Source organism: Acinetobacter sp. WCHAc010052 (assembly GCF_002165295.2).
GTDB classification, from domain to species: Bacteria; Pseudomonadota; Gammaproteobacteria; order Pseudomonadales; family Moraxellaceae; genus Acinetobacter; species Acinetobacter chinensis.
On the sequence record NZ_CP032143.1, the window covers coordinates 1 to 57,671 of the forward strand.

General features: G+C 44.1%; 37 protein-coding genes, 2 tRNA genes, 3 rRNA genes and 1 pseudogene (1 of these 43 running past the window's edge). 33 read left to right on the forward strand and 10 right to left on the reverse strand.

What is annotated here, in order from left to right; genetic code table 11:
- Positions 1 to 49 precede the first annotated feature (49 nt).
- The 5 genes and pseudogenes from dnaA to CDG61_RS00460 form a co-directional block, all read left to right on the forward strand.
- Positions 50 to 1,377, forward strand: a pseudogene (gene dnaA, locus CDG61_RS00440) (chromosomal replication initiator protein DnaA); the annotation flags it as partial.
- 116 nt (positions 1,378 to 1,493) lie between these two features.
- On the forward strand, positions 1,494 to 2,642 hold the full coding sequence (gene dnaN, locus CDG61_RS00445) for a DNA polymerase III subunit beta (RefSeq protein ID WP_087513926.1): 1,149 nt from the start codon (positions 1,494 to 1,496) through the stop codon (positions 2,640 to 2,642).
- Positions 2,643 to 2,663: 21 nt separating this feature from the next.
- Positions 2,664 to 3,746: a DNA replication/repair protein RecF gene (gene recF / locus CDG61_RS00450; RefSeq protein WP_087551636.1), complete on the forward strand. Its 1,083-nt coding sequence runs from the start codon at positions 2,664 to 2,666 to the stop codon at positions 3,744 to 3,746.
- A gap of 52 nt (positions 3,747 to 3,798) precedes the next feature.
- A complete protein-coding gene (gene gyrB, locus CDG61_RS00455; protein ID WP_087551635.1) occupies positions 3,799 to 6,267 on the forward strand; it encodes a DNA topoisomerase (ATP-hydrolyzing) subunit B in 2,469 nt (822 codons plus the stop codon).
- Between the two features lie 187 nt (positions 6,268 to 6,454).
- Positions 6,455 to 6,814, forward strand: coding sequence for a hypothetical protein (locus CDG61_RS00460; protein ID WP_087513929.1), 360 nt, complete (start codon positions 6,455 to 6,457; stop codon positions 6,812 to 6,814).
- Between the two features lie 859 nt (positions 6,815 to 7,673).
- Here CDG61_RS00460 and CDG61_RS00465 read toward each other — a convergent pair.
- Positions 7,674 to 9,608: an ATP-binding cassette domain-containing protein gene (locus CDG61_RS00465; protein ID WP_087513930.1), complete on the reverse strand. Its 1,935-nt coding sequence runs from the start codon at positions 9,606 to 9,608 to the stop codon at positions 7,674 to 7,676.
- A 236-nt stretch (positions 9,609 to 9,844) separates the two neighbouring features.
- Here CDG61_RS00465 and CDG61_RS00470 point away from each other — a divergent pair, with 236 nt between their 5' ends.
- The 5 genes from CDG61_RS00470 to erpA all read left to right on the forward strand — a co-directional run bounded on the left by CDG61_RS00470 (position 9,845) and on the right by erpA (position 14,768).
- Positions 9,845 to 10,852 carry a putative solute-binding protein gene (locus tag CDG61_RS00470; protein WP_087551634.1) on the forward strand — a complete coding sequence of 336 codons (1,008 nt, stop codon included), beginning with the start codon at positions 9,845 to 9,847 and terminating at the stop codon, positions 10,850 to 10,852.
- 255 nt (positions 10,853 to 11,107) lie between these two features.
- The gene (locus tag CDG61_RS00475; protein WP_087513932.1) at positions 11,108 to 12,118 is read left to right on the forward strand and encodes a putative solute-binding protein; all 1,011 of its coding nucleotides are present in this window, start codon (positions 11,108 to 11,110) and stop codon (positions 12,116 to 12,118) included.
- Positions 12,119 to 12,252: 134 nt separating this feature from the next.
- Positions 12,253 to 13,248, forward strand: a complete 996-nt coding sequence (locus tag CDG61_RS00480; RefSeq protein WP_087551633.1) for a putative solute-binding protein — start codon at positions 12,253 to 12,255, stop codon at positions 13,246 to 13,248.
- Between the two features lie 55 nt (positions 13,249 to 13,303).
- Positions 13,304 to 14,311: a putative solute-binding protein gene (locus CDG61_RS00485; RefSeq protein ID WP_087551632.1), complete on the forward strand. Its 1,008-nt coding sequence runs from the start codon at positions 13,304 to 13,306 to the stop codon at positions 14,309 to 14,311.
- A gap of 121 nt (positions 14,312 to 14,432) precedes the next feature.
- Positions 14,433 to 14,768 (forward strand): iron-sulfur cluster insertion protein ErpA, encoded by a 336-nt coding sequence (gene erpA / locus CDG61_RS00490; protein WP_087551631.1) that lies wholly within the window; start codon positions 14,433 to 14,435, stop codon positions 14,766 to 14,768.
- 55 nt (positions 14,769 to 14,823) lie between these two features.
- On the opposite strand, the gene CDG61_RS00495 is transcribed toward erpA, so the two are convergent.
- A complete protein-coding gene (locus CDG61_RS00495) occupies positions 14,824 to 15,666 on the reverse strand; it encodes an alpha/beta fold hydrolase (RefSeq protein WP_087551630.1) in 843 nt (280 codons plus the stop codon).
- A 132-nt stretch (positions 15,667 to 15,798) separates the two neighbouring features.
- Complete coding sequence (locus tag CDG61_RS00500) at positions 15,799 to 16,926, reverse strand: anhydro-N-acetylmuramic acid kinase (RefSeq protein ID WP_087551629.1); 1,128 nt, start codon at positions 16,924 to 16,926, stop codon at positions 15,799 to 15,801.
- An 80-nt stretch (positions 16,927 to 17,006) separates the two neighbouring features.
- Between CDG61_RS00500 and tyrS the strand changes: the two genes are divergently transcribed.
- The 5 genes from tyrS (at position 17,007) to tauD (ending at position 22,620) form a co-directional block, all read left to right on the forward strand.
- Entirely contained in the window at positions 17,007 to 18,221 is a 1,215-nt protein-coding gene (gene tyrS / locus CDG61_RS00505; protein WP_087551628.1) for a tyrosine--tRNA ligase, read from the forward strand.
- Positions 18,222 to 18,739: 518 nt separating this feature from the next.
- Complete coding sequence (gene tauA, locus CDG61_RS00510; protein ID WP_087551627.1) at positions 18,740 to 19,729, forward strand: taurine ABC transporter substrate-binding protein; 990 nt, start codon at positions 18,740 to 18,742, stop codon at positions 19,727 to 19,729.
- A gap of 17 nt (positions 19,730 to 19,746) precedes the next feature.
- Positions 19,747 to 20,553, forward strand: a complete 807-nt coding sequence (gene tauB, locus CDG61_RS00515) for a taurine ABC transporter ATP-binding subunit (RefSeq protein WP_087551626.1) — start codon at positions 19,747 to 19,749, stop codon at positions 20,551 to 20,553.
- A 2-nt stretch (positions 20,554 to 20,555) separates the two neighbouring features.
- On the forward strand, positions 20,556 to 21,398 hold the full coding sequence (gene tauC / locus CDG61_RS00520; protein WP_087551625.1) for a taurine ABC transporter permease TauC: 843 nt from the start codon (positions 20,556 to 20,558) through the stop codon (positions 21,396 to 21,398).
- Between the two features lie 358 nt (positions 21,399 to 21,756).
- Positions 21,757 to 22,620 (forward strand): taurine dioxygenase, encoded by an 864-nt coding sequence (tauD, locus tag CDG61_RS00525; protein WP_087551661.1) that lies wholly within the window; start codon positions 21,757 to 21,759, stop codon positions 22,618 to 22,620.
- 119 nt (positions 22,621 to 22,739) lie between these two features.
- On the opposite strand, the gene CDG61_RS00530 is transcribed toward tauD, so the two are convergent.
- Positions 22,740 to 23,372, reverse strand: a complete 633-nt coding sequence (locus CDG61_RS00530) for a YczE/YyaS/YitT family protein (protein ID WP_118998473.1) — start codon at positions 23,370 to 23,372, stop codon at positions 22,740 to 22,742.
- A gap of 213 nt (positions 23,373 to 23,585) precedes the next feature.
- On the opposite strand from CDG61_RS00530, the gene CDG61_RS00535 reads away from it, so the two are divergent.
- The 8 genes from CDG61_RS00535 to CDG61_RS00580 all read left to right on the forward strand — a co-directional run bounded on the left by CDG61_RS00535 (position 23,586) and on the right by CDG61_RS00580 (position 34,177).
- Complete coding sequence (locus tag CDG61_RS00535; RefSeq protein WP_087551623.1) at positions 23,586 to 25,562, forward strand: 5'-nucleotidase C-terminal domain-containing protein; 1,977 nt, start codon at positions 23,586 to 23,588, stop codon at positions 25,560 to 25,562.
- A 507-nt stretch (positions 25,563 to 26,069) separates the two neighbouring features.
- Positions 26,070 to 27,606: ribosomal RNA gene (locus CDG61_RS00545) — 16S ribosomal RNA — on the forward strand.
- Positions 27,607 to 27,665: 59 nt separating this feature from the next.
- A tRNA-Ile gene (locus CDG61_RS00550) sits at positions 27,666 to 27,742 on the forward strand.
- 44 nt (positions 27,743 to 27,786) lie between these two features.
- Positions 27,787 to 27,862: transfer RNA gene (locus CDG61_RS00555), tRNA-Ala, on the forward strand.
- Between the two features lie 351 nt (positions 27,863 to 28,213).
- Positions 28,214 to 31,107: ribosomal RNA gene (locus CDG61_RS00560) — 23S ribosomal RNA — on the forward strand.
- Between the two features lie 176 nt (positions 31,108 to 31,283).
- Positions 31,284 to 31,398: ribosomal RNA gene (gene rrf / locus CDG61_RS00565) — 5S ribosomal RNA — on the forward strand.
- Together the 16S, 23S and 5S rRNA genes with 2 tRNA genes alongside form the textbook arrangement of a ribosomal RNA operon.
- A 105-nt stretch (positions 31,399 to 31,503) precedes the next feature.
- Complete coding sequence (locus CDG61_RS00570; RefSeq protein ID WP_171405558.1) at positions 31,504 to 32,223, forward strand: phytanoyl-CoA dioxygenase family protein; 720 nt, start codon at positions 31,504 to 31,506, stop codon at positions 32,221 to 32,223.
- A 592-nt stretch (positions 32,224 to 32,815) separates the two neighbouring features.
- Positions 32,816 to 34,177 carry an MFS transporter gene (locus CDG61_RS00580; RefSeq protein ID WP_087549667.1) on the forward strand — a complete coding sequence of 454 codons (1,362 nt, stop codon included), beginning with the start codon at positions 32,816 to 32,818 and terminating at the stop codon, positions 34,175 to 34,177.
- 328 nt (positions 34,178 to 34,505) lie between these two features.
- Here the strand turns inward: CDG61_RS00580 and CDG61_RS00590 are convergent, their stop codons facing one another.
- On the reverse strand, positions 34,506 to 35,219 hold the full coding sequence (locus CDG61_RS00590; RefSeq protein ID WP_087549669.1) for a TIGR04219 family outer membrane beta-barrel protein: 714 nt from the start codon (positions 35,217 to 35,219) through the stop codon (positions 34,506 to 34,508).
- Positions 35,220 to 35,356: 137 nt separating this feature from the next.
- Here CDG61_RS00590 and CDG61_RS00595 point away from each other — a divergent pair, with 137 nt between their 5' ends.
- The 4 genes from CDG61_RS00595 (at position 35,357) to CDG61_RS00610 (ending at position 39,351) form a co-directional block, all read left to right on the forward strand.
- Positions 35,357 to 36,814 (forward strand): aldehyde dehydrogenase family protein, encoded by a 1,458-nt coding sequence (locus tag CDG61_RS00595; protein WP_087549670.1) that lies wholly within the window; start codon positions 35,357 to 35,359, stop codon positions 36,812 to 36,814.
- A gap of 25 nt (positions 36,815 to 36,839) precedes the next feature.
- The gene (locus CDG61_RS00600; RefSeq protein WP_087549671.1) at positions 36,840 to 37,424 is read left to right on the forward strand and encodes a DUF1287 domain-containing protein; all 585 of its coding nucleotides are present in this window, start codon (positions 36,840 to 36,842) and stop codon (positions 37,422 to 37,424) included.
- Positions 37,425 to 37,754: 330 nt separating this feature from the next.
- Positions 37,755 to 39,239, forward strand: coding sequence for a sodium-dependent transporter (locus tag CDG61_RS00605; RefSeq protein ID WP_087549672.1), 1,485 nt, complete (start codon positions 37,755 to 37,757; stop codon positions 39,237 to 39,239).
- A gap of 1 nt (position 39,240) precedes the next feature.
- Positions 39,241 to 39,351 carry a methionine/alanine import family NSS transporter small subunit gene (locus tag CDG61_RS00610; protein WP_086322749.1) on the forward strand — a complete coding sequence of 37 codons (111 nt, stop codon included), beginning with the start codon at positions 39,241 to 39,243 and terminating at the stop codon, positions 39,349 to 39,351.
- 76 nt (positions 39,352 to 39,427) lie between these two features.
- On the opposite strand, the gene rsmB is transcribed toward CDG61_RS00610, so the two are convergent.
- Both rsmB and fmt read right to left on the reverse strand, forming a co-directional pair.
- The gene (gene rsmB / locus CDG61_RS00615) at positions 39,428 to 40,735 is read right to left on the reverse strand and encodes a 16S rRNA (cytosine(967)-C(5))-methyltransferase RsmB (RefSeq protein ID WP_087549673.1); all 1,308 of its coding nucleotides are present in this window, start codon (positions 40,733 to 40,735) and stop codon (positions 39,428 to 39,430) included.
- Positions 40,732 to 41,691, reverse strand: coding sequence for a methionyl-tRNA formyltransferase (gene fmt / locus CDG61_RS00620; RefSeq protein WP_087550002.1), 960 nt, complete (start codon positions 41,689 to 41,691; stop codon positions 40,732 to 40,734). Before fmt ends, rsmB begins: the two co-directional genes overlap by 4 nt.
- A gap of 426 nt (positions 41,692 to 42,117) precedes the next feature.
- On the opposite strand from fmt, the gene CDG61_RS00625 reads away from it, so the two are divergent.
- The 5 genes from CDG61_RS00625 to CDG61_RS00645 all read left to right on the forward strand — a co-directional run bounded on the left by CDG61_RS00625 (position 42,118) and on the right by CDG61_RS00645 (position 54,087).
- Entirely contained in the window at positions 42,118 to 49,164 is a 7,047-nt protein-coding gene (locus CDG61_RS00625) for an ESPR-type extended signal peptide-containing protein (RefSeq protein WP_087549674.1), read from the forward strand.
- Positions 49,165 to 49,230: 66 nt separating this feature from the next.
- Complete coding sequence (gene tpgA / locus CDG61_RS00630; RefSeq protein WP_087549675.1) at positions 49,231 to 50,046, forward strand: trimeric autotransporter adhesin/peptidogylcan-associated protein TpgA; 816 nt, start codon at positions 49,231 to 49,233, stop codon at positions 50,044 to 50,046.
- 380 nt (positions 50,047 to 50,426) lie between these two features.
- Positions 50,427 to 52,256 (forward strand): dihydroxy-acid dehydratase, encoded by a 1,830-nt coding sequence (ilvD, locus tag CDG61_RS00635; protein ID WP_087513626.1) that lies wholly within the window; start codon positions 50,427 to 50,429, stop codon positions 52,254 to 52,256.
- A 243-nt stretch (positions 52,257 to 52,499) separates the two neighbouring features.
- On the forward strand, positions 52,500 to 53,819 hold the full coding sequence (locus CDG61_RS00640) for a hypothetical protein (RefSeq protein ID WP_087549676.1): 1,320 nt from the start codon (positions 52,500 to 52,502) through the stop codon (positions 53,817 to 53,819).
- Entirely contained in the window at positions 53,800 to 54,087 is a 288-nt protein-coding gene (locus CDG61_RS00645; protein WP_087549677.1) for a chorismate mutase, read from the forward strand. The genes CDG61_RS00640 and CDG61_RS00645 overlap by 20 nt, the downstream gene beginning before the upstream one ends.
- Positions 54,088 to 54,106: 19 nt before the next feature.
- Here CDG61_RS00645 and CDG61_RS00650 read toward each other — a convergent pair whose 3' ends face one another.
- Positions 54,107 to 55,531, reverse strand: coding sequence for a glutamine synthetase family protein (locus tag CDG61_RS00650; protein ID WP_087549678.1), 1,425 nt, complete (start codon positions 55,529 to 55,531; stop codon positions 54,107 to 54,109).
- Between the two features lie 193 nt (positions 55,532 to 55,724).
- Here CDG61_RS00650 and CDG61_RS00655 point away from each other — a divergent pair, with 193 nt between their 5' ends.
- Positions 55,725 to 56,468: a sulfite exporter TauE/SafE family protein gene (locus CDG61_RS00655; protein ID WP_087549679.1), complete on the forward strand. Its 744-nt coding sequence runs from the start codon at positions 55,725 to 55,727 to the stop codon at positions 56,466 to 56,468.
- 50 nt (positions 56,469 to 56,518) lie between these two features.
- Here the strand turns inward: CDG61_RS00655 and CDG61_RS00660 are convergent, their stop codons facing one another.
- On the reverse strand, positions 56,519 to 57,427 hold the full coding sequence (locus CDG61_RS00660) for a LysR family transcriptional regulator (protein WP_087549680.1): 909 nt from the start codon (positions 57,425 to 57,427) through the stop codon (positions 56,519 to 56,521).
- 154 nt (positions 57,428 to 57,581) lie between these two features.
- Positions 57,582 to 57,671: the 3' portion of a solute carrier family 23 protein gene (locus CDG61_RS00665; protein ID WP_087549681.1), read on the reverse strand. It continues 1,212 nt past the right edge of the window; only the last 90 of its 1,302 coding nucleotides appear in the window; its start codon lies off the right edge, out of view; the stop codon is at positions 57,582 to 57,584.

Below are 57,671 nucleotides of genomic sequence, written 5' to 3' on the forward strand. Positions count from 1 at the left end.
ATGCTTTGGACAGACTGCTTGACCCGTTTGCGTCAAGAGTTATCAGGTAATGTCTTTACGATGTGGATAAGACCTTTGGTCGCTGAGGATCAAGGGGATATACTCCGTCTGTATGCGCCTAATCCCTACTGGACGCGTTATATTCAGGAGCACCATCTTGAGCTGATCACGATCCTTGCGGAACAGTTGTCCGAAGGTCGGGTCCGTAAAGTTGAAATCCAGGTGGATTCACGTCCTGGAGCAATCCTGTCAGCTGCTGAACAACCGGCAACCACAACTGCTGCGCTGGAATCAGTGCCTGTTCCTGTAACGAAGCCTAAAAAAGAAAAAGATGAGGGAAATCTTAAAAACAGTCGAAAGCGTCAGCTGAATCCACTGTTTACTTTTTCTCTTTTTGTTGAAGGCCGTTCCAACCAGATGGCAGCAGAGACCTGCCGTAAAGTTCTGACACAGCTGGGGGCTTCACAGCATAATCCACTGTTTTTATATGGTCCTACAGGTCTGGGTAAAACCCACCTGATGCAGGCTGTCGGTAATGCCTTACTTCAGGCGAAACCGAATGCACGTGTGATGTACATGACTGCAGAAAGTTTTGTACAGGATTTTGTCAGCTCGCTGCAGCAGGGGAAAGTGGAAGAATTTAAAAAGAACTGCCGCTCTCTCGATCTGTTGCTTGTGGATGATATCCATCTCCTGGCAGGCAAAGAAGCCAGTCTTGTAGAGTTTTTCTATACATTCAATGCCTTACTGGATGAATCCAAGCAGATTATTTTAACATCAGACCGTTATCCCAAAGAGCTGACTGAGCTGGATGCACGTCTGGTGTCCCGTTTTTCATGGGGACTTTCTGTGGGCGTTGAGCCACCAGATATTGAAACCCGGATTGAGATTTTATTAAAAAAAGCTGAAAGCAGTGGTGTTGAACTGCCGCGTAACTGTGCTCTGTTTATTGCGCAGCAGGTGGTGGCAAACGTTCGTGAACTGGAAGGTGCACTGAACAAAGTTGTTGCCATTTCACGCTTTAAAGGTACGGTGATTGATCTTGATGTTGTCCGTGAATCTTTGAAGGATGTTCTGGCGATACGTGCAAGAACCATCAGTACTGAGAATATTCAGCGTGTGGTCAGTGAATATTTCCGGATTCCATTAAAAGAACTGATGGGACCCAAGCGTACCCGTATTTATGCGCGTCCACGCCAGCTGGCCATGGGGCTTGCACGTGAACTGACCGGAGACAGTTTCCCTGAAATCGGTATGGCATTTGGTGGTCGTGATCACAGTACGGTGATGCATGCCTGTGAAAAAGTCCTGAGTTTAAGGGATGAAGATCCGATCTTTAATGAAGATTATAAGAATCTGCAGCGTCTGTTACAAAGCTGATTTTTTGATCATATTCTGTTCTTGCAATACGGCATATTCTGCCGCATAGTACATAGCTAAAAAATAAATTTACCCAGATTATTTACCGTTATCCAGATTTAGAGGAATCCATCGTGCGTTTGAAAATCGCGAAAGAAAGCTTAGTCAATGTGTTGTCACATGTGGTCGGAGCCGTTGAACGTCGCCATACTTTAAATATTCTTTCAAACGTAAAAATTCAGGCAAATCAACAGGCTTTAACCATTACAGGTTCTGACCTGGAAGTTGAGCTGGTGGCCAGTACCACCCTTGCTGAGGGTGCTTGTCTGCAGCCAGGGGAAACGACGGTTCCTGCCCGTAAACTGATGGATATCTGTAAATCTTTACCTGCTGCTGCGATTGTGGATCTGCAGATCACTGAAGATCAGCGCTGTATTTTAAAATCGGGTGCAAGCCGTTTTGTGCTGGGGACTTTACCTGCTGAAGACTATCCATTACTGACCACTGAAAACACTCAGGGTACTCAGGTTCAGGTGACTGAACGTGAGCTGAAACGTCTGTTTGAAAAAACAGCGTTTGCAATGGCGGTTCAGGATGTCCGTTTTTATCTGACCGGTACTCTGCTTGAAATTGATGACAGTCAGTTGCGTGCAGTCACCACAGATGGTCACCGTCTGGCGCTGTGTGAAACACTGGCGTCTTCCAATGCGGGTCAGCTGGTTCAGGCTATTGTGCCACGTAAAGCCGTGGGTGAATTACAGCGTCTGCTCAGTATTGAAGATGAACAGCTGACCTTGCTGATTGGTCGTGAACTGCTGAATGTCACCATCAGTACTCCAAGCCGGGATAAAGAGCAGGGTGATATTACAGTCCGTTTCACCACCAAACTGATTGATGGAAAATTCCCGGACTATCGCCGTGTTATTCCTCGTGGTGGCGACAAAAAAGTGGTGATCGCGCATGATGTGTTCAAGCAGTCTTTACAGCGTGTTTCGATTTTAAGTAATGAAAAACTACGCGGTGTATTTCTGAATTTTGGTGCTGATTCTTTACAGTTACGCGCCAATAACCCAGAACAGGACGAAGCTGTTGAAGATCTGGCGATTCAGTATGCAGATACGCCAATGGAAATGTCTTTCAATGCGCAGTATATTCTTGACGTTTTAAGCGTGCTGGATGGCGATGATGTTGCCATGACCATGACTGAAGCCAATCAGTCTGTACTGGTACAGGATCCGACCCAGCAGAATCAGACCTATGTGGTCATGCCGATGCGTGTTTAAACAGCCTGGCTTTTAAAAACCATGCATATTACGCGTTTAAATATACAACGTGTCCGAAATCTGAAAGCGGTTGCACTCCATGAGTTGCAGCCGTTTAATGTTTTTTATGGGCAGAATGGTTCCGGTAAAACCTCCGTTCTGGAAGCCATTCATCTGCTGGCAACAGGGCGTTCTTTCCGCACCCATATTCCTAAAAACTATATTCAGCATGAAACTGCCGATGCCGTGGTCTTTGCCCAGTCTGCCTCTGAAAAAATAGGCATGCAGAAACTGCAGAGTGGAGAGCAGCTGATTAAGGTCAATGGTGATTCCATTGCCACACAGGGGCAGCTTGCCCGCATACTGCCGCTACAGCTGATTGACCCACAAAGCACAGATATTATTGATCATGGTGCAAAACCCAGAAGACAGCTGCTCGACTGGCTTATGTTTCACGTGGAACCAGAGTTTTATCATGCCTGGCAGTATTACTCACGTGCATTGAAACAGCGTAACAGTCTGCTGAAGTCACAGCGCAATATTTCCCTGTCAGAACTTGAACCCTGGAATAAAATGCTCAGTGATTATGGGGAAATCCTGCATTCACAGCGCATGGAAATAGTGGAGCAGTGGAAACAGTATCTGCAGCAGGATCTGGCTCAGTTATTGCCTGATCTGGATATTCAGATGGAATACAGCGCAGGGTTCCATGTGGAACATGGATTGGCCAGTGATCTGATTCAGTACCACCAGAAAGATGTGGACAGACGTTATACCGAATACGGTCCGCACCGTGCAGATCTGCATTTTAAAACCCCATTGGGCGATGCTGATACAGTTCTGTCCAGGGGGCAGAAAAAACTGCTGATCATGGCGCTGAAACTGTCGCAAATTGCCATGTTACATGCCTGCAATAAGGAAACTGTGGTATTATTGGATGATGTGACAGCAGAATTAGATTTAACTGCACAACAGCGATTAATTGAACGTCTGAGCCAGTTAGGCAGTCAGGTTTTTATCACCACGCTGGACCAGCAATCAGTAAAAAAACATTTACATGATTTATCTATCTGTTACCGGTTGTTCCATGTGGAGCAGGGACAGGTTCAGGTTGCTGGGCCATGATTTTATATTTTCGCCAGTTTTGGACAGACCCATTATTTATCAGGGAGAAACCATGAGTTCAGAAGATCAAGCAGCTTCTCAAACAGAACTAACCACTGAAAAGGCTTATGACTCCTCCAGTATTAAAGTATTACGTGGACTGGATGCGGTACGTAAACGTCCAGGCATGTATATCGGTGATACAGATGATGGTTCAGGTCTGCATCATATGGTCTTTGAAGTCGTGGATAATGCGATTGATGAAGCACTGGCAGGGCACTGTGATGAGATCATTGTAACCATTCATGAAGATGAATCGGTCAGTGTATCCGATAATGGCCGTGGTATTCCTACCGATATTCACCCTGAGGAAGGGGTGTCAGCTGCCGAAGTGATTCTGACCATCCTGCATGCAGGTGGTAAGTTTGATGACAACAGCTATAAAGTTTCTGGTGGTCTGCACGGTGTAGGCGTGTCAGTGGTGAATGCACTCTCCAGTAAACTGGAGCTGACCATTCATCGTGCAGGTCATATTCATCAGCAGGAATATAAACACGGCGATCCGGTTTATCCGCTGAAAGTGATCGGTGACACTACCACATCGGGAACAGTTGTCCGCTTCTGGCCAAGTGCTGAAACCTTCAGTCAGACCATTTTTAATGTGGATATTCTGGCACGCCGTTTACGTGAACTGTCATTCCTGAATGCAGGTGTACGCATTGTATTGCGTGATGAGCGTGTCGCGCTGGAACATATTTACGATTACGAAGGTGGTCTGTCTGAGTTTGTTAAATACATCAACCAGGGCAAAACCCATCTGAATGAAATTTTCCATTTCACCACACAGGCTGAAAATGGCATTGCTGTGGAAGTAGCGCTGCAATGGAATGATACTTATCAGGAAAATGTACGTTGCTTTACCAATAACATTCCACAGAAAGATGGTGGTACACACCTGGCAGGTTTCCGTGCTGCGCTGACCCGTGGTCTGAACAGCTATATGGAAAGCGAAAACTTACTGAAAAAAGAAAAAGTTGCTGTATCGGGTGATGATGCCCGTGAAGGTCTGACTGCCATTGTTTCAGTGAAAGTGCCTGATCCAAAATTCTCTTCACAGACCAAAGAAAAACTGGTGTCCAGTGAAGTTAAACCTGCGGTTGAGCAGGCAATGAATAAATCATTCTCTGAATATCTGCTGGAAAACCCACAGGCTGCCAAGTCCATTGCCGGTAAAATTATTGATGCAGCACGTGCGCGTGATGCAGCACGTAAAGCCCGCGAAATGACACGCCGTAAGAGTGCGCTGGATATTGCAGGTTTACCAGGGAAACTGGCGGACTGTCAGGAAAAAGATCCAGCACTGTCTGAACTTTACCTGGTCGAGGGTGACTCTGCGGGTGGCTCAGCAAAACAGGGTCGTAACCGTAAAATGCAGGCGATTTTGCCTTTAAAAGGTAAAATTCTGAACGTGGAACGTGCCCGTTTTGATAAAATGATTTCTTCTCAGGAAGTGGGTACGCTGATTACCGCACTGGGTTGTGGTATTGGTCGTGAAGAATATAATCCAGATAAACTGCGTTACCATAAAATCATCATCATGACCGATGCTGACGTGGATGGTTCACACATCCGTACACTGTTACTGACTTTCTTCTTCCGTCAGATGCCGGAACTTGTGGAACGTGGTTATATTTATATTGCCCAGCCACCACTTTATAAGCTGAAAAAAGGCAAACAGGAACAGTACATTAAAGATAATGATGCACTGGAAACCTATCTGATTTCCAATGCGATTGATGAACTGGAACTGCATATCAGTGCAGAAGCACCGGCTATTCGTGGCGAAGCACTGGAAAAAGTGATTTCAGATTATCAAACTTCACAAAAAAGCTTACAGCGTTTAACTGTACGTTATCCTGCAAGTCTGCTGGATGGTCTGCTTGGACTGGAAGCATTTAAACTGGATCAGAACCAGGATGAAAACTATGTGAAACAATGGGCAGAACAGTTACGTGCTGCTATTGAGGCACAGCAACCGGGTTTACGTCCAGAAATTACGCTTGAATCCTTTGAAAAAGAACTCGCAGATGGTGCGAAAGTGATGCAGTACTGGCCGCGTGTGACCGTATATGTGCATAATTTACCGCATCATTATCTGTTGGATCAGGGTTTGCTTGCATCGAGTGAATATAAGCGTTTACTGCAGAATTCGAAAAGCTGGTTTACTTTACTCGAAGCAGGTGCTTATTTGCAGAAAGGTGAGCGTAAAATTCAGGTATCCAGTTTCCATCAGGTATGGCAGCAGATTCTGTCCGATTCACGCCGTGGCATGATGATTCAGCGCTACAAGGGTCTGGGTGAGATGAATGCTGAGCAGCTTTGGGAAACAACGATGGACCCAGAAAACCGCAATATGCTTCAGGTCACAATTCAGGATGCGATTGAAGCTGACCGTATGTTTGCCTGCTTAATGGGCGATGATGTGGAACCACGCAGAGCCTTTATTGAAGAAAATGCGTTAAATGCTGATATTGATGCTTAACTGAATTAAACAGATAAAACCCTGAACAGTCCGCTGTTCAGGGTTTTTTTTGTGAAAAATAATGGTGTATCAGCTGACATCTTTATGATGTATCTCTGTAACGTCATCTAAATTTTATCAAACTGTCTTATTTTTATGCGACTATCGGATCATTCGACAAATCAGATATAAAACAAGAGGCTGTGAGATGGATAACCAACTTGAACATATCCGTGATATCTGGGTAAATGCATTTTTTACAGGCAATTATGATGTGCTTGCACAATATGAAGATGAATCCTTTCGCGTTGTGTATGAAAAGGAAGGCGTGACGGAGAGTAATTACACCCGTTATGAAAAAATTGCGCATGCAGTTAAAAATGGTGTATGGAAGCCTCAGAAACCAGAGATTATGAGTGAGGAGTTTGAATTTAACCGCGATCTGACTGAGTGCCGGGTTACCCTGGAACTGGAAAATGAACCCACTGTGATACAGGAATCATGGGTTTTTTATGATGAATGGAAAGTGGTGGAACTGCGTTTCTGTAAATCCAGGAAATTGTCTTAGACATGAAATGACATCCTGATGGGTGTCATATTTGAGTTGAATTGAGCAGATCAGCCTTCTGAGAACATCTTCTCAGATGCATTTTATACAGTAAATGCAGATAAAAATATTCAACATAATCAAAATATAAAATTTTTCTCCGTAAAAAGTTCATTCAGGGTGGTTATTTTGAATCAAAAATAGCCACTCCTGTCCCTGTTTAAAATGAAAATAATCACTTGTCATTCGTCAGAATTGACGATGTTTTATACAAAACCAGGATAAAATAGCACCAGTAAATACTGTGGATAACTTAGTTTAAGGCTCTGAAAATACAGTCAATAAGAAAATTTAAACGGGTTGAATAAAAAATTATCCACATCAAATCTCGAAATTTCAGTATCAGATCTGATAATCCGTTGAGAGTGACAGACAGGATACTGTTTTTATTTATCCATAAGTTGTTTGCTGGTTTTAATCCCTGCGTTATGAATTTAAAAATATGAATGAAATCTGAGTTTCAGCGGGTATTGATCTGATTGGTAACTGGGTTAACAGTCTTTCAGGTTAAATGTCTGACTCAGGGTCACAGGGATATGGATTGATACTGTATTTATTTAATAAATGATACTCTTAAGTCAGACTAATTAATATTAAGAATAACTAAAGATGTTCCACGGAAATATATAAATAAAAGTTATTAATTAAAATAATTATAATTAAATCAATAAGTTAATTGTTTTTATATTTCAACGTCGAGAGATACCCCAGCGGTTTGCTGACAATCAGGTCTTGCTGAAGACTTCATTATTTTTCTACAGACCCAAAAAAAAGCCGTTAAATAACGGCTTTTTAAGTGGAATAGGCTGACTGGAATGACTTATTCGAAAGAACTTTCCAGTTCTTCCAGCTGCATCATCAGTTCAAGCATCTGTTCTTCAATCTGTTCCAGTTTTCCTTTCAGTTCAGTCTGTTCATTCATCAGTTTCAGTAAATCATCCTTTCTGCTGGCTTCATAAAGGGATGTATCTGCAAGCAGTTCTTCAATCTGTGCCAGACGTGGCTGAATTTTCTCAATCTGAGCTTCATTTTTTTCAATATTTTTACGTATCGGTCGGCTGAGTTCACGCTGACGGGCGGCTTCCTTACGCTGACCTTCTTTATCCAGTTTTGAAATAACAGTTTTTTCAACGACCTGCGACTGAACAGGTGCTGCAGGTTTCTGACCATTTTTGATCATGTCGATGCGTGCCTGGCGTAACCAGTCTGCATAAGCAGTTAAATCACCTTCAAATTCACGGCTCTGACCACCATGCACCAGGATCAGTTCATCACACACAGCAGAAATCAGCTGGCGTTCATGTGAAACCAGTACTACCGCACCTTCAAAGTCCTGAAGTGCCATAGTCAGGGCATGACGCATATCCAGGTCCAGGTGGTTGGTTGGTTCGTCCAGAATCAGCACATTCGGGCGTTGCCATACAATTAAAGCCAAAGCTAGACGGGCACGTTCACCACCAGAGAAACTTTCACTCGGGGTATCCATGCGCTCACCACTGAAGCCGAAACTTCCCAGAAATGAACGTAACGACGCTTCACTGATTTTTTTATCAGCAATACGTGACAGTTGCAGCATTGGGCTGGCATGACCATCCAGGGCATCCATCTGATGCTGGGCAAAATAACCGATATTGAGTAATTCAGAGGCTTTTCGGTGCCCCTGGATCAGAGGAAGATCACCCACCAGTGATTTGATTAAGGTGGATTTACCCGCACCATTCATTCCCAGTAAACCAATACGGCTGTTCGGCGTAATCTGCAAACTGACATTGGTGACAATCAGTTTATCGCCATAACCAATATCAGCATGCTCCAGTTGCAACAATGGTGAACTCATTTTACTCGGTTCACGGAAACTGAACGTAAAAGGGGTGTCTACATGAGCTGCAGACAGTTCCTGCATACGTTCCAGCTGTTTGATCCGGCTCTGTGCCTGTTTGGCTTTGGTTGCCTGAGCTTTAAAACGGTCAATATATTTCTGTAAATGCGCACGGGTTTCCAGCTGTTTTTCATAAGCCTGTTGCTGTTGTGCAAGGCGCTCTGCACGGGTACGCTCAAAGGTTGAATAATTACCCGTATAAAGCGTCAGTTCCTGATTTTCAATATGCAGAATATGGTCAGTAATGGCATCCAGGAAATCACGGTCATGTGAAATCAGAATCAGAGTACCTTCATAGGCTTTTAACCAGTCTTCCAGCCATAAAATAGCGTCTAAATCCAGGTGGTTGGTCGGTTCATCCAGCAGCAGGAGATCCGAACGGCTCATCAGGGTACGTGCCAGATTCAGGCGCATCCGCCATCCACCTGAGAAACTTGAAACCAGCAGTTCTGACTGATGTTCAAAAAATCCAAGTCCAGCCATCAGCTGTGCAGCTTTGGATGGCGCGGTATAGCCGTGAATTTCGTCAAAACGGCCATAAAGATGAGCAATCTCTTCGTCACTCAGTTGATCCGGATGTTCCAGTTTATGCTGAATACTCCAGTATTCTTCATCGCCTGACAGCACAAAATCAATGGCTTTCATGTCCAGTGCTTTAATTTCCTGAGCCATGTGCGCTACTGTCCATACCGCAGGACGGGTCAGAGAACCACTGTCAGATTCCATGCCACCGAGTAAAGCAGAAAAAAGGGTGGATTTGCCCGCACCATTGACCCCGGTTAAGCCAATTTTCCAGCCTGGATGAAGTTGCATGGATGCTTTTTGAAATAATATGCGTCCATTGCGGCGTATAGAGAGCTGGTCGAGCTGAATCATTGAATTATCAAACGAAGCAAAAGTTGGGCATATTCTAAAGGAAGCTGTAGGGAAATGAAAAAATAATGCGAAGAAAAGACAGACAGCAGAATATGTCTACTGGTTGATGGAAAGTTGTGATTTTATTCAGGAAATCTGCATTTTGTCGGAAATGGAGTAATTGATCTATTTTTGGAAAAAGAACAGCGTTATAGTCAAAGAGCATGAAAACCAGAAAAGAATAATGAGGAAGGATAATGAAAAAAGGAATTTTGTTATTGTCTGCACTGACAGTTCTAGGGGCTTCCAGTGTGGCAGAAGCAAAGGAAAATGTCTGTGTGTTCGACCTGCTGGGAAAAGCGGGAGAATCCTATAAATTACTTGAGGAATGGGCACTGGCTGCAAAAAGCTGGGGTGGGGATATCAATCTGATCGCTTATCAGGATGAAGCCAAAGTTGAGAGTGATTTTAAAGCCGGTGAATGTGATGCTTTTTATATGACCTCCATGCGTGCCCGTTCATATAACAAATTTGCAGGTTCAATTGATGCACTAGGCGGTGTTCCCAGTAACAGTATTGCCCAGAAAGCAATCGCTTATGTCCTGGATAAGAGAAACAATAAAAGACTGGTCAGTACAATTGGCAAGGAACAGTTTGAAGTTGCAGGCATTGGTCAGATTGGAACAGCATATATATTTGTCCGTGACCGTTCCATCAATACCCTTGAAAAAGGCAAAGGGAAAAAATTTGCTGTCCTGCATTATGACCAGGCACAGAAAATGATGGTGGAGCGTTTTGGTGCTGTGCCGGTCATGTCTGATATTTCGAACTTTATTAAAAAATTCAATTCAGGTGAAGTGGATATTGTTGCTGCACCAGCTTACGCATTTAAACCACTTGAGATGTATAAAGGTCTCGGTACGAAAGGAGCAATGTTTAATTTTCCTGTAGTCAATGTGACAGCTGATCTGATTATCCGACCTGGAAAGTTTGAAGATAATTTTGCTGCACAGTCCAGAAGCTGGTTTGTCAGACAGCTGCCGAAAAGTTTTGCGCTGGTGAAACGTATGGAAGCTGAAATACCGGCAAAATATAAAATGAATCTGGAAAAAGAAGATCAGGAAAAGTATCAGAAGCTGTTAAGAGAAGGGCGTATGGATCTGACTAAACAGGGTGTTTATGATGCAACCATGATGACTGTACTGAAAAAAGCACGCTGTACGGTTGAACGGACCAATTTTGAATGTTCACTGGGTGGCGAATAGGTAGGCTGTTTTTAGTGACATTGTAAAAAAAAGTTTGCAATGTAAATCAGGCATAAATCTTATAAAAATATAACTATATGAAAAAATTGTATTTTTATATTTATAAAATGATACCTGGTTCATATGTTGTTAAAAAAGTAAGAAATAATCAAAAAAAATGGAGTAAATGCTCTATTTTTTTATCGGGAACTTGCTTAAAATTATCTGGTGTATGGACACTTATGTGACAACAAGATTCTTAAAGGAAAAAATACAATGAAAAAAACCCTCCTTGCATTGGCTGCTTTTACAGCGGTAGGTATCACAACAACAGCTCAGGCTGAAAAAGTGGATGTCTGTGTATTTGATTTACTGGGCAAATCCGGTGAGTCTTATCAGATGGCTCAGGAATGGGCACTGGCTGCAAAAGGATGGGGAGCAGATGTGAATCTGATCCCACGTCAGGATGAAGCAGTTGCTGATAACGATTTTAAAGCGGGTAAATGTGATGGCGTCTTTATGACTGCCATGCGTGCACGTCAGTATAATAAATTTGTAGGATCAATTGATTCAATTGGTGGTGTACCAAGCAATGCAATTGCACAGAAAGCAATTACTTTTGCCTTGGACAGCCGTAATGCTGCAAAAATGACGACTAATCTCAGCGGAAAAAAATATGAAGTTGCAGGTATTGCACCTTTAGGTTCTGCATTCATTTTTGTGCGTGATAAAAGCATCAACTCCATTGAAAAAGCAGCAGGTAAAAAGTTTGCTGTTTTAAGCTATGACAACGCGCAGAAAATCTTAGTACAGCGTGTCGGTGCTCAGGCTGTTGCGTCTGATGTGTCAAACTTTGTTGCAAAATTCAACAATGGTCAGGTGGATATGGTTGGTGCGCCAGCCTATGCGTATAAGCCACTGGAAATCTATAAAGGTCTGGGAACAAACGGTGCAATGTTCAACTTCCCTGTGTTACAGGTAACAGCTGACTTTATTATCCGTCCTGAACAGTTCCCTGCAGGTTTTGGTCAGAAATCTCGTGATTATTTTGTGAAGAATCTGCCGAAAAGCTTTGCCATGATCAACCGTCTGGAAAGTGGTATTCCTGCGAAGTATAAAATGAACCTGACTGCAGAAGATAAACTGAAATATCAGAAACTGATGCGTGATGGCCGTCTGGAATTAACGAAATCGGGTATTTATGATGCCGGCATGATGAGCGTACTGAAAAAAGCACGCTGTTCTGTCGATAAAGCAAACTTTGAGTGTTCACTTGGTGGTGAATAATTCTGATTTATAAGCAAAAAACCTGGATTTGATCCAGGTTTTTTGCTTTCAGCAGTTGTGTCATTTGTGCCATTCGCAAGGCTTAAAAAAAAGATTAATCTGATCACAGAATAAATAAAATTTTCAGGATGAAAATGAAACCACAAAAAAAAGGATTTGTACTGGCAGCAGGTCTTTTCTTTGCCCTTAATGTACAGGCAAAACAGACATTCTGTGTTTTTGATGTCGCAGGTAAGGCAGGCGATGCCTATGCGCTGATGAAAGATTATGCCCTCGAAGCAAAAAAATGGGGTGCTGATCTGGATGTCAAAGTCTATAACGATGAGCGCGTGGCGACAGAAGACTTTAAGGCGAAGCGCTGTGATGGTGTTGCCATCAGTGGTTTACGTGGACGTCAGTTCAATTCATTTACAGGTTCTATTGATGCGCCAGGCGCATTACCATCTCTGAGCAGTGCCATTAAATTTTTACAGTTTCTGTCACGTCCGCAGTTTGCAAAAGAGATGATCCGCAATGATTATGAGGTTGTTGGTCTTATTCCGATTGGCGCAGCATATATTTTTGTGAATGACCGCAGTATCAACACCGTTGCCAAAGCAGCAGGCAAGAAAATTGCGGTTCTGGATTTTGATCAGTCTCAGAAAGAAATGGTACAGAAACTGGGGGCACAGCCTGTGACCACCGATATTTTAAGTGCTGGACCAAAATTCAATAACGGTCAGGTGGATATTATTGCAGCGCCGGCAGTGGCTTTCAAACCGCTTGAACTGTATCGGGGACTGGGTATAAAAGGTGCAATTTATCGTTTTCCACTGGCACAGATCACAGGAAATCTGATCATTCACAAAGACCGATTCCCTGATGATTATGGTCAGAAAAGTCGGACGTATGTGGCTTCTCAGTTGCCGCGGGCGACACAGATTATTGGTAAACTTGAAAAGGATATTCCTGCGAAATACTGGCTGAATGTGCCGAAAGAAGATCATCTTGGTTATATTAAACTGATGCGGGAAGCCCGTATTGATCTGATGAAATCAGGACGCTTTGATAAGCGTGTGCTTGGACTGATGAAAAAAATTCGTTGCAGTGAAGACCCTCAGTCTTTTGAGTGTCCGCTGAATGATGAATAAACCTTAATAATTCAGTGTGACTGAATAACAAAAAACAATGACAAGGAAATAAAAAATGAAACAATGGTCTAAAGTTTTGATGCTTGGTGCAGGTCTGATGACAGCAGCAGGTGCAGTTCAGGCAAAACAGGTAATGTGTGTGTTTGACCTGGTCGGTAAAAGCGGTGATGTTTATACGCTTATGAAAGATTATCAGCTGGCGGCAAAAAACTGGGGTGCAGATATTGAACTGCGCGTTGGTCAGAATGAAGCCGTGATTGCTGAAGACTTTAAAGCGGGCAAGTGTGATGCCATCAGTGTAACAGGGATGCGTGGCCGTCAGTTCAATGAATTTACAGGTTCGCTGGATGCCATTGGTGCGATTCCAGATCTGAACCTTGCGGTTAAAGTGATGCAGGGACTTGCCAGCCCAACATTTGCAAAATATATGGTCAATGGAAAGTATGAAGTCGCAGGTGTCATTCCTGTAGGTGATGCATTCCTGATGGTCAATGACCGCAGTATCAATAGCGTTGCCAAAGCGGCAGGTAAGAAAATTGCAGTACTGGATTATGACCAGGCACAGAAAATCATGGTTCAGCAGATTGGTGCACAGGCTGTGAGTGCAGATGTCACCAATTTTGGTGCAAAATTCAACAATGGTCAGGTCGACATTATTGGTGCGCCAGCAGCTGTGTTCAAACCTTTGGAGTTACATAAAGGTCTGGGTACGAAGGGAGCGATCGTCAATTATCCAATTCTCCAGGTCACAGGCAATCTGATTATCCGTCCAGAAAAATTCCCAGCGGGCTATGGACAGAAGTCTCGTGACTGGGTGAAAACACAGTTACCGCGTGCATTTACGATTCTGGGCAAAATGAAGTCTGATATTCCTGCAAAATACTGGATGGAAGTACCCGCTTCGGATAAACCGGGTTACCAGAAGATGATGCGTGAATCGCGTGTTGATCTGACCAAACGTGGTGTTTATGACAAGCGTATGATGAAACTGTTATGGCAGTTCCGCTGTAAACAGGATCCAAAGAACTTCGAATGTTCCATGCAGGACGAGAACTATAAATAATTCTGAGTTTTTTACTCTGAATAAACTTTAAAGTTCACACACTGACCATATATTGAGTATGTTATACTGAATATATGGTTTTTGTTTTTAAGCCATCCAAATTGTTTGAGGAAGCCCCATCATGAATGCACCAGCGCTTGAGATGACTGATAATGCTGCAAAGAAAGTTCGCCAGCTGCGTGACAGCGAAGGCAATCAGGAACTGATGTTACGTGTTTACGTAACAGGTGGCGGCTGTTCAGGTTTTTCTTATGGCTTTAATTTTGCAGAAAGCATGAATGAAGATGATGCTGAATTTGCCAATGGCGATGTAAAAATGCTGGTTGATTCGCTGAGCTATCAATATCTGGTCGGTTCTAAAGTGGATTATATCGAAGGTCTGGAAGGTTCACGTTTTATCGTGGATAACCCGAATGCAACCACCACCTGTGGCTGTGGTTCATCTTTCTCCATTTAATTGCAGACTAAAAAAAAGCCCTCCACTGAGGGCTTTTTTTTTACGGTATATACTTTCAGGCAGCAATTGCCTGAAGAATATGTTCACTCAGTTGCTGTGCATTCTGTACAGGAATCCAGTGCGTGGCATCCATAATTACTTCAGTATAAGGCGCATCAACATATTGCCTGTTTAACTGAACAGACTTTTCACCAATAGCTGAATCATGTTTGCCCCATATGAAAAGTGTCGGGACTTTGACGGGCTGAGTCAGATATTTATTTGAACTGAACGGAATGCCGCGGTACCAGTTCAGCGCCGTACTGAGTCTTTTTTCTTCTACAATTTCCTGCTGAAAGTCTTTGAGCTGCTGTTCGGTCATGCCTGAGTTTTTGAGCAGTCCCAGTCCTATTTTTGAGAGTCGGGTAAAAAACAGTTCTGGAATTTCAGGTAACTGAAACAGCCCCATATAATAAGATTTAAACAGTTGCGTACTGCTGAGCATGGAACGTATAAATGCAGCTTTGTGAGGAACAGATACTGAAATTAGGTGCTTAATTTTTTCTGGATAACGCTGGGCAATATCCCAGGCAATGACCGCACCCCAGTCATGACCGACCAGATACACGGGCTGTCCGATCAGCTTCAGCAGCGTGTGAACATCTTCCACCAGTGCAGAACTTCGATAATCCCTGCGGTTTCTGGGACGGGCACCCAGGCTGTATCCGCGTTGATTGACTGCATAGGTTCTGAAGCCCTGAGCATTCAGAATATCAGCTGTCTGTTGCCAGCTTTTGTTGGTTTCAGGAAAGCCATGTAACAGGACAAAAGGCTGACCATCTAAAGGACCTGTATCCAGGACATCAAAGGTCAGCTGGTCCCGCTGAAATTGCGTAATCCGTTGAGTGTTTACAGTCATGATAAATAGCTCTGTACAGTTTCTGTCCATGCTGACAGATTCCACTTTTTGTGGAAAAGCAGAAAAGGACAGGTCTCAGGCATATCAGGTCGAAAATTGTTAAACAATTTCTGTTGCTGTAGAAGTCAGGTCTCAGACGACTGTGATGGTTCCCAGAATCCGGTCACCTTTTGCACCTGTGACAGCAGGAAGATTACCGCTGAGCTGCTGGTCAAAGCGCATGGCAAGCCACGCAAATGCTGTAGCTTCGACCCAGGTTGGCGCCAGCCCCAGTGCTGAAGTACTCTGTACAGACCAGTTGTGTTTACGCAAACGCCAGCGCAGCTGTTCAAGCAGATGAGAGTTATAAGCACCGCCACCACAGACATAGACTTCACCTGTATCGAGTGGTGAGCGGTAAATGGCCTTTTTAATGGCGCGGGTGGTCAGTTTCATTAAGGTTGCCTGAACATTTTCAGGAGTGTCTTCCAGTTCGTCATATTCCAGATCATTTTTCCAGTCTGCAATCTGCTCATCCAGCCATTCCAGATTGAAATCTTCACGTCCTGTACTTTTGGGTGGTTCTTTAGAAAAATACTCATGCGACTGCAGACGTTCCAGTAGGCTTCTGACGGGCTGACCGTAAGTTGCCCAGTTGCCATTTTCATCATAAGGCTGACCGGTGTAACGATGACACCAGGCATCCATCAGGATATTGGCAGGACCGGTGTCAAATCCATATACATTATCCGGATTGCCAGCGGGCAACATGGAAACATTGGCGATTCCACCTAAATTCAGAATGACACGGTGGATGGTCGGGTGCTGAAACAGTGCCTGATGAAAAGCCGGAACCAGAGGAGCACCCTGACCGCCAGCCGCCATATCACGACGACGGAAGTCTGAAACAACAGGAATCTGAGTAATTTCGGTAATGATATTGGGGTCACCAATCTGAAGGGTAAAGCCATGTTCAGGACGGTGACGGATAGTCTGCCCGTGTGAACCAATAGCTTTAATCAGTGATCTGTCCAGCTGGTTTTCTTCAATCAGGGTATTGATGCCATGACCGATCATCTTTGCCAGACTGACATCTGCCTTACCCATACGGTCTATTTCATTATCACCAGGTAACGTCAGCGCCATCAGCTCATCCCGAAGGTCGGGATCAAAAGCCAGTGTCAGAGACGCATGTAACTGCAGTGGATCAAAAGAAGCAGCGACAATATCCACACCATCCATGCTGGTGCCCGTCATTACGCCAATATAGATCGCTGTCATGGTGATTCTTAAGCCTGCAATGTGCTGAAAAAGTGTTAGTATATCTCACAAATGAGATAACTGATGTATTGGATTTTGTGATGTCAAATTTCCTGCCGGCGGAAGAACAACTTGCCCTCATCCAACGAGGCACCCACGAAATTATTTCTGAAGAGGATCTTTTAAAGAAACTCAAGGAAAATCGTCCTTTAAAAATTAAAGCGGGTTTCGACCCGACTGCACCTGATTTGCATCTGGGGCATACGGTTCTGATCAACAAACTGAAAACCTTTCAGGATCTGGGACATGAAGTCACTTTTCTGATTGGTGACTATACAGCCATGATTGGCGACCCAACAGGTAAAAGTGCAACGCGTCCACCGCTGTCCCGTGAGCAGGTGCTGGAAAATGCCAGAACCTATCAGGAACAGGTGTTTAAAATCCTGGACCCTGAAAAAACCAAAGTGCGCTTTAACTCAGAATGGTTTGCCAACCGGACTGCTGCGGACTTGATTCAGCTGGCTTCACAGCAGACGGTTGCCCGTATGCTTGAACGTGATGACTTTACCAAGCGTTATAACAGTCATCAGCCTATTGCGATTCATGAATTTTTATATCCGCTGGTTCAGGGATATGACTCAATTGCACTGGAAGCAGATGTGGAACTGGGCGGTACGGATCAGACCTTTAACCTGTTGATGGGTCGTACACTTCAGGGGCGTTATGATCAGGAAGCTCAGGTCTGTATTACTGTTCCTATCCTGGAAGGTCTGGATGGCGTTAATAAAATGTCCAAATCACTGGGTAACTATATTGGTGTATTTGATGCTCCAGGCGCGATGTACCAGAAAGTCCTGTCCATGCCAGACAGCCTGATTGAACGTTATTTTGATTTACTCAGCTTTAAATCGCTGGATGAAATTGCAGCCTTGCTGAAAGAGATTGAAGAAGGGCGTAATCCGCAGGAAGTGAAGAAAATTCTTGCACTTGAACTGGTGGAACGTTTCCACGGTGCGGAAGCTGCTGAACATGCTCATAAAGGTGCGGGTAATCTGATCACTGAAGGCGAATTACCGGAAGATACACCGGAAGTGACCATTTCACGTGGTGAGTTCGGTGGTGAAGTTTCCATTATTTCGATTTTACGTGCAGCGGGTTTAACCAAAAACTCGGCACAGTCTAAAGATGCTGTTGGTCGTGGTGCAGTAAAAGTGGACTGGAATGTTGTGGATGCAAGCTACATGGTGAAAGAAAACGGTACGCTGATTATTCAGGCAAGTAAAAAAGCGATTGCAAAAGTAACGTTTACTGACTGATACATTGCCAGAACAGAGACAGGAATGGGTTTTCATCCATTCCTGTTTTTTTTTTGCTTATAAGTTATCTGAATAACAAAATTCAAAAAAAACGTATTAAAACAAAGGTTAAATTTTTCCATAATTATTGATTTTGTCTGGATCTATGTATATTATTTACTCATAATGAACAGGTGTATAAATATTCTGTTCAGACCTGAAAAGCACAGGCAGGCTCCACAGTTTATAGGTCTCTTCCCCAAGAGACTCTTTTTAATTTGTTTTAAGGGAATAACTATAATAATGACATGATGGATCGTTAAAGGATCTAATTCTGAGGGAGAGGTTTTGGGAGAGATCTCTTTCTTTTTTTTGTCTGAAAATTCAAATCACTCCAACCGTCACAGCATACTCTGCGCACTTTCTAAATTAATAAAAAAGATAAGCAAATCTGAAAAACATATTTTTTATTAATATACGAAAACCTTACCATTAACATGAATTTTAATCCTTTCTCCTGGCACATTTTATCATCGCTCATGAAACTTCCTCAACTGATTTTGTTGAGTTCATTCACTGTCTTAATGGGCATGAGTGGGCTGACAAATGCACGCTCCATCGTCATTGGTTATCAAACCAACATCGAACCTGCCAAAGTGGCACAGGCAGATGGTGTCTATGACAAAGCGATTGGGCAAAAGCTGGATTGGCGTTTATTTAACAGTGGGGCAGAAGTATTAACGGCTTTGGCGTCAGGTTCTGTCGATATTGCGTTGATTGGTTCAAGTCCATTGGGTGCGGCGGTTGCAAATAACCTACCGATCGAAGTGTTTTTGATTTCAACCGATCTGAAAAGTGCAGAAGCACTGGTGGTACGCAATGGTTCAGGGATTCATAGCCCAAAAGATTTGATTGGTAAAAAAATTGCAACGCCATTTGCTTCAACATCACACTACAGTTTGTTAGGTGCTTTGAAACACTGGAATATCAAAACCAATCAGATTCGTTTACTGAATTTAAAACCTGCGGAAATCAATGCGGCATGGCGTCGTGGTGATATTGATGGTGCATTTGTTTGGTCACCTGCACTTGCCAATATCAAAAAAACAGGCAAAGTCATGACTGATGCAGGGCAGGTGGGGAAATGGGGTTCTCCAACGTTTGAAGTTTGGGTCGCGCGTAAAGATTTTGCCAAAAAGAATCCTGATGTTTTAAGTAAATTTTCTACGGTGACTTTGAATTATTACGACAGTTATAACCGTAATAAGAAACAGTGGACGGCAGATTATCCTGCGGTCAAAAAGATTGCCAAAATTACAGGTGTAGATGCGCAGGATGTACCGACTTTACTTGCAGGTGCGGAATATCCAGATCGCCAGGTGCAACTGAGTCAGCAGTATCTAGGTGGGCGTACCATTCAAAATATTGCCAATTCAGTAAATTTTCTAAAAGCACAAGGTTTGGTGAGAAAAGTGTCTCCAGATTATCAACAGTTTATTACGACACGCTATATCAGCGGGTCTAAATAAGATCGGAAGGGTTCATCATGGCTGTATTGACGGTAGAACATGTACAAGCGCAGTATGCTGGTGCTCAACACCCTGTACTGCAGGATGTATCTTTCGAGTTAGGTTCTGAGCAGCTGATGGTGGCGTTAGGCGCTTCAGGTAGCGGTAAAACAACATTATTAAACCTGATTGCAGGCTTTACTCATCCACAACTCGGTTCGATCAAACTCGATGGTGAGGAAGTGCTTGCACCAAGTCGTGATCGTGGTGTGGTGTTTCAGGATGATGTGTTATTGCCGTGGCAAAATGTACAGGACAATATAGCCTTTGGTTTAGAACTTGCAGGTATAGATCGAAAAACAAGACTGAGCAAAGCACAGGAGTTATTAAGCCTGGTCAATTTAGACGGTTTCGGTCAACGTCATATCTGGGAACTTTCAGGTGGGCAACGTCAACGTGTAGGTTTAGCCCGTGCTTTAGCATCTGATCCTAAAATATTGTTAATGGATGAACCGTTTGGCGCATTGGATGCATTTATCCGAGAACAAATGCAATGTCTATTATTAGATGTTTGGAAAAGCACAGCTAAACCGACATTCTTAATTACCCATGATATTGAGGAAGCGGTTTTCCTTGCCACAGATCTGATTATTCTGGCACCAAATCCAGGGCGGATTGTTGAAAAGCTGGAACTGGATTTTGCCAAACGTTATGCCAATGGTGAGTCTGCACGCAGTATTAAATCAGATCCGAAATTTATTGAAACACGTGAATATGTGTTGAATCGTATCTTTATTCAAAACGGTCAGCTGAATATTCAGGACCAACACGTCGAGCAGGTGTAATCATGACAGCACATTTAGATCCTGAATTGGTTGCTCAAGGTACAGCACCTCAGTCGGCTTCCAAAAAAGTTCCACGTGAAACCAGTATTACTCTGATCAGTACGATTACGATTATTGCCCTCATCGCTGTGTGGTGGTTGGTAACGACATTGGGATGGATTGATGCTTTATTTTTACCCTCTCCAGTTGCGGTGATTGATCGTTTTCAGGATTTAGTTGCCAATGGCTATATGAGCATCAGCTTATGGAGTCATATCGGTGCAAGTCTGGGACGTATTGGAACAGCTTTAATTGCTGCAGTGATTACAGCGATTCCTTTAGGTATTGCGATTGGACGCAATAAAATTGTTCGTGGTGTATTAGACCCGATTATTGAGTTTTACCGTCCGATTCCGCCTTTGGCTTATTTACCATTAATCGTGATCTGGTGTGGTATCGGTGAATTATCCAAAGTCTTGCTGATTTATTTAGCGATCTTTGCCCCGATTGTGATTGCAACTGCGACAGGTGTACGTTCAGTCGATCAAGCTAAAATTCGTGCTGCACAGTCTTTGGGTGCAAGCCAGATGCAGATTATTAAACATGTGATCTTACCAAGCTCATTACCCAATATTCTGACGGGGATTCGCATTGGTTTGGGCGTGGGTTGGTCTACACTGGTTGCTGCTGAACTGGTGGGTGCTTCTGAGGGTTTAGGCTTTATGGTGCAATCCTCTTCACAGCTTTTAGCGACAGATGTGGTGATCGTAGGTATCTTAATTATTGCGGTGATTGCTTTTATTCTGGAAATTGGTCTGCGCCGTTTGCAGAGAAAACTGGTGCCTTGGGATAAGCAATCTTTGTAAGCCTGATCAAGCTAAAGTTTCTAGGAAACTGAGTGTTAAAAGCATATTTAAAATCAGATTAAGTTGGATACGCGAAAACGTCATCCGCAACTGTTTGAGGCAGGACTACTTTTGTTGCGTATTTTTTTTGCAATGCAATGATTAATATTCGGTAGCTGACGAGTTTTGCGGATGACAATGGTTTTGGGTACTTTTCCCGAAAGAAAAGTACCTCGAGCCGAAGGCTAATCCTGAAATTAAAACCTTTGATGTAAGACTCCGTCTAAGACTTAAAAATATTATTAAGTTTTTGGCAAGGAACATCGATGGATTAAGTTATTTAAATCTTTTCAAACATCATGAGATGATCGAGGAAGAAATGAACGCTGTTGTTTCAAGTACTTTTAAAGTGACCCCATTGAACCCAACGATTGGTGCTTTAATTGAAGGTGTTAATTTTAATCAGCCTTTAACACATGAGGAAAAAGCTTCGATTGAAGCAGCTTTACTGAAATATCAGGTGATTTTCTTTAGAAATCAGCAAATGACACCGCAGCAACACGCGGCATTTTCCCGTCAATTTGGTCAGTTGCATGTCCATCCGATTTACCCAAACATTCCAGAACAGCCAGAAATTATGGTACTGGATACTGAACTGAATGATTTACGTGACAATGCACTTTGGCATACCGATGTAACTTTCCTTGAAGAACCTGCGATGGGTGCAATTCTCAGTGCCAAGAAAGTACCAGCGTGGGGTGGTGATACTTTATGGTCAAGTGGAACAGCCGCTTTTGAAGCCTTATCAAAACCGATGCAAAATATGTTAGAAGGATTGACTGCGACACATGATATTGCACGTTCATTCCCTGTAGATCGTTTTGGTGGAGATCCTGCTGAACTGGAAAAACTGGAAGCAGCCAAGAAAAAACATCCACCGATCAGCCATCCTGTGATCCGTACACATCCTGTGACAGGTCGTAAAGCATTATTCGTCAGTGAAGGATTCACCACTCGAATTAACGAACTGGAAGCAAAAGAAAGCGATGCAGTATTGAAAATGTTGTTTGAGCATATTCAAAAGCCAGAGTTTGTGGTGCGCTGGTCATGGCAAGCCAATGATGTGGCTTTCTGGGATAACCGTTGTACTTTCCATTATGCCGTAGATGATTATCGTCCTGCACATCGTGTGATGAACCGTGCGACTTTGATGGGGGATAAACCGTTTTATCAGGCGGATTGATTTGAACGTATTGGTTTGAAAGTACGATTTTAAGAGTATTGTTTTAATGATTTGATCCATGTGAGTTTCAGTAAATTCACATGGATTTATTATTGATGAGTCACATAAGAAAGAACACTTTATTTAAAATCTAAAAAACTGAATTTAGGCATCATCGTGCGTATCAGTGTTCCAATTAAAAAAGCAGAAATAATCGTCCCTTCGCGAATCCCGATCAGTTGATGTAACACCAGATAAGAGCTGATCGCTGCAAAAGCCACAAGAATCACATCGCCATAGGTTTTGACTGTGCCATAATTTTTGTTAAACCGGATCGCAAAAGCCTGATAAACCCCTTCACCTGCCAGATAAATTAAACGTGCTTTAACCTGTAAAATCACACCGATCGCCGTGATCACACAACTGATCAATGACACTGACATTTGGTAAACGTATTGTTGAATGTCCATAAACTGCGTCAGCCAAAGCGCGACATCAATAAACACACCAAATACAATGCCCACCACAAGTTGCAGCCACTGAATCATCTGAAACTGCTTACCTAAAATCGCCATTTGCATCAGAATAAAAATAGCATGCAGGATAATGGTCAGTACGCCGACACTTAATGGGAAAATATAGCTGAATACATAAGGCACGGAAGAAATTGGAGAAGTACCCAAATTAGAACGGATTGAAAGTGCAACGCCAAAGGACAATAAACTTAAGCCACAAAATAAGGTGAGTATACGAAGCAGAAAGTGTTTTGGCATTGGACTGGATAAAAGCGTAAATAAAAAAGTGTATGCCTTTGTCCTTGTATGATCTATAAGGCGAAAGCAAAGAAAATACCCCAGTTTTATGGAATGATCATTTTTAATGATGATGAAAAAAGTAAAAAAACTTTTGTGTGCTCAATTATTCATCAGGATTAAATAAAAAACAGACAGAATAAAAGCCAGTTTATATTACTGACTGGGAATATCATGTTGATTAATAATAAAAAACAAATACTGGCATTGTCGGTTCTCTCGATACTTTTGACAGCCTGTAATGACGATAATGATACGGCTGTAAAGGTTGAAGCAAAGCCACTGGAACTTAATATTTTACATATCAATGATCACCATTCACATCTTGATGAAGATAAAGATGGTTTTGCATTAAAAGCTAATATTGGACAAGGTGATGAAGATTTTAATGCAGCAAAAGGTGGTTTCGCACGTGTAACAGCTTTGATCAATCAACTGGCAGCAGAAAAGAAGAATGCGCTAAAAATTCATGCGGGTGATGCAGTTACAGGGGATTTGTACTACAACTTAAGCGATGGTAAAGCAGATGCTGATGCAATGAATACCGTCTGTTTTGACACCTTTACACCAGGAAACCATGAATTTGATGCCCATGATGATGGATTGAAAAAATTTATAGATTTCCTTGATCAAGGCGTATGTAAAGACAAAACTAAAATACTGACTGCCAATGTTACTTTTGGCGCTTCTTCACCATTATATAAAACCAACCGTATTCAAAAATCACAAGTCTTCGAAAAAGATGGGGTGAAATTTGCCATCATCGGTCTAACGGTGGCGAAGAAAACTAAAAATTCATCACAACCGAATGCAGATACTTTATTTGCAGATGAGATCGTCACAGCACAAAAAGAAATTGATCAATACAAAGCACAAGGCATTAAAAATATTATCCTGCAAACCCATGTAGGCTACGACCTGGATCAGCAACTTGCTCAATCACTGACCGATATCGATGTTATTATTGGTGGGGACTCACATACATTGCTTGGTCCTGAGAGTCTGAAAAAATACAATATGACCCCAGAAGGTGCTTATCCAACTCAACTGAAGAATAAAGACGGAAACTTAGTTTGCGTGGCTCAGGCTTGGCAATATAGCTATATTGTGGGTGAGTTGAATGTTAAATTTGACAAAGATGGTAAAATTGTCAGTTGTGCAGGTACACCGCACCTACTTTTAGGTGATGATATTAAACGCACGGTAGACATTAAAAAGTATAATGCTGATTTAATTAAGTTTAATGCGGATAAAAGTCCTGCACAACAGAAAAAATATAACCGCAATGATATTCCAAATATCAGTGCAGCAGAAAAAGCGATTATTCTGAATCAAATTAAAGCTGATGAAGTACCATTTAATTTTATTCAGCCTGATGCGAAAACATTGAATGTTATTCAACCATACCAAACTCAAAAGCAAAAGTTTGCTGAAGAAGTCGTAGGACAAGCGACTGATAATCTATGTTCGCGCCGTGTCCCAGGAACGCAACGCGATGTAGGACGTTCCTCTTTAGGAGATGTCTGTAATAAAAACTCACATGTAGATCAGCATGGCGGTGATATTCAACAAATCATTGCAGAGGCATTTTTACAGCAGGGCAAGACATTCTTCAATGCCGATATCTCCTTCCAGAATGGTGGCGGTGTACGTGAAGATGTTGCTTTGGGCGATGTCAGCGTCGGTAAAATCTATAATGTCCTGCCATTTAAAAATACCTTATTGCGTCTGGATATGACGGGTGCAGAAGTGAAAGCGACGCTGGAAGATGCAATAGATGGTGTGATTGCACAGAACAATACAGGCAGTTATCCATATACAGGCGGATTACGCTGGAATGTCGACTTCACTCAAAACAAAGGTCAACGCCTCAGCCAGATTCAGGTACGTAATGATGCAGGGCAATATGAAAATCTGGATCTGAATAAAACATATAAAGTCATCACGATTGATTTCCTTGCAAATGGTGGTGACTACTACACAACACTGAAAACCATTACAGGTGAACGCCGTGTCAATGTCGGTCTGGACTATGCAGAAGCCTTTTTAAAGTACGCACAGGCACTTCCAGGACAGATTGGTCAGAAGAAGATCAATAAACTGGCAACAACGGAGTACAGCACCCAGTTGTTTATCGACAAAGCCAAATAACATGAATAAATAAATGCAAAAAATCCCGCTTCGGCGGGATTTTTTTATAAAAATGCTCAAAAAATAGATAAAAAAACGATTTTTTCACAAATTTGGTAGAAAAAACGTCCACACGATTAAAAACCTTTGAAAAAGGGGTTGTGTCTGCTCTGAAATGCTGTAGAATGCACATCCATCGGCGGTGATGAAGATTAAAACTTCTGATAAAACAGTGGCTTAGCATAGAATGGTTAAGCTGGGTTTTAGAAAGAAAGTTTAAAATAATTTACATTACATGTTGACTTTGAAGAGATTCAGAGTAATATAGCCGACCTAGCTTGATGCTGACGAAGCATCGAGAAGATCATTAAGAGAATATGAAGAACAACTTGTGTGGATTTTTACTGATTGATCGATCGAAATTATTTTCATTGATTGATGGTTTAAATTACTCGAAGTTTATTTGAGAGAATTTGTCAGAAAATTGATGAGCCAAGATTGGCACCCTTTAAGGTGCTAGCAAGTATTAAACTGAAGAGTTTGATCATGGCTCAGATTGAACGCTGGCGGCAGGCTTAACACATGCAAGTCGAGCGGAGAGATGTAGCTTGCTACTGATCTTAGCGGCGGACGGGTGAGTAATGCTTAGGAATCTGCCTATTAGTGGGGGACAACATTCCGAAAGGAATGCTAATACCGCATACGCCCTACGGGGGAAAGCAGGGGATCATTAGACCTTGCGCTAATAGATGAGCCTAAGTCGGATTAGCTAGTTGGTGGGGTAAAGGCCTACCAAGGCGACGATCTGTAGCGGGTCTGAGAGGATGATCCGCCACACTGGGACTGAGACACGGCCCAGACTCCTACGGGAGGCAGCAGTGGGGAATATTGGACAATGGGGGGAACCCTGATCCAGCCATGCCGCGTGTGTGAAGAAGGCCTTTTGGTTGTAAAGCACTTTAAGCGAGGAGGAGGCTACTCTGGTTAATACCCAGGGATAGTGGACGTTACTCGCAGAATAAGCACCGGCTAACTCTGTGCCAGCAGCCGCGGTAATACAGAGGGTGCGAGCGTTAATCGGATTTACTGGGCGTAAAGCGTACGTAGGCGGCTTTTTAAGTCGGATGTGAAATCCCTGAGCTTAACTTAGGAATTGCATTCGATACTGGGAAGCTAGAGTATGGGAGAGGATGGTAGAATTCCAGGTGTAGCGGTGAAATGCGTAGAGATCTGGAGGAATACCGATGGCGAAGGCAGCCATCTGGCCTAATACTGACGCTGAGGTACGAAAGCATGGGGAGCAAACAGGATTAGATACCCTGGTAGTCCATGCCGTAAACGATGTCTACTAGCCGTTGGGGCCTTTGAGGCTTTAGTGGCGCAGCTAACGCGATAAGTAGACCGCCTGGGGAGTACGGTCGCAAGACTAAAACTCAAATGAATTGACGGGGGCCCGCACAAGCGGTGGAGCATGTGGTTTAATTCGATGCAACGCGAAGAACCTTACCTGGTCTTGACATAGTAAGAACTTTCCAGAGATGGATTGGTGCCTTCGGGAACTTACATACAGGTGCTGCATGGCTGTCGTCAGCTCGTGTCGTGAGATGTTGGGTTAAGTCCCGCAACGAGCGCAACCCTTTTCCTTATTTGCCAGCACTTCGGGTGGGAACTTTAAGGATACTGCCAGTGACAAACTGGAGGAAGGCGGGGACGACGTCAAGTCATCATGGCCCTTACGACCAGGGCTACACACGTGCTACAATGGTCGGTACAAAGGGTTGCTACCTAGCGATAGGATGCTAATCTCAAAAAGCCGATCGTAGTCCGGATTGGAGTCTGCAACTCGACTCCATGAAGTCGGAATCGCTAGTAATCGCGGATCAGAATGCCGCGGTGAATACGTTCCCGGGCCTTGTACACACCGCCCGTCACACCATGGGAGTTTGTTGCACCAGAAGTAGGTAGTCTAACCGTAAGGAGGACGCTTACCACGGTGTGGCCGACGACTGGGGTGAAGTCGTAACAAGGTAGCCGTAGGGGAACCTGCGGCTGGATCACCTCCTTAACGAAAGATTGACGATTGGTAAGAATCCACAACAAGTTGTTCTTCATTGATGTATCTGAGGGTCTGTAGCTCAGTTGGTTAGAGCACACGCTTGATAAGCGTGGGGTCACAAGTTCAAGTCTTGTCAGACCCACCATTCTGACGAATCAGCACAGAAACAGATATATCGGGATCTTAACTGGGGACTTAGCTTAGTTGGTAGAGCGCCTGCTTTGCACGCAGGAGGTCAGGAGTTCGACTCTCCTAGTCTCCACCATCACATTAAGTGAAGTTCTGAATTATAGAATTTAGTGAATATGACATCATCTGATTTCAGTTTATTAAGTTCTGTGATTTATCACAGTTTGCTACCTGCTGACGAGGCGGTAGTTAATCATTAACAGCATATATTTGAGTTGAAATAAATTGTTCATACTCGTTTCAAGTAGGCAACTACAAGAAATGAGAAACTAGCGATTAAACTGAATCAAGCGTTTTGGTATATGAATCTAATTGAAGCTGTACAGTGATTAATTTCACAGACGCCAACTGTATGAGAGTGATGAGAAATCGTCGCGATCTGTTGCTCATCCTACTTGTAGGGATGAACGACTGTTTGGGGTTGTATAGTCAAGTAATTAAGTGCATGTGGTGGATGCCTTGGCAGTCAGAGGCGATGAAAGACGTAATAGCCTGCGATAAGCTCCGGGGAGGCGGCAAATATCCTTTGATCCGGAGATTTCTGAATGGGGAAACCCACCTGCTATAAGGCAGGTATCGTAACATGAATACATAGTGTTGCGAGGCGAACGAGGGGAAGTGAAACATCTCAGTACCCTTAGGAAAAGAAATCAATTGAGATTCCCTCAGTAGCGGCGAGCGAACGGGGAACAGCCCATTAAGTCATATAAGCTTTAGTGGAATGCTCTGGGAAGTGCAACCATAGTAGGTGATAGTCCTGTACGCGAAAGGGCTTATATGATGATGTCGAGTAGGGCGAGGCACGTGAAACCTTGTCTGAATATGGGGGGACCATCCTCCAAGGCTAAATACTCCTGACTGACCGATAGTGAACCAGTACCGTGAGGGAAAGGCGAAAAGAACCCCTGTGAGGGGAGTGAAACAGATCCTGAAACCGCATGCATACAAGCAGTGGGAGCCGACTTGTTCGGTGACTGCGTACCTTTTGTATAATGGGTCAGCGACTTACATTCAGTAGCAAGGTTAACCGTATAGGGGAGCCGTAGGGAAACCGAGTCTTAATAGGGCGTTCAGTTGCTGGGTGTAGACCCGAAACCGGGTGATCTATCCATGAGCAGGTTGAAGGTTGGGTAACACTAACTGGAGGACCGAACCCACTGTCGTTGAAAAGCCAGGGGATGACTTGTGGATAGGGGTGAAAGGCTAATCAAACTCGGTGATAGCTGGTTCTCCCCGAAAGCTATTTAGGTAGCGCCTCGGACGAATACCATTGGGGGTAGAGCACTGTTTCGGCTAGGGGGTCATCCCGACTTACCAAACCGATGCAAACTCCGAATACCAATGAGTACTATCCGGGAGACAGACTGCGGGTGCTAACGTCCGTAGTCAAGAGGAAAACAATCCAGACCGCCAGCTAAGGCCCCAAAATTATAGTTAAGTGGGAAACGATGTGGGAAGGCATAGACAGCTAGGAGGTTGGCTTAGAAGCAGCCACCCTTTAAAGAAAGCGTAATAGCTCACTAGTCGAGTCGGCCTGCGCGGAAGATGTAACGGGGCTAAAACTATATGCCGAAGCTGCGGATTTGCAATTTATTGCAAGTGGTAGGGGAGCGTTCTGTAAGCCGATGAAGGTGGATTGAGAAGTCTGCTGGAGGTATCAGAAGTGCGAATGCTGACGTGAGTAACGACAAAACGGGTGAAAAACCCGTTCGCTGAAAGACCAAGGGTTCCAGTCCAACGTTAATCGGGGCTGGGTGAGTCGACCCCTAAGGCGAGGCCGAGAGGCGTAGTCGATGGGAAACTGGTTAATATTCCAGTACTTGTGTGTAATGCGATGAGAGGACGGAGAAGGTTAAGTCAGCCTGGCGTTGGTTGTCCAGGTGGAAGGATGTAGGCATGTATCTTAGGCAAATCCGGGGTACTCTATGCTGAGATCTGATAGCAAGCTGTACTTGTACAGTGAAGTGGCTGATACCATACTTCCAGGAAAAGTCTCTAAGCTTCAGTTACACAGGAATCGTACCCGAAACCGACACAGGTGGTCAGGTCGAGTAGACCAAAGCGCTTGAGAGAACTCTGCTGAAGGAACTAGGCAAAATGGTACCGTAACTTCGGGAGAAGGTACGCTGCCGGCGGTGATGGGATTTACTCCCTGAGCGGCCAGCAGCCACAGAAACCAGGCCCCTGCAACTGTTTATTAAAAACATAGCACTCTGCAAACACGAAAGTGGACGTATAGGGTGTGATGCCTGCCCGGTGCTGGAAGGTTAATTGATGGGGTTAGCGTAAGCGAAGCTCTTGATCGAAGCCCCAGTAAACGGCGGCCGTAACTATAACGGTCCTAAGGTAGCGAAATTCCTTGTCGGGTAAGTTCCGACCTGCACGAATGGCATAATGATGGGGGCGCTGTCTCCAGCAGAGGCTCAGTGAAATCGAATTCGCCGTGAAGATGCGGTGTACCCGCGGCTAGACGGAAAGACCCCGTGAACCTTTACTGCAGCTTGACATTGAACTTTGATCTTACCTGTGTAGGATAGGTGGGAGGCTTTGAAGTAGTGACGCCAGTTGCTATGGAGCCATCCTTGAAATACCACCCTGGTAATATTGAGGTTCTAACTCTGTCCCGTTATCCGGGACGAGGACCATGTCTGGTGGGTAGTTTGACTGGGGCGGTCTCCTCCTAAAGAGTAACGGAGGAGTACGAAGGTGCGCTCAGCGTGGTCGGAAATCACGCGTAGAGTATAAAGGCAAAAGCGCGCTTAACTGCGAGACCCACAAGTCGAGCAGGTACGAAAGTAGGTCTTAGTGATCCGGTGGTTCTGTATGGAAGGGCCATCGCTCAACGGATAAAAGGTACTCTGGGGATAACAGGCTGATACCGCCCAAGAGTTCATATCGACGGCGGTGTTTGGCACCTCGATGTCGGCTCATCTCATCCTGGGGCTGAAGCAGGTCCCAAGGGTATGGCTGTTCGCCATTTAAAGAGGTACGCGAGCTGGGTTTAGAACGTCGTGAGACAGTTCGGTCCCTATCTACCGTGGGCGCTGGAAATTTGAGAGGATCTGCTCCTAGTACGAGAGGACCAGAGTGGACGAACCTCTGGTGTACCGGTTGTGACGCCAGTCGCATCGCCGGGTAGCTATGTTCGGAAGGGATAACCGCTGAAAGCATCTAAGCGGGAAGCCTACCTCAAGATAAGATTTCCCTAGGACTTTATGTCCTCTAAAGAGCCGTTGAAGACTACGACGTTGATAGGCTGGATGTGGAAGCACGGTGACGTGTGAAGCTGACCAGTACTAATTGCTCGTGAGGCTTGACTATACAACACCCAAACAGTTGTTGTATGAAGCTCAGTTGATTCGATATTCATCAGAATGACTTGATTCAGAATCGCAACAGTATGACAATGTTCCAACTCAGATAGAGCTGTTAATAACTCATTTGGAAAAAGCATTGGCATCTAAATAAGACCAAAGCAAGTATCCATAAACAGTTGTGCTGGCGACAATAGCAAGAGTGAACCACCTGATCCCTTCCCGAACTCAGAAGTGAAACCTCTTTGCGCTGATGGTAGTGTGGGGTTACCCATGTGAGAGTAAGTCATCGCCAGCTCATTATTCCTAAACACCCTCAATCATTTGATTGAGGGTGTTTTTTATTGTCGGAAAAACTGAAAATGACATGGAGAATCCAGGGTATAATTCAGTTCGGTTAATAATGAAAAAGAATGGAACAGATCTGGATCAGTCAAAGTTCAAACAAATTAAAGCTGAGTTGAGTGCTGATGGAATAGTTAAGCTGTCTCAATTTATTGCTAAAAAAGAAGTAAATTTAATCAGACAAAGTTTAATGAGTGAGCTGAAACGTTTAAAAATTTATGAAAATAATAAAATAATTTCTAAAGAATTAAAAAATCTGAGTCATTTTCAACAGATTGTAATGCTCTCCAGAGTGGTTAAACAGCCGAAAGCGCTGGAAAATTATTCAGATATTTTTGGTGAAGTTGTATTTAAAATTTTTGCTGAAAAATTTCATTTTGATCAACAGCAACAACTTCTGCTGACATTACCTCAACAGGAAAAGTGGACACTGAATGATTTAAAATGGCATGTCGATTCACATTCAACAGCTTTTGAGTCACTGCAGTTTTTTTTATTAATTGATGATATTCAATCGCATGGTGGAGGAACTCTGATTTTAAAAGGTTCACATCATTTATCTGAACGATTATCTCTAAGTCAGTTGAACAACCTGTTGAGTCTGAAAAATTTAAATCAGCCTTTTGATTTTCAGAATAAAAAATTAGAGATCATTGAATTAACCGGTGTACAAGGTGATGTTTATTTAATGGATATGAGAGTTATTCATTCTCCAGCGATCAATGCTGCAAAAAAGATAAGAATGATGGCAACGTACAGATATTTTCAGAATATTTAAAGATAAATAAAGAAAACCCCATCATCCTGATGGGGTTTCTTCGTATTGGTTCGTTAGGTAAACTCCTGTATTACCTCACTTCCTGTTGCTCAGACCGATTATTGTTGTTTTTTGTCTGGGAAACTTCCTGTTCCCTATAACTGTAGAATAGCCAGTTCGATGCCGGATCAAAATAGCTGTTGACGGCATGCAGTGTACGCAATTTCTTACACTGTCATTTTTAGAGGCAGTATTGTCTGAAGCATTAAAAAACTCAGTGAAGAACGCTGGATCAGTGTATTTTTCTACTTTCAACAGAGCATTCAATGGGGCAAAGATCGACAATTTTCAGATCAAACCCTCTTTAGTCTTAGCTGGTATATTATGTTTTTTAACATATTGTTTAATATCAATAAAAACACGTGAACTGAAGTTCACAGAAAAAAATACAAGAGAAAGGCTGATTTTTATGTGGGAAATTACTGACATTTTCTACCAGAATGATTTTTTATACCCTGGGGGTATGACTGTATGCCTTTCAGGTTTTGGACAAAAGTCAGGCAGAAATTCATTGTATGTTGAAATTAAATCTCACAATTGGAGGTGAGTCTCAATGACAGCGAAAACAATGAATGTAAATGCTGTAGTGGATCATGCAAAATTTAACAAGTCGCATTTGAGCATCGTACTTTGGTGCTTACTGATTATTGTTTTTGATGGTTATGACCTTGCAATTAATGGGGTCGCACTGCCTTTACTGATGAAAGAGTGGGGACTGACAACAGTTCAGGCAGGTATGCTGGCAAGTACGGCATTGTGTGGGATGATGTTCGGAGCAATGCTGTTTGGAACACTGGCAGATAAAATTGGCCGTAAAAAGGTCATTATGATCTGCGTTTTTCTTTTCAGTGGCTTTACGTTCTGGGGTGGTTTTGCTTCCAGTCCGACAGAATTTGGTGTTTTACGTTTTCTGGCTGGTTTAGGCATTGGCGGTGTATTGCCGAATCTTGTAGCTCTGACTTCAGAATATGCGCCTAAAAAACTGCGTAGTACACTGGTGACAACCATGTTCAGTGGTTATGCCATGGGCGGTATTATGGCTGCATTATTTGGTTCATGGTTTACTGCAGAGCATGGCTGGCAGATCATGTTCTATATCGCAGGTTTTCCTTTGCTGTTTTTACCTCTGGTATGGAAGTTCCTGCCAGAATCACTGACCTTTCTGGTTAAGGTGGGTAAGCATGATGAAGCCCGTAAGATGATCAATGCAATTGCACCTGAACATCAGGTCAGTGCATCGACTAAGCTCGAGCTGGATGAAGTGGTCGTACCTGGTGGAACAACAGTCAAAGCACTGTATCAGCAGGGTCGTGCTCTGGGAACTGCACTGTTCTGGCTGTGTTTCTTTATGTGCCTGCTGACACTGTATGCTTTAGGCAGCTGGTTACCAAAACTGATGATGGCTGCGGGTTATTCACTGGGCAGCAGTCTGATGTTCCTGCTGGCAATGAATATTGGTGCCGTGATTGGTACAGTTGGTGGCGGTATTCTTGCAGATAAGTTCCATCTGAAACCTGTCATTATGACCTTATGTGTTTCTGGTGCGCTGGCACTTTACGGCTTAGGTTTTAATTCTCCGCCATTTGTGCTGTATTTCCTGGTTGCCGTTGCTGGTGCCGCTTCAATTGGTTCACAGATTTTACTTTATAGCTATGTCGCACAGTATTATCCATTGTCTGTCCGTTCAACAGGCATTGGCTGGGCTTCAGCAGTAGGACGCACGGGCGCAATTGTGGGACCTATTCTGATTGGATTCCTGCTGTCCAAAGAACTGCCGCATCAGCTGAATTTCATGGCAGTTGGTATTCCTGTCATTATTGCTGCGATTGCACTGATTTTCATTCGTACACCTGTTGCTCAGTCAGAGCAGGTACCAGTATCGACTGTAAAAAGAAGACGTTCATACAGCAGCTGATACTGATCTGAATAAAGAGAGCTCCTGAAAAGGGGCTTTTTTTATGGGAGAATCCGTCTGAAATTAAAAAGCCCCCGACATCCTGTCGGGGGCTTTTTATATTCGTTATAGGTATAACTCCTGTTGTACCTCAGCATCCTGCTGTTTATTTTCATGTTGTTATTTTTATGCTCTGAACACTTCCTGTGTCCTGATGAAATGTATATTAGCAACAGAGGGTCAGCAGTGGAATCCGCAAAAAGTTGCAGTTCATGTAAGCTGAAGCGTACATCGCTGGGTATAAAAAAAGCAGCTCCGGAGCTGCTTTCAGGTTTTGAAGATGAATCATTTAAAAATGTGCAGCCAGTCCAATATATGGACCTTTAAATTCATATTCAATGTTTTCATTTTTCGATTCTTCAATTTCGATTTTCATGATCCGGTATCCGACTTTTGCACCGATATCCAAAGCAATGCTTTTGACAAAGTCGTATTGCAGTTCTGCCTGAGCATCAGTCATTTTCGTATCATTAATATCAGTTACGATCAGTTCAGCATTGGCACTTAAGCCTGTAAAAGGCAGCTTGGCACCAGCCTGTGCATAAAGAAACGGAGTTGAACCACTGATATCGTGGTCTGTATATAAGCCTGCAGTTGAGATACGGGTTGTACCATCAAGATAGGCAAGTCCTGCGCCAATATCGGCACTGATGATATTATCCAGGATTTCATAATAAAGAATTAAGTCTGTATTGGTCAGTTCGGTTTTTGAACTGAATGCGGAGTCCCTGGATTCATTATCCAGATTGACATATTTGAGTTTTACATTGGGAAGTAAAGGCACAGGATGCTCAAATGCAGCTGAGAGCTGAACGGTTCCCTGACGGTCCATTTCATAGGTTCTGTTCAGATCTGTGGCAATGCCAGGAACGGAATGTTCAGTGCGGGTATGCCCATCAAAATTCCAGTAACTGATATCTCCTTTTAATCCGATAAAATCTGCATTTGCTAAAGAACTCAGTCCGAACACGACAGATAAAACAGCCATTCTGGTCAGTTTCATATTATTCCTTTTGATTGTCATAAAAATTATAGTGGTTGATCGTTTTGTTACTTAAATACATTTCATTGATCTATGAACTGAGGGCATGATATAGGGGATTAAAAAAATTTGCATTATCAGAATAAGGATCGCTACAAATGGTAAAAACAACAACAGCAACCCAGATTCTGGAATTTCCATTGTATGTTGCGGGTAAGGCGGTCAAAACCGGACAGTGGCTTGAAGTACTCGATAAATATTCTTTACAGCCCTATGCCAAAGTGGCGCTGGCAGATGCCCGTGTCCTTGAAAAAGCAATTGATGCTGCGGTCAGAGCCGAACAGGAAATGGCAGATTTAAAACCATTTCAGAAACAGAAAATTTTGCTGCACTGTGTCAGACGCTTTTCTGAAATGCGGGATGAACTGACTGAAATTTTAATTGCGGAAGGGGGCAAGCCCCGTAAGGCGGCAGTCGCTGAAGTGGAGCGGCTGATCAATACTTTTCAGCTGGCAGCCGATGCTGTGACACAGCTTGATGATGGACGTATGCTTCCTTTAGCTGTAACAGCTGCAGCAGCAGACTATCAGGGCATCATGAAACAGGTTCCTGTTGGTGCGGTTTCCCTGATCAGTCCATTTAATTTTCCATTGAATCTGACGGCACATAAAATTGCACCTGCAATTGCAGCGGGTTGTCCCTTTGTGCTGAAACCCGCCAGTCTGACACCTGTATCTGCACTTAAAATTGCTGAAGTTCTGGCGGAAACAGATTTACCGAAAGGGGCTTTTTCCGTACTGCCATGTCCACGTGAACATGCAGATGTTCTGGTGACCGATGACCGTTTCAAACTGCTGAGTTTTACAGGTTCAGATCAGGTCGGCTGGGATATGAAAGCCCGTTCAGGTCGTAAGAAAGTCACACTGGAACTTGGAGGCAATGCGGCGGTACTGATTGAACCGGATACTGAAGTGACGGATGCCTTGATTGAGCGTTTGATCGGCGGGGCATATAACCATGCCGGTCAGGTCTGTATCAGTGTACAGCGCATACTGGTACATGAAGACATCTACAGTGAATTAAAGAAAAAACTGGTGACCCGTCTGAAAAAACTGAAAGCAGCTGACCCTGCTTCAGACAGTACAATTGTGGGACCCATGATCAAAGAAGCTGAAGCAGTCCGATTAAAAAAATGGGTGGATCGGGCTGTGAAAAAAGGTGCAAAACTGCTGGCAGGGGGCGAACTGAAAGGCGTGATGTTTGAACCGACTTTACTTGAAAATGTAGATGAATCCCTGGAAGTTTATAAAGATGAAGCCTTTGGACCTGTGGCTGTCATTGAAAAATATAAAACTTTTGAGCAGGGAATCGAGCGGATCAATCAAAGCCGTTTTGGACTGCAGGCAGGTGTTTATACTCAGAATCTGAACAGGATGATGTATGCCTGGGAGCACTTACATGTGGGGGGTGTCATTATTAATGATATTCCTTCTTTCAGGGTGGACAACATGCCCTATGGTGGTGTGAAGGATTCAGGACTGGGACGCGAGGGTGTCCAGTTTGCCATTCGGGATATGCAGGAATCACGTATTTTAGTGATACGAAGTGCTGACTAAGTATCCATCATGAGGAGTAGCGTGGATGATCAGACGATTTACAGGAACAGCCATTTTTCTGTTGTCTTTGGTGATCAGTGGGGCAGGATGGGCTTTTTCTGCCGCCGAAATGGTGCAGGATGCACGTTCTCAGGTTGGTCGGACGCTTTATTATGACCCTGCTTATACTCAACTGACGTACCCAGGGGGCGATGTTCCCCTCGTGAAAGGTGTCTGTACGGATGTGGTGATCCGGGCTCTGCGTCATCAGGGCATTGATCTCCAGCAGCGTATTCATGAAGATATGACCGCCAGTTTTAAAAGATATCCTCAGAAATGGGGTTTAAAAAAAGCGGACAGAAACATTGATCATAGGCGGGTTCCGAATATTCAGACCTATTTCAACCGCAAAGAGTACAGTGTTCAGGGACAGCGTTTTTTACCAGGAGATATTGTCACCTGGGATCTCGGGCGGGGACTGGTTCATATCGGCATTGTTTCAGACAAAAAAGCACTTTTCAGTTCCACACCTTTAATTATTCATAATATTGGACGAGGAACAGAGGAAAATGATTTACTGTTTAAATACAAGGTTACGGGGCATTTTCGAATTCCTGCGACTGTGAAGTAAAACTGAAATGACATATTCAATAAGGAGATTGAATATTTGGATAAAAAAATAACCAGTTGGGATCAATGACAGCCTATAAGCATGAAATTAGTGTCGAAATTACAGAAATATTCCACAAAAACGAGTATTGTTGCCTCATTAAACAGCAATATTTGAACACAATTTCTTAACCAGAAAGCGGTTCTTTGTGCTGGTTTGTAATTAGAACAAAGTGCTCAAAAGGTGCTGTCTTATTCAAACAACAAAATTTTTATTATTCGGCTTTGCATGCCTGTGTCATCAAAATGAAAATAAGCAGCGTGTGAGGGCATCTACAGAATTAGGTGTTGTATGACAGATACTCGTGAAAGCTGGTCGGCACGATCAGGCTTTATTTTAGCGGCGATTGGTTCAGCCGTGGGTTTGGGTAACATTTGGCGTTTTCCTTATGTTGCTTATGAAAATGGTGGGGGAGCATTCTTAGTCCCTTACCTGGTTGCAATCTTTGCAGCGGGTTTACCGCTGTTATTTTTAGACTATGCAGTTGGTCATAAATATCGCAAAGCACCGCCTACAGCTTATAAAAAGTTAATGAATACTGAATCACTGGGCTGGTGGCAAGTGATGGTGACTCTGGTCATCGGGATTTATTATGCCAGTGTTCTGTCATGGGCTGGCAGTTATATGTACTACTCCATTGGTCAGCAATGGGGCGCAGATACAGAAGCTTTCTTCTTTAAAAGCTATCTGCAGAATGGCGAGGGACTTGCCTTTGGTTTCGTACCGACTTTATTTTTGGGCTTAGTTATTGTCTGGGCAGTGGTGATGTTTATTCTCTATGGCGGGGTACGTCGTGGGGTGGAACTTGCCAATAAAATCTTTATGCCATTACTGGTGATTTTATTCTCGATTCTGGTGATTCAGGCATTACGTCTACCTGGTGCAACGGACGGCTTAAATGCGTTCTTTACTCCGAACTGGGAAGCGATGGCGAACTATAAAGTATGGTTAGCTGCCTTTGGTCACATCTTCTTCTCACTGTCTGTGGGCTTCGGGATCATGCTGACCTATTCATCTTATCTGAATAAAAAAGCCAACATGACAGGTTCGGGTGTAGTAGTGGCATTAGCCAACTCATCCTTTGAAATCTTAGCAGGGATTGGGGTATTTGCAGCTCTTGGTTTCATGGCGCAAAGTTCTGGCGTACCGGTAAAAGAAGTGGTTTCAGGTGGTATTGGTTTAGCCTTTATTGCATTCCCGAAAATCATTTCAAGTATGGGCGCAGGTGGTGATTTATTTGGCTTCTTATTCTTCGCTTCACTGGTGGTGGCAGGGATCACCTCAATGGTCAGTATTTTACAGGTACCGATTGCGGCATTCCAGGATAAGTTAGGTTGGTCTAAAAATAAAGCTGTAACGATTATTGGTGGTGTTTCAGCAGTCATCTCTACAGTTTTATTTTCCACGCACAGTGCGATCACGTTCGTTGACATCATCGACTACTTTGCCAATAACATTGGTATTGTGGGTGGTGGTTTACTGTCTATTATTCTGGTGTCCTGGTTCCGTCGTCCATTGATGAAACAACTTCAGGAACATGTCAATCAATACTCAAGTATCAAGCTGGGTGCAGGCTGGAATTTCTTACTTACCGTGATTACACCACTGTCCTTACTGGTTGCATTATTGCTGACGATTAAAGCGGTGATGACTGAAGGTTATGGTGGTTATCCTGCTTCAACTTTATGGTTGATTGGTGGTGCTGTACTGGTATTCTTCGTTGTTGGTTCAGTGCTATTGAGTGTTGTAAAAGACAAAACTTCGGAGGAGAAATAACATGAATACATCTGCAATTATCATGATGATTCTGTCGATTGTCCTGTTGTGGGGCGGTCTTATTCTGGCAACAATCCATCTGGTGAAAAACCCGGATGAAGCTGAAGATTGATTCTGCTGAGTTGAAATAAAAAATGCCCGATCATGTGATCGGGCATTTTTTTATAGCATTTCAGTGAAGCAAAGGCTTATACAGTTTTCTGGATTTTGCAATAATAGAAACCGTCACCAAAACCAGTTTCAGGCAATAACTGACGACCATGAATCTGAGTTAAACCCCATTTCGCTTCAATTTTCACTTCCTGAGCATCTGCATGTTCAGCAAAGAAATTCACCATCTGTTGCTCATTTTCAACTTTTAAAATTGAGCAGGTGATATAAAGCATCGTGCCACCAACTTTGAGTTGTTGCCACATGTGGTTCAAAATCTGCTTTTGCAAATCAACGGTTTTTTGAATATCGGTAGACTGACGCAGTAAACGGATATCTGGGTGACGACGCATCACACCGATGGCAGAACATGGCGCATCCAAAACGATACAGTCCACAGCTTGCTCGGCTGTCCATGTGGTTGCATCCGCGGTGATGATTTCAACATCCGCATGTGCATTTAATTCAAGGCGCTCTAAGTTTTCAGAAACACGTACCAGACGCTTTGTATCATGATCAAGTGCGATCAGTTTTTTAGGATTAAAACGTTCTAAAATATGCGCGGCTTTACCACCAGGTGCAGCACAGGCATCGACCACAACTTTGCCATCCATGTTTGGAAGCAAAGTCGCACACAGTTGAGCATGCTCATCCTGAACTGAAAAACCACCTTCTTCAAAACCTGGTAAACTGGTGATATTCCCTGTTTGATCAAGTACGATCCCAACTTCAGAAAGTTCACATGCATGAGCTTCAATGCTTTCTTCTTCTAAAATTTCGAGATACTCATCACGGCTGATCTGACGCTCATTCACACGGAGGGTCAGTGGCGCAACCTGCTTCAGGTTATGGCACAGTTCAGGCAGTTGTTCAGACCAGTCTTTCTTTAAGCGTTTGAATAACCAGCTTGGTAGACCATGAGCTTCATTCAGCGCAGTCTGAAATTCTTCTGTTTCACGTGAAACACGACGCAGAACGGCATTGACCAAACCACTCATTGGCTCAAAACCAAGTTGTTTAACAGCATTCACCGTTTCAGAGATCGCAGCATGTGCAGGAATACGGGTACATAAAAGCTGATATAAACCGAGATATAAACAGCTTTCTAAAGCTTCATTGTCCAAAGGCTTGGTCAGTAAAGGTAAGGTAATAGCCTTTAATCCATACCACTGACGTAAACAACCCAAACTTAACTCATGGTACAAACCACGATCACGTTCAGAAACAATATTTAAATGCTGATTCAGAACAGATGTTAAAGATTGACCATTTTGAACAGCTAACAGCGTTTTCACCACTTGAGCACGCAAATTCAAGTTTTTTGCTGATGATTGAATCTGGCTCATGAGAATGTATGTCCTACAGAAAGTTTATGACTTTGCAAAATTTGTACTGGGTTAATGGCTTTACCACCTGGCCATTGTAAGCTTGAAAGGCAAATCACGCCTTCACCGCATGTGACATGCACGCCGTGTTTATTGATCTCAATAATCGTACCGACAGATTCACCATTGGCAACGACGTCTGAGATCTGAGAATTCCAGATACGTAAATTATTGCTTTCATCAATTGGAGTAAAAGCCACAGGCCAGGGATTAAATGCGCGAATGTTACGGTCAATCTCAATGGCAGATCTGGACCAGTCCACTTGAGCTTCAGCCTTTGAAAGTTTATGTGCATAAACTGTGAACTGCTCGTCTTGAACTTCACGAGTATTCAGGTAGTGCTCTAAAGTCTGTTCAGTTTCCACAACTGTGCAAATCGCTTCCGCACCTTGAATGGCAAGTTTGTCATGCAGGGTTGCTGAGGTATCTTCGGCAGTGATTGGACACAGGGTTTTATACATCATGTCACCAGTATCCAGTCCCGCTGCCATTTTCATAATGGTTACACCTGTTTCGGTATCACCTGTGGCGATGGCACGCTGAATCGGGGCTGCACCACGCCAGCGAGGCAGTAACGAACCATGAATATTCAGGCAGCCATATTTTGGGGTGTCCAATACAGACTGAGGGAGAATCAGACCGTAAGCAGCAACAATCATGACATCGGCATTCAGTTCAGCCAGTTCCTGCTGTGCTGCCAGACCTTCTTCGGTGGATGCTTTAAAATGTAGCGGTTGATAAACGGATAAATTATTTTCCAGGGCGAGCTGTTTGACAGCAGAAGCTGACAGCTTTTGACCTCGACCTGCTTTACGGTCGGGTTGGGTATAAACAGCAACGATCTCATGATCTGTCTTTAACAGTGCCGCCAGGGCAGTTGCTGCAAATTCTGGGGTACCTGCAAAAATAATTCTCACATGAACAACCTGAAAGGAAATAAAAATTATACCAAATATCGCAATTTTAAGGGGATTTGATTGATTGGTTAAAAACCAGTACATCAAAAGAATAAATACTGTAAAAACAGCGTATTAAAAAAACAGAAAAAAGCTGTTCAGGAATCTGTGAAAATTACATTCAGAAACATTTTCTCATGGTCGCTGATGTTTGTTTTTTATTCAGGTGTGTTTAATTAAAAAACATATTCATTTTATATATATCAATGATTTAATTATTAAATAAAAATAAATAATTTATGTGAATGTGATTTATTTTTATTGAAAATAGGGCTGTTTAAGCAATAAACACATATTTATAGTATGTGATTGTGTAGATTTGTATGCTAATTGTACCGAGGGTATTATGTGCTCTTTCATGTGATTTGCATAGTTTTGGTGTATTAAATGAACAGGGTTTATCGGGTTGTCTGGAATGTTTCTGCGGGAGCGTGGGTTGCTGTTTCTGAACTGGCAAAAGGTCATTCAAAAACAAAATCAAAGAGCGTGCAGTTACTCGCATTACCTGTCATTGCCATGCTGACATTTTCCTCTGATGCCTGGTCTGCTTCTTATGCAGCAGGTGGGGGAACAGCAAGTGCGACCAACTCTGTTGCAATAGGAACAGATGCAAGTACAGCCAGTAAAGTTAATGGGGCGAATCAGTCTGTTGCGATTGGTTATGCAAGTAAGGCATCGGGCGATCAGACGGTTGCTCTGGGTGCCAATGTCATCGCTTCAGGCAATTCAGCAGTTGCAGTCGGTGGTGATGATATTGACCGTATTGCATCAGATAAAACAATCAACGATTCATATGAAGCACTGACTGGTGTCCGCCTTGTGGGTGGGAAAGAAGCAGGTGGAAGTTACCGTCCAACTACGGCCAGTGGTGCAGGTTCTGTTGCGATGGGAACCCAGTCTGCTGCCTCAGGTCATTTTTCAACTGCTTTGGGGATGACGTCAACAGCTTCTGGTGATGCCAGTTCTGCACTGGGTGTCTATGCAAATGCATCTGGTGGTGCTGCGCTGGCGATTGGGGCAATTTCAAAGGCTGAAGCTGAGCAGAGTATTGCACTGGGGACAAATTCAAAAGTTGCACAATCGGCAGATAACTCAATTGCGATGGGGAATGGTGCTGTAGCAACCAATAAAGACTCGATTGCGATTGGTTCAGGCTCATCTGCAAGCAGTACAACGCTGTCTGATCAGGCATTTCTGGTAGGGGGAACTGCCAGAGGTGAAATGAATATTGGTGACCGTCGTATTACTGGCGTCAGTGCAGGTTCTGCCGATACGGATGCCGTGAATGTGTCACAGCTGAAAACAGTATCAGGTAAATTGAATCAGGGTTTCAACCTGTCCAGTAACGGTGCTGATCAGGGCAACGTTCAGATGGGCGATACCATTGATATTGGGACTGCAGCAGATGAAAAAAATCTGAAAGTGATCAAATCTGGAAATACCATTGATTTTACGCTGAGCCAGGATCTGGAGCTGAATTCGGTTCAGACAGGGAACAGCACACTGAACAGCAATGGACTGAGCATTGCCAATGGTCCAAGTGTGACTGTCAGCGGTATTGATGCGGGCAATAAAAAGATCACTAATGTTGCTAAAGGTGATCTTTCAGCAACATCTACAGATGCCATCAACGGTAGCCAGCTGAACCAGGCACAGAACAATGTTGCCAGTGTGATAGGCGGTAATGCTGCGCTGAACAATGCAGGTGATGTAACCGTTTCGAATATTGGTGGTACTGGTAAAAATACCATTGATGAAGCTGTGGCTGCGGCAAAAACCACAGTGACTCAGGGCAAAAATGTGGTTGTGACTAAGACTAAAAATGTCGATGGCAGCAGCAACTACGAAGTCAAAACAGCAGATGATCTGAATATTAATTCTGTGACTGCTGGTGGTACGGTTCTGAACAGCAATGGACTGAGCATTGCCAATGGACCAAGTGTGACTGTCAGTGGTATTGATGCTGGCAATAAAAAGATCACAAATGTTGCTAAAGGTGATCTTTCAGCAACATCTACAGATGCCATCAACGGCAGCCAGCTGAACCAGGTACAGAACAATGTTGCCAGTGTGATAGGTGGTAATGCAGTACTGAACAATGCAGGTGATGTAACCGTTTCGAATATCGGTGGTACTGGTAAAAATACCATTGATGAAGCTGTAGCTGCGGCAAAAACCACAGTGACTCAGGGCAAAAATGTGGTTGTGACTGAGACTAAAAATGTCGATGGTAGCAGTAACTACGAAGTCAAAACAGCGGATGATCTGAATATTAATTCTGTGACTGCTGGTGGTACGGTTCTGAACAGCAATGGACTGAGCATTACCAATGGTCCAAGTGTGACTGTCAATGGTATTGATGCGGGCAATAAAAAGATCACTAATGTTGCTAAAGGTGATCTTTCAGCAACATCTACAGATGCCATCAACGGCAGCCAGCTGAATCAGGCACAGAACAATGTTGCCAGTGTGATCGGTGGTAATGCTGCGCTGAACAATGCAGGTGATGTAACCGTTTCAAATATCGGTGGTACTGGTAAAAACACCATTGATGAAGCTGTGGCTGCGGCAAAAACCACAGTGACTCAGGGCAAAAATGTGGTTGTGACTGAGACAAAGCATACCGATGGCAGCAGTAACTACGAAGTCAAAACAGCGGATGATCTGAATATTAATTCTGTGACTGCTGGTGGTACGGTTCTGAACAGCAATGGACTGAGCATTACCAATGGTCCGAGCATGACTGTCAGTGGGATCAATGCTGGTAATCAGAAAATCACCAGTGTTGCAGCAGGCGATATTACAGCAACATCTACAGATGCTGTGAATGGCAGTCAGTTATTTGCACTGAAAGATAAACTCGATACAACAATCATCAATGCTATTGACGCTGCTCAGCCGAAAATTTCGCTGGCTTCAGATGGCAAGGATCAAAGCATTATTGCCGATCAGGATGTGATTGATATTGGCACTGCCGCAGGTGAAACCAACCTGACTGCAACCAAAACAGGCAATACCATTGATTTTGCGCTGAATAAAGATCTGAATGTTTCATCTGTAACTGCGGGTGGAACAACGCTGAATAAAGATGGACTGAACTTCCAGCAACTTGCTGCTGATGGCGTGACACTGGTTCAGACAGGTCCTTCTGTGAAAGCTGATGGTATTGATGCCGGTGACACAAAAATGACCAGTGTTGCCAATGGTGACATCTCAGCGATCTCGAAAGATGCTGTCAACGGCAGTCAGCTGTTTGCAACAGATACGATTGCCAGAAACGCACTGGATACAGCAAACAAAGGTTTTGCACTGACAGCGCAGGACGGTAAAAAAGTTCAGAAAGCACTGGGTGAATCGGTTGAAATCGTCGGTGCAGACAAAAATATTTCCACTCAGGTCAGCAATGGTCAGATTCAGATTCAGCTGGCAGATGACATTGAGGTAAAAAGCATTACGGCTGGCGGCAATACGCTGAACCAGAAGGGGCTGACTGTAGGTGATACAGCAGTGACCAGTAATGGCATGACTATTGTGAATGGTCCAAGTATTCTGGCTTCGGGTATTGATGCGGGCAATAAGAAAATCACCAGTGTTGCCAGTGGCAATGTGTCATCCACATCGAAAGATGCAGTGAATGGCAGTCAGTTGTATAACGCGCAGAACAATGTCGCAGGTGTGATCGGTGGCAATACGAAAATTGATCCGAACACGGGTAACATTTCCACTTCAAATATTGGCGGTACAGGTAAGAACACTATTGATGAAGCTGTGGCAGCTGCAAAAACTACAGTGACCCAGGGTAAAAACATGGTGGTTAAAGCCACTGAAAATACCGATGGCAGTACAAACTATGAAGTGGCAACAGCCGATGACCTGGATGTGACCTCACTGAAAGCTGGTAATACCACCATTAACAATAATGGTCTGAGTATTTCAGGTGGTCCGAGTGTTCTGGCTTCAGGTATTGATGCAGGTAATAAAAAGATCACAGGTGTTGCCAATGGTGACATTTCGGCGACATCGAAAGATGCTGTCAATGGCAGCCAGCTGAATAAGGCTCAGAACAATGTTGCCAGTGTAATTGGTGGTAATGCGGCTGTAAATCATGCAGGTGATGTGACGGTATCCAATATTGGTGGTACGGGTAAAAACACCATTAATGAAGCCGTAGCTGCAGCAAAAACCACTGTCAGCCAGGGCAAAAACATGGTGGTGACAGAGACAAAGAATGCTGATGGCAGCAGCAATTATGAAGTGAAAACCTCGGATAACCTGGACGTGACTTCATTAAAAGCGGGTAATACGCTGATCAACAATAATGGTCTGAGCATTACAGGTGGTCCAAGCATATTGGCATCAGGGATTGATGCAGGGAATAAAAAAATCACCAGTGTTGCCAATGGTGATGTGTCTTCCGTCTCAAAAGACGCTGTGAATGGCAGTCAGTTATATGCTGTGGATTCGCGTATTGATGACATTATCAATAAAAATATTGCGAACCTGGAGCAGGGTTTCAGTCTGAGTTCCAATGGTCTGAATACTGGTGCAGTCCTTGCAGGGGCAACCATTGATATTGGTACTGCCGCAGGTGAGAAAAATCTGACTGTAACTAAAACAGGCAATACCATTGATTTTGCACTGAATCCAGACCTGGATGTGACTTCTGTTACAGCAGGTGGCACGGTACTGAACCATAATGGATTGAGTTTTGTAAGCGATGATGGCAAAGGAAATCTGGTTCAGACAGGTCCTGTCATCAGTGCCGGTGGTATAGATGCGGGGGCTAAGAAAATCACCAGTGTTGCCAATGGTGATGTTTCTGCAACATCGAAAGATGCCGTGAACGGCAGTCAGCTGTATAACGCACAGAACAATGTTGCGGGTGTGATCGGTGGCAATACCAAAATTGATCCGAATACAGGCAGCATTTCGACTTCAAATATTGGTGGTACAGGCAAAAACACCATTGATGAAGCTGTGGCGGCTGCAAAAGCTACAGTGACCCAGGGTAAAAACATGGTGGTTGCTGAGACAAAAAATGCCGATGGCAGCAGTAACTACGAAGTCAGAACCGCCGATGATCTGGATGTAAATTCACTGAAAGCAGGTAATACGACTATTAACAGTAATGGTCTGAGTATTGTTGGTGGTCCGAGTCTGCTGGCTTCAGGGATTGATGCAGGGAATAAAAAAATCACCAGTGTTGCTAAGGGTAATATTTCTGCGACGTCCAAAGATGCAGTGAACGGTAGTCAGCTGTATAACGCGCAGAACAATGTTGCGGGTGTGATCGGTGGCAATACCAAAATTGATCTGAATACAGGCAGCATTTCCACTTCAAATATTGGCGGTACAGGCAAAAACACCATTGATGAAGCTGTGGCAGCTGCAAAAACCACAGTGACTCAGGGTAAAAACATGGTGGTGACTGAGACTAAAAATGCCGATGGCAGCAGCAATTACGAAGTTAAAACAGCTGATGACCTTCAGGTGAATTCAGTGAAAGCCGGTAACAGTATTCTGAACAATCAGGGACTGAGCATTACCGGTGGTCCAAGTGTGCTGGTTTCAGGCATCAATGCTGGAAACAAAAAAATCACCAATGTTGCCAATGGTTCAGTCAATTCATCTTCCACCGATGCAGTCAACGGAAGCCAGCTGTATGCAATTGATTCACGTCTTGATGACATCATTAACAAAAATATCAATGCACTGGAAAAAGGTTTCAGCCTGAGCAGTAATGGTGAAAACACCAAGAGTGTGCTGGCAGGTGAAACCATTGATATCGGGACGGCAGCAGATGAGAAAAATCTGAGCGTCAGTAAAACAGGTAACACGATTGATTTCGCACTGAATCCTGAGCTGAATGTGGACTCAGTCAATGCCGGTGGTACGGTCATCAACAGCAATGGTCTGAGCTTTCTGACACTGGATGCTGACGGCAACATGATCAGTATGGGGCCAAGTATCAGCTTTGCAGGTATCAATGCGGGCAATACCAAAGTGACCAATGTGGCAAACGGTGACATCTCCAGTACTTCAAAAGATGCTGTAAATGGCAGTCAGCTGCATCAGGCACAGGATAACCTGGCAGGTCTGATCGGAGGCAATGCACAGCTTGGCAACAATGGCAATGTCACTGTCAGCAATATTGGTGGTACAGGTCAGAATACGATTCATGATGCGATTGAGTCGATCAATCAGACGGCTAACAATGCCAATCAGGGCTGGAATGTCAGCACCAATGGTGGCACTGCAAGTAATGTGAAACCAGGCAATACAGTCGATTTTGGTAATACAGACGGTAACGTCAGCATCAGCAATGATGGCAACAACATCACGGTCAATATGAACAAGGATCAGAACCTTGGTGCTGATGGCAGTATGACCGTAGGTGACAGCAAACTCGATAACAATGGTCTGACGATTGATGGCGGTCCAAGCATCACCAAAGACGGTATTGATGCTGCTGGCAATAAAGTGACCAATGTTGGCGATGGTCAGATCGCAGCAGGTTCACAGGATGCTGTGAATGGTGGTCAGATTCATGACATGCTGGGACAGGGGGCATTTGATGCCAATGGCAATATTTCAAATATTGGTGGTACAGGTGCTGACAACATCAATGATGCGATTGCAGCGGTCAATAAAAATGCCACTGAATCTAAATCTACAGTGACTGCAGGTGACAACATTGTTGTATCGACCAGTAAAAATGACGATGGCAGTACCAATTATCAGGTATCTACCTCACCGAATCTGAAAGTGGACAGTGTGGATGCTGAACGTTTCACTGCTGGGAACACCACCATTGACAGTGATGGTCTGACGATTAAGGATGGTCCAAGTATTACTTCAGGCGGTATAAATGCCGGTAATAAAGTTGTGGAAGGTGTTGCCAATGGGAATATCAATTCTTCTTCTCAACAGGCAGTCAACGGTTCACAGCTGAACTCAACCAACCAGGCGATGGCTGAATATCTGGGAGGAAATGCAGGTTATGACAACATTACCCAGAGCTTCACAGCACCGACCTATACCATTGGGCAGGGTGCAGATGCCAAAGATTATCATAACGTTGGCGATGCACTGGGTGCGCTGAATGCTGCCGATCAGCAGCTGGGTGACCGCATCACCAATCTTGGTGATCAGTTACAGCAGGCATTCCAGTCAACCAGCAAGCGTATTGATGATGTCGAGAAAAAAGCGAACGCAGGTATTGCAGCAGCAATGGCACTGGAAAATGCACCATATGTACCGGGTAAATATACCTATGCAGCGGGTGCAGCATATCACGGTGGTGAAAGTGCGATTGGTGTGACTTTACGTAAAACTGCCGATAACGGTCGCTGGTCATTGACAGGTGGTATTGCAACAGCATCTCAGGGCGGTGACCCAAGTGTGCGTGTTGGTATCAGTGGCGTCATTGATTAATCCACAGCAGGGAAAGGTATTACCTTTCCCATCCGGTATCTGAATTAGCTAAAGAATGAGATCAACATGAAAACCGTTTTAACCCAACTTGCAGGCTGCGCACTGAGCTTGCTAGCAATCAGCACCACCGCTTCGGCATCTGAACAACTGAATTTGCAGATGGCTGATGAGAGCATTCATTTTCCAGCTGTGAAAAAAAGCTACCTGGATCAGGTTCAGCGTTTTGAATATGATCAGGTGAAACGTCTCGATACAGGCTTGAACAAAGATCAGATCCGTTACGTACTTGGGCACCCGCATTTCAGTGAAGGGCTGTTTTTTGTGCGTGAGTGGAATTATGTGCTGGACATCCGTGTACCTGAAACACAGAACTATAAGCGTTGTCAGCTGCGTATTGATTTTGACAAAAATTATCTGGCAAAAGCCTATTACTGGAAAGGTGAAGCCTGTCAGGGACTGGCTCAGTATGGTGCCAACAGTGAGCCTGTAGCGACAGATGCTCTGGTGGCAGATGGTCTGGATGTTCATGCTGCGCAGGCAAGTGTGCTGTTTGCATTTGACCGATATGATGAAGCGGCAGTGAACCGCGATTTCAGCCGTATTGAAGATATTGCAGCGGCGATCAGGGCGTCAGGCAGTCAGAAAGTATCAGTGACAGGTTATGCAGATCAGCTGGGGAATTTCACCTACAATCAGGCACTGTCTGCACAGCGTGCAGATACCGTTGCTTATCTGCTGGTACAGCAGGGAGTTCAGCCAGGTCAGATCAAAGTGAATGCCAATGGTTCAACCCGTCTGTACAAAGCCTGTGAAGGGCAGACAAAGTCTGCTCAGACCGTAAACTGTCTGGCACCGAACCGCCGTGTCAATATCAGCTGGTAAACGGTTATCAGGAATGCCCTGGACAGAGCATTTCTGCTGAGATAAAAGCGTATCCGAAAGGGTGCGCTTTTTTGTGGACATCGGTTTTATGACTGTTTTTACAGTCGGCTTAATGATAAAAAATATGAATGGAAAATTAAAAAATTATTCATGAAAGTTTTGTATTTCAGCTGGCTGTATCGGTTATATTAGATTTCATACCCGATGAATCATCGCTTTTGTTGAAATATCAGCAGACCATGAATGAAAATAAAGATCATGGCTGTGGTCATCTGTTAAACAGTATCCTGTATGATATCTGTATTTCGACTGAAATCTCAGTAATTCTGCCAGAGCAGACCTGACCGTCCGGCTCAAGCTCAACATGTTGGAAATGCACAATGCCTGACTATCGTTCAAAAACATCGACACACGGAAGAAATATGGCTGGCGCACGTGGCTTATGGCGTGCGACAGGAATGAAAGACGAAGATTTTGGCAAACCGATTATTGCCGTGGTCAACTCATTTACACAGTTCGTACCAGGTCATGTGCATTTAAAAGATCTGGGTCAGCTGGTTGCCCGTCAGATTGAACAGGCGGGTGGTGTTGCCAAAGAATTCAACACCATTGCTGTGGATGACGGGATTGCCATGGGGCATGACGGTATGCTCTATTCACTGCCTTCACGTGATCTGATTGCAGACTCAGTGGAGTACATGGTCAATGCACACTGTGCAGATGCGATGGTATGTATTTCCAACTGTGACAAAATCACACCGGGAATGCTCATGGCATCCATGCGCCTGAACATTCCAGTGGTTTTTGTATCCGGTGGACCAATGGAAGCGGGTAAAGTCAAAATCCGTGGCAATGAACATGCAATTGACCTTGTTGATGCCATGATTGTTGCGGCTGATGACAGCTTCACTGATGAAGAAGTTAAAGAATACGAACGCTCTGCATGTCCAACCTGTGGTTCATGTTCAGGAATGTTCACAGCAAACTCAATGAACTGCTTAACTGAAGCTTTAGGCTTATCTTTACCTGGTAATGGTTCAACACTGGCAACGCATGCCAACCGTAAAAAATTATTTGAAAAAGCAGGTCAGCTGATCGTAGAGATTACGAAACGTCACTACGAACAGAATGACTTCAGTCTGCTGCCACGTTCAATTGCAACCAAAGCTGCTTTTGAAAATGCAATGACACTGGATATTTCCATGGGTGGCTCGACCAATACTGTACTGCACTTGCTTGCAGCAGCACACGAAGCCGAAGTGGACTTCACCATGACGGATATTGACCGTTTATCCCGTAAAGTGCCTGTACTGTGTAAAGTTGCACCTGCAAAACAGGATGTACACATGGAAGATGTACACCGTGCCGGCGGTATTATGTCTATCCTGGGCGAACTGGACCGTGCAGGTTTACTGGATACCTCAGTACCGACTGTGCATGAAAAAACCATGAAAGATGCGCTGGACAAATGGGACATTATCCGTACAGAAAATGAAGATGTGTATCAGTTCTTCAAATCTGCACCAGGTGGTGTACCGACTCAGACGGCATTCTCTCAGGACCGTTACTATTCACGTCTCGATGGTGACCGTGAAAAAGGTGTGATCCGTAATGCAGAACATGCATTCTCTCAGGATGGTGGTCTGGCAGTACTTTACGGCAACATCGCACTGGATGGCTGTATTGTAAAAACAGCAGGCGTGGATGATTCCATTCTGAAATTCAATGGTACTGCACGTGTTTTTGAAAGTCAGGACGCTGCGGTGGAAAGCATTCTGGCAGGCGGTGTGAAAGCGGGTGATGTGGTTGTGATCCGTTATGAAGGACCGCGTGGTGGACCGGGTATGCAGGAGATGCTGTATCCAACCAGTTATTTAAAATCCAAAGGTCTGGGTAAGGACTGTGCTTTATTGACAGATGGTCGTTTCTCAGGCGGTTCATCAGGTCTGTCCATTGGTCACGTTTCACCAGAAGCTGCTGAAGGCGGTGCAATTGGTCTGGTGGAAGAAGGCGACCGCATTGAAATTGATATTCCAAACCGTACCATTCACCTTGCTGTGACTGATGACGTGCTGGAAGCACGCCGTAAAGTTCAGGATGAAAAAGGCTGGCATCCTGCTGAACCTCGTCCACGTAAGGTATCCAAAGCACTTAAAGCCTATGCGATGCATACAACGAGTGCATCCAAAGGTGCTGTACGTGAGGTTTAAAGGCTGAATCCAGCAGAAAAATAAAAAAACACCCTGCGGGGTGTTTTTTTATTGTCCGACAGATGGCAGTCGGACTGATCAATCTGTTCAGTGAATCTGGAATCTAAAACATTGAACAATTGGTGATGAATTGTTATAAGTTTGAGTGAAGAACTCTAATTTTCAGCATCCACAGAAGTGGATACCTTTCCTGAGTACAGTCATTATTCGGACTGACTCAGTATTCATATCGAGGCTTATCTCATGTCACTGTTACGCCGCTGGTTTGATCCGCTCCGATCGAGTTGGTTTTATGACAAACCATCCCGACAGGAGGTGTTATCCACGGACAATGGCTTGAGTGTGCATTTGCGTCTGGATGATGTTTACAGTTACCTTGCGGCACAGCAGTTACCTGCACTCGAAGATATTTTAAATGATGAGCTCAAACCGCTAAGGGTCATTATTTCCAGTCAGACGGCTGAACCGCCCAATCATATGTCGGCAGAGGAATGGCAGAACTACTGCCTGAATGATGCAAAAATTCTGTCCCGACAGCATCGCTTCAGTTTTCATGAAACCCCTGAACAGCCTACAGCAGAAGCACTGGTTCAGGCAGAAACCATTCTGAGAAATACACCACTGAGAGGGCAGGATTTTCTTTATCTGCTGGAAGATGTGTTTCACATGTTGTGGCAGAAACAGTATGGAAAACTGCGCACCCTGTATGCCATGGCCAGTCAGCACCATCAGCCACAGGATTTTCCTGAACGTATTTTTAATGATGATGCAGTGCTTGCTGCTTATTTTGAACTTGGTGAGCGTAAGTACCACGCCGTGGATGATCTGCTTCGTCTGACCCGCCGTCTGAAACAGCAGAAGCTGCTGACGGATAATCCAATTTTTTTAATTAATCATATTGAATGGCGTGAACACCTGATCAGTGATGCAGAAGAACTGAATGAAATTCAGGGGCTTGATCCCGAGCTTGATCTGTATATTGCACTTGAAGATCCCATTTCATGGCTGCTGCTGGCGTATATCCGTGAGGAACTAGCGAACTATTACAACATTCAGTTGCGTGTCTATCCGCTCAGTTATCATGGGCGTGATCTGTTTGACTGGAGTCTGGCAACACGGCTGTCCAAACGGACAGATGTGAAATTTACACCGTTCTGCCGTCCGACTCAGGCGGCAACAGATGAAATGGCAAGACTGTTTTACAGCGTGCCTGAAGAACAGCGTGTGGATGCCATGTACAGTATTTTACAGGCGGTCTGGACCAAAGGGCGTGACCTGTCCTGTAAGTCTCATTTTGATCGGATGAAGCAGGAACTCGAACTGCAACAGCTCACTGAAGATGATGTTGAAGCCCGACTTAAAGAAAATGACATGCTCTGTGAAATGAAGTCACAGCCTGATTTTCCTGTGCTGGAACTGCGTATAGATGGTCAGACCTATGTCTTTAACAGTCTGTATCGGGTCTGGATGATTGAAAGTATTTTCAGCAATGTACTGGAAGAAAAATATAAAAATGAAACCGAGACAGAGCAGGGACAGCAAAATGAAGAAAGAGAAGTGTGAAAGCCTGGAACAGGTACGGGCACATATAGATGCTATAGACCGTGAGCTGATTGAACTGCTGTCTGCACGGCAGTTTTATGTTGATCAGGCTGTCAGGTTTAAAAAGACAGTCGATGATGTTCAGTCACCGGAGCGTGTTCAGCAGGTGATTGATAAAGTCCGCCAGCAGGCAACTGAGCAGAACCTCAGCCCTGAACTGGTGGAAAAAATTTATCGCGAAATGATTCAGCATTTTATTCAGCGGGAGCTCAGGGAAATCAGACCCTGAGCCGGATGGGTCAGGTCTGCTAAATTCCCCATGCCATTTCAGAAGCAGTAATTTTATTCTGCACAGACTGATATTCTGCTTTTTTGCAGGTCAGCCACAGACTGACAAATGCCGTTCCCAGATAGTCTTTTAACAGGGAATGATCTGCCAGTAACTTCAGGGCTTCTGGCTGTTGTTCGGGCAGGAAAATGTGGCTTGAATTCAGTGACTGGTGGGCATGACAGTCTGGTAGTACAGGTGAATGTTCAAGCCCATGTAAAGCCCCTGCAAGCAGAACAGCAATACTCAGATAAGGATTGGCATCCGCTCCTGCAACACGGTATTCAAGGCGTTGATTGGTCTGGTCTGCACAGGGAATACGGATGGCGACATTGCGGTTATTGAAGCCCCAGCTGGCTTCCAGTGGAACATGATGACCATACTGAAAACGGCGGAATGAATTAATGTTGGGTGCAAGCAGCGCCATGGAAGCGGGCATAAAGTCGAGTAAACCTGCAATCACCTGTGCAAAAACAGGCTGCATGTGTTCAGGCGTACTGTCACTGAACAGATTCTGCCCCTGAGCATTTAACAGGCTCATGTGAAAATGAAGCCCACTGCCTGCCATCTGCATGACAGGTTTTGCCATGAAACAGGCTTTGAGTCTGTGCTGTGCTGCAACCTGACGCACAATCCGTTTAATCGCCATCATGTCATCACATAATTTCAGCAAGTCGGCACTGTGCTGAATATTGATTTCATACTGCCCAGGAGAGCTTTCAGCAACAATAGCTGTCATTTCAATCTGTTGACGCCGTGCCTCACGTTCAATATGTGCAAGCACCTGACTGTCATGGGTCGGGATATCTATATCAAAGCACTGACAGCTGTTGAGATCACTGTCTGTCGCTGAATGTTCAGCAAACAGATAAAACTCCAGTTCACCTGCCATGACAGGATGAACATTCTGTTGATGGAGCTGCTGCAACAGCTTTGTCAGAATATTTCTTGGGTCATATTCACAGGCAGTGCCATCTTCGTTCAGCATGCTCAGATACAGCTGGGCATGGGTTTCCGGTGCATCAGCACAAGGGCGCAGACTGCCTGAAATGGGTCTGCAAAGGCGGTCAGGTTCGCCAATATATTTTCCCAGTCCGCTTTCCTCAATGACCTTGCCTTCCAGGCTCATGGCATAAACAGACAGTGGGAAATAACAGCCTTTGCTCAGATTTTTCAGGGACTGCAGATCAATACGCTTACCGCGCAGATGTCCGTTCAGGTCGTGCAGACAGAGATCGACATGGGTGGTCTGAGGAAATTGCTCCAGATATTGCTGAACCTCCTGCTCAAATGCAGTGTGTTCAGGCTCACAGCAGGGCTGGGGTGATGGTTGAGCGTTTGAGGATGGTTCAGGATACGCAGGATGAGACATTGTTTTTGTGGGGTGATCGACAGACATATTCATTGGAATGAATCCATTTGGGGATAAAAAATTATAGAAATGTCCATCCGTGCAGTAACGTAAAATGAATGTAAATTTTATATCCGGTGCCAGGATTTAAGCCTCAATCTTTGCCTGAGGCTTGCTTCGGAAATCAGTGATTTTTCCGCCAAAGTGAATCTTTTAACATGAGCCCTGAACACAGAGGGCAAAACAGATGATAGGTTTGGTGATTGCAGTATTTGCAGTTGCAGGCATGATTAAAGGGACAATTGGGCTTGGACTTCCTGCCGTGGCAATGGGACTGCTGACCCTGGTGATCAGTCCTTTTCAGGCTGCAATGCTGCTGATCGTTCCCTCCATGGTGACCAACTTATGGCAACTGTTTGCTGAAGGTGGTGTCTTGCGGTTGATCCGCCGTTTCTGGACACTGTTGCTGGGGATTATTGTCGGTTCTATCTGGACAGTGTTTCCGACTTTGAGCGAAGGAAACAGTGGTTTTCACAGTGAAGCACTGCTGGGTGGCATGCTGGCACTGTATGGGCTGTATGGCTTATTTGCCAGAAGTATGCCCAATCTTGCCCCGCATGAAAAATGGCTGTCACCGATCATCGGTTATCTGGGCGGAGCACTGACTGTGGCAACGGGTGTCGTGGTGATTCCGGTGGTTCCTTATATTCAGTCCCTGCAACTGAAACGGGATGATCTGGTCCAGTCTCTGGGGCTAGCATTTACCATATCCACGATCTGTCTGGCGGTATTTCTGCATCAGAATCCTGTAGATCAGATGCCTATAGATTATAAAATGTCCATGATTGCTCTGATTCCTGCTTTGGTCGGTATGTGGGCAGGGACAAAAATCCGTTACCGTATCCCAGAGCAAAAATTCCGTAAAATTTTCTTTTGTGGTCTGGTGATTTTTGGGTCGTATTCAGTGCTGCATCAGGCTGGTGTGCTCTGAATCTCTTTCAGATGATTGCTTAAAACTGCTGAAAACAGCCTGATTTTTATTTAATCTAGCCGTTCAAGCTGAGATTTCTGCGCCAGCAGGAACTGAGCAAAATGCTGATACCCGGCAGGTAGCGCATCAAAATTCTGTGCAGCCAGCAACAGTTTACGCTGTGCCCAGCTACCGGACAGTTCCACCTGGTGAAAGGCATGGAGTTTGCTCAGTCTCTGCGCAGCCCGTTTGGGCATAATCGCAATACCGACACCATTGGCAACCACCTGGGCAATCGCAGCAAAACTGGGTAAACGTAAACGGTACTGAATGGCACAGTTCAGCTGTTTTGCCTGGTTTTCAACTGACTGCTGTAAAGAGTGGTACTGCATTAAACCCACAAAGGGATAGTTCAGTGTTTCGACCAGCTGGAGTTGTGAATGCTGACTCAGTACATGATCTCTGGGGCAGATCAGCACCAGTGGATCATCGGAAAACTCCAGTGTCTGTAAATCCTGCGCATGAAAAAAACCGGAGATCAGTCCCAGTTGAGCCGTACCTTTCTGCAGGGACAGAATCATTTCACTGCTTTCTGCTTCTTTCAGTTCAATCTGAACATGTGGGTTCTCCAGCAGATACTGAGGCAGTAACAGCGGCAGGTATTCACTTTGTGCAGAAGAGTTACACCATAAGATCATCTGTGTGGTCGCCCCCTGAGCATAGGGCAGCATGATCTGTTCCAGTCTGCGGTACTGCTGCACCATCAGCAGTGCCTGTTCTGTAAAGCTCTGTCCTGCCTGGGTCAGTTTAACGCCTGTGGCATGTCTGCTGAACAGGCTGGTGGCATAGTGCTGTTCCATTTTTTTAATGCGCTCACTGGCTGCCTGTAATGAAATAGCAGAGCGTTCAGCCCCTTTGGTCAGACTGCCTGTTTCCACAATATTCAGAAAGAGCTGTAAGTCAAAAAAGTCGAGGCGCATGGATGGGATATTCTCTAGGGCATTTTTATATCTTACTTAAATCCTGCAATAAAAAAAGCAGCCTTTCGGCTGCCTGTAAAATCACGTTCATTCCGCATCAGTCTCTCAGTTTCTATATTGCGCTGAGATGAAAGGAATCATGCAGACTCAGTATTTATGATTTATCTTTTAAGCTGAAGAACCAGTTCAGGATCAGTGCTGCAAAAGTTGCTGTACCGATACCGCCCAGGTTGAAGTTACCAAA

What these genes read in the sequence shown, in the direction of transcription:
- recF (WP_087551636.1), top strand. Translation starts at nt 2,664, where the DNA reads ATGCATATTACGCGTTTAAATATACAACGTGTCCGAAATCTGAAAGCG.
- gyrB (WP_087551635.1), top strand. Translation starts at nt 3,799, where the DNA reads ATGAGTTCAGAAGATCAAGCAGCTTCTCAAACAGAACTAACCACTGAA.
- CDG61_RS00460 (WP_087513929.1), top strand. Translation starts at nt 6,455, where the DNA reads ATGGATAACCAACTTGAACATATCCGTGATATCTGGGTAAATGCATTT.
- CDG61_RS00465 (WP_087513930.1), bottom strand. Translation starts at nt 9,608, where the DNA reads ATGATTCAGCTCGACCAGCTCTCTATACGCCGCAATGGACGCATATTA.
- CDG61_RS00470 (WP_087551634.1), top strand. Translation starts at nt 9,845, where the DNA reads ATGAAAAAAGGAATTTTGTTATTGTCTGCACTGACAGTTCTAGGGGCT.
- CDG61_RS00475 (WP_087513932.1), top strand. Translation starts at nt 11,108, where the DNA reads ATGAAAAAAACCCTCCTTGCATTGGCTGCTTTTACAGCGGTAGGTATC.
- CDG61_RS00480 (WP_087551633.1), top strand. Translation starts at nt 12,253, where the DNA reads ATGAAACCACAAAAAAAAGGATTTGTACTGGCAGCAGGTCTTTTCTTT.
- CDG61_RS00485 (WP_087551632.1), top strand. Translation starts at nt 13,304, where the DNA reads ATGAAACAATGGTCTAAAGTTTTGATGCTTGGTGCAGGTCTGATGACA.
- erpA (WP_087551631.1), top strand. Translation starts at nt 14,433, where the DNA reads ATGAATGCACCAGCGCTTGAGATGACTGATAATGCTGCAAAGAAAGTT.
- CDG61_RS00495 (WP_087551630.1), bottom strand. Translation starts at nt 15,666, where the DNA reads ATGACTGTAAACACTCAACGGATTACGCAATTTCAGCGGGACCAGCTG.
- CDG61_RS00500 (WP_087551629.1), bottom strand. Translation starts at nt 16,926, where the DNA reads ATGACAGCGATCTATATTGGCGTAATGACGGGCACCAGCATGGATGGT.
- tyrS (WP_087551628.1), top strand. Translation starts at nt 17,007, where the DNA reads ATGTCAAATTTCCTGCCGGCGGAAGAACAACTTGCCCTCATCCAACGA.
- tauA (WP_087551627.1), top strand. Translation starts at nt 18,740, where the DNA reads ATGAAACTTCCTCAACTGATTTTGTTGAGTTCATTCACTGTCTTAATG.
- tauB (WP_087551626.1), top strand. Translation starts at nt 19,747, where the DNA reads ATGGCTGTATTGACGGTAGAACATGTACAAGCGCAGTATGCTGGTGCT.
- tauC (WP_087551625.1), top strand. Translation starts at nt 20,556, where the DNA reads ATGACAGCACATTTAGATCCTGAATTGGTTGCTCAAGGTACAGCACCT.
- tauD (WP_087551661.1), top strand. Translation starts at nt 21,757, where the DNA reads ATGAACGCTGTTGTTTCAAGTACTTTTAAAGTGACCCCATTGAACCCA.
- CDG61_RS00530 (WP_118998473.1), bottom strand. Translation starts at nt 23,372, where the DNA reads ATGCCAAAACACTTTCTGCTTCGTATACTCACCTTATTTTGTGGCTTA.
- CDG61_RS00535 (WP_087551623.1), top strand. Translation starts at nt 23,586, where the DNA reads ATGTTGATTAATAATAAAAAACAAATACTGGCATTGTCGGTTCTCTCG.
- CDG61_RS00570 (WP_171405558.1), top strand. Translation starts at nt 31,504, where the DNA reads ATGAAAAAGAATGGAACAGATCTGGATCAGTCAAAGTTCAAACAAATT.
- CDG61_RS00580 (WP_087549667.1), top strand. Translation starts at nt 32,816, where the DNA reads ATGACAGCGAAAACAATGAATGTAAATGCTGTAGTGGATCATGCAAAA.
- CDG61_RS00590 (WP_087549669.1), bottom strand. Translation starts at nt 35,219, where the DNA reads ATGAAACTGACCAGAATGGCTGTTTTATCTGTCGTGTTCGGACTGAGT.
- CDG61_RS00595 (WP_087549670.1), top strand. Translation starts at nt 35,357, where the DNA reads ATGGTAAAAACAACAACAGCAACCCAGATTCTGGAATTTCCATTGTAT.
- CDG61_RS00600 (WP_087549671.1), top strand. Translation starts at nt 36,840, where the DNA reads ATGATCAGACGATTTACAGGAACAGCCATTTTTCTGTTGTCTTTGGTG.
- CDG61_RS00605 (WP_087549672.1), top strand. Translation starts at nt 37,755, where the DNA reads ATGACAGATACTCGTGAAAGCTGGTCGGCACGATCAGGCTTTATTTTA.
- CDG61_RS00610 (WP_086322749.1), top strand. Translation starts at nt 39,241, where the DNA reads ATGAATACATCTGCAATTATCATGATGATTCTGTCGATTGTCCTGTTG.
- rsmB (WP_087549673.1), bottom strand. Translation starts at nt 40,735, where the DNA reads ATGAGCCAGATTCAATCATCAGCAAAAAACTTGAATTTGCGTGCTCAA.
- CDG61_RS00625 (WP_087549674.1), top strand. Translation starts at nt 42,118, where the DNA reads ATGAACAGGGTTTATCGGGTTGTCTGGAATGTTTCTGCGGGAGCGTGG.
- tpgA (WP_087549675.1), top strand. Translation starts at nt 49,231, where the DNA reads ATGAAAACCGTTTTAACCCAACTTGCAGGCTGCGCACTGAGCTTGCTA.
- ilvD (WP_087513626.1), top strand. Translation starts at nt 50,427, where the DNA reads ATGCCTGACTATCGTTCAAAAACATCGACACACGGAAGAAATATGGCT.
- CDG61_RS00640 (WP_087549676.1), top strand. Translation starts at nt 52,500, where the DNA reads ATGTCACTGTTACGCCGCTGGTTTGATCCGCTCCGATCGAGTTGGTTT.
- CDG61_RS00645 (WP_087549677.1), top strand. Translation starts at nt 53,800, where the DNA reads ATGAAGAAAGAGAAGTGTGAAAGCCTGGAACAGGTACGGGCACATATA.
- CDG61_RS00650 (WP_087549678.1), bottom strand. Translation starts at nt 55,531, where the DNA reads ATGAATATGTCTGTCGATCACCCCACAAAAACAATGTCTCATCCTGCG.
- CDG61_RS00655 (WP_087549679.1), top strand. Translation starts at nt 55,725, where the DNA reads ATGATAGGTTTGGTGATTGCAGTATTTGCAGTTGCAGGCATGATTAAA.
- CDG61_RS00660 (WP_087549680.1), bottom strand. Translation starts at nt 57,427, where the DNA reads ATGCGCCTCGACTTTTTTGACTTACAGCTCTTTCTGAATATTGTGGAA.